47 protein-coding genes, 1 tRNA gene and 1 pseudogene (1 of these 49 running past the window's edge) are annotated in these 56,314 nt (G+C 68.9%); 27 read left to right on the top strand and 22 right to left on the bottom strand.

The features are described from left to right. Both RAH40_RS16330 and RAH40_RS16325 read right to left on the bottom strand, forming a co-directional pair. Positions 1–322, bottom strand: the beginning of a protein-coding gene (locus tag RAH40_RS16330; protein WP_306598638.1) for an aldo/keto reductase. Its footprint begins 668 nt before the window's first position; only the first 322 of its 990 coding nucleotides appear in the window; it begins with the start codon at positions 320–322; its stop codon lies off the left edge, out of view. 2 nt (positions 323–324) lie between these two features. Next, positions 325–1,377 carry an NAD(P)-dependent alcohol dehydrogenase gene (locus RAH40_RS16325; RefSeq protein WP_306598637.1) on the bottom strand — a complete coding sequence of 351 codons (1,053 nt, stop codon included), beginning with the start codon at positions 1,375–1,377 and terminating at the stop codon, positions 325–327. Positions 1,378–1,638: 261 nt separating this feature from the next. Between RAH40_RS16325 and RAH40_RS16320 the strand changes: the two genes are divergently transcribed. Then, positions 1,639–2,205, top strand: coding sequence for a TlpA disulfide reductase family protein (locus RAH40_RS16320; RefSeq protein WP_306598636.1), 567 nt, complete (start codon positions 1,639–1,641; stop codon positions 2,203–2,205). A 212-nt stretch (positions 2,206–2,417) separates the two neighbouring features. Here RAH40_RS16320 and RAH40_RS16315 read toward each other — a convergent pair whose 3' ends face one another. Next, positions 2,418–3,761 carry an outer membrane beta-barrel protein gene (locus RAH40_RS16315; RefSeq protein ID WP_306598635.1) on the bottom strand — a complete coding sequence of 448 codons (1,344 nt, stop codon included), beginning with the start codon at positions 3,759–3,761 and terminating at the stop codon, positions 2,418–2,420. Positions 3,762–3,999: 238 nt separating this feature from the next. On the opposite strand from RAH40_RS16315, the gene RAH40_RS16310 reads away from it, so the two are divergent. The 8 genes from RAH40_RS16310 to RAH40_RS16275 all read left to right on the top strand — a co-directional run bounded on the left by RAH40_RS16310 (position 4,000) and on the right by RAH40_RS16275 (position 12,607). Next, positions 4,000–4,332, top strand: a complete 333-nt coding sequence (locus tag RAH40_RS16310; RefSeq protein ID WP_306598634.1) for an STAS domain-containing protein — start codon at positions 4,000–4,002, stop codon at positions 4,330–4,332. Positions 4,333–4,406: 74 nt separating this feature from the next. Continuing rightward, the gene (locus tag RAH40_RS16305; protein WP_306598633.1) at positions 4,407–5,084 is read left to right on the top strand and encodes a pyridoxamine 5'-phosphate oxidase family protein; all 678 of its coding nucleotides are present in this window, start codon (positions 4,407–4,409) and stop codon (positions 5,082–5,084) included. A gap of 65 nt (positions 5,085–5,149) precedes the next feature. Beyond that, entirely contained in the window at positions 5,150–7,729 is a 2,580-nt protein-coding gene (locus tag RAH40_RS16300) for a hypothetical protein (protein ID WP_306598632.1), read from the top strand. 120 nt (positions 7,730–7,849) lie between these two features. Next, positions 7,850–8,740 carry a hypothetical protein gene (locus RAH40_RS16295; RefSeq protein WP_306598631.1) on the top strand — a complete coding sequence of 297 codons (891 nt, stop codon included), beginning with the start codon at positions 7,850–7,852 and terminating at the stop codon, positions 8,738–8,740. A 154-nt stretch (positions 8,741–8,894) separates the two neighbouring features. Next, complete coding sequence (locus RAH40_RS16290) at positions 8,895–9,719, top strand: maleylpyruvate isomerase family mycothiol-dependent enzyme (RefSeq protein ID WP_306598630.1); 825 nt, start codon at positions 8,895–8,897, stop codon at positions 9,717–9,719. 4 nt (positions 9,720–9,723) lie between these two features. Beyond that, complete coding sequence (locus RAH40_RS16285) at positions 9,724–10,434, top strand: trans-aconitate 2-methyltransferase (RefSeq protein WP_306598629.1); 711 nt, start codon at positions 9,724–9,726, stop codon at positions 10,432–10,434. A 236-nt stretch (positions 10,435–10,670) separates the two neighbouring features. Then, positions 10,671–11,057, top strand: coding sequence for a BlaI/MecI/CopY family transcriptional regulator (locus tag RAH40_RS16280; RefSeq protein ID WP_306598628.1), 387 nt, complete (start codon positions 10,671–10,673; stop codon positions 11,055–11,057). Then, complete coding sequence (locus tag RAH40_RS16275) at positions 11,054–12,607, top strand: M56 family metallopeptidase (RefSeq protein WP_306598627.1); 1,554 nt, start codon at positions 11,054–11,056, stop codon at positions 12,605–12,607. The genes RAH40_RS16280 and RAH40_RS16275 overlap by 4 nt, the downstream gene beginning before the upstream one ends. A gap of 51 nt (positions 12,608–12,658) precedes the next feature. Here the strand turns inward: RAH40_RS16275 and RAH40_RS16270 are convergent, their stop codons facing one another. Further along, complete coding sequence (locus tag RAH40_RS16270) at positions 12,659–12,859, bottom strand: hypothetical protein (RefSeq protein WP_306598626.1); 201 nt, start codon at positions 12,857–12,859, stop codon at positions 12,659–12,661. A gap of 261 nt (positions 12,860–13,120) precedes the next feature. Beyond that, on the bottom strand, positions 13,121–14,548 hold the full coding sequence (locus RAH40_RS16265) for a hypothetical protein (RefSeq protein WP_306598625.1): 1,428 nt from the start codon (positions 14,546–14,548) through the stop codon (positions 13,121–13,123). A 133-nt stretch (positions 14,549–14,681) separates the two neighbouring features. Here RAH40_RS16265 and RAH40_RS16260 point away from each other — a divergent pair, with 133 nt between their 5' ends. From RAH40_RS16260 to RAH40_RS16240, 5 genes are all read left to right on the top strand, one after another. Next, complete coding sequence (locus tag RAH40_RS16260) at positions 14,682–15,896, top strand: S1C family serine protease (protein WP_306598624.1); 1,215 nt, start codon at positions 14,682–14,684, stop codon at positions 15,894–15,896. A gap of 159 nt (positions 15,897–16,055) precedes the next feature. Continuing rightward, on the top strand, positions 16,056–16,568 hold the full coding sequence (locus RAH40_RS16255; RefSeq protein ID WP_306598623.1) for a hemerythrin domain-containing protein: 513 nt from the start codon (positions 16,056–16,058) through the stop codon (positions 16,566–16,568). 10 nt (positions 16,569–16,578) lie between these two features. After that, a complete protein-coding gene (locus RAH40_RS16250; protein ID WP_306598621.1) occupies positions 16,579–17,265 on the top strand; it encodes a CoA transferase subunit A in 687 nt (228 codons plus the stop codon). Then, positions 17,266–17,922 (top strand): 3-oxoacid CoA-transferase subunit B, encoded by a 657-nt coding sequence (locus RAH40_RS16245; protein WP_306598620.1) that lies wholly within the window; start codon positions 17,266–17,268, stop codon positions 17,920–17,922. A 166-nt stretch (positions 17,923–18,088) separates the two neighbouring features. Continuing rightward, positions 18,089–18,901 (top strand): class I SAM-dependent methyltransferase, encoded by an 813-nt coding sequence (locus tag RAH40_RS16240; protein ID WP_306598619.1) that lies wholly within the window; start codon positions 18,089–18,091, stop codon positions 18,899–18,901. 6 nt (positions 18,902–18,907) lie between these two features. Here RAH40_RS16240 and RAH40_RS16235 read toward each other — a convergent pair whose 3' ends face one another. Next, complete coding sequence (locus RAH40_RS16235) at positions 18,908–20,176, bottom strand: hypothetical protein (RefSeq protein WP_306598618.1); 1,269 nt, start codon at positions 20,174–20,176, stop codon at positions 18,908–18,910. A 163-nt stretch (positions 20,177–20,339) separates the two neighbouring features. After that, entirely contained in the window at positions 20,340–20,771 is a 432-nt protein-coding gene (locus tag RAH40_RS16230; protein WP_306598617.1) for a hypothetical protein, read from the bottom strand. A 70-nt stretch (positions 20,772–20,841) separates the two neighbouring features. On the opposite strand from RAH40_RS16230, the gene RAH40_RS16225 reads away from it, so the two are divergent. Next, entirely contained in the window at positions 20,842–21,213 is a 372-nt protein-coding gene (locus RAH40_RS16225) for a metallopeptidase family protein (protein WP_306598616.1), read from the top strand. Positions 21,214–21,363: 150 nt separating this feature from the next. Then, positions 21,364–23,211: an MFS transporter gene (locus RAH40_RS16220; protein WP_306598615.1), complete on the top strand. Its 1,848-nt coding sequence runs from the start codon at positions 21,364–21,366 to the stop codon at positions 23,209–23,211. A gap of 54 nt (positions 23,212–23,265) precedes the next feature. On the opposite strand, the pseudogene RAH40_RS16215 reads toward RAH40_RS16220, so the two are convergent. Further along, positions 23,266–23,523, bottom strand: a pseudogene (locus RAH40_RS16215) (transposase); the annotation flags it as partial. A gap of 146 nt (positions 23,524–23,669) precedes the next feature. Between RAH40_RS16215 and RAH40_RS16210 the strand changes: the two are divergent. Beyond that, positions 23,670–24,512 carry a tyrosine-type recombinase/integrase gene (locus tag RAH40_RS16210; protein ID WP_306598614.1) on the top strand — a complete coding sequence of 281 codons (843 nt, stop codon included), beginning with the start codon at positions 23,670–23,672 and terminating at the stop codon, positions 24,510–24,512. A 3-nt stretch (positions 24,513–24,515) separates the two neighbouring features. Beyond that, entirely contained in the window at positions 24,516–25,640 is a 1,125-nt protein-coding gene (locus RAH40_RS16205) for an IS91 family transposase (RefSeq protein WP_306598613.1), read from the top strand. 296 nt (positions 25,641–25,936) lie between these two features. Here the strand turns inward: RAH40_RS16205 and RAH40_RS16200 are convergent, their stop codons facing one another. Beyond that, a complete protein-coding gene (locus RAH40_RS16200) occupies positions 25,937–26,857 on the bottom strand; it encodes an ISL3 family transposase (protein ID WP_306598612.1) in 921 nt (306 codons plus the stop codon). A 390-nt stretch (positions 26,858–27,247) separates the two neighbouring features. Then, positions 27,248–28,177, bottom strand: coding sequence for a cysteine synthase A (gene cysK, locus RAH40_RS16195; protein ID WP_306598611.1), 930 nt, complete (start codon positions 28,175–28,177; stop codon positions 27,248–27,250). Positions 28,178–28,308: 131 nt separating this feature from the next. Between cysK and RAH40_RS16190 the strand changes: the two genes are divergently transcribed. Together RAH40_RS16190 and RAH40_RS16185 are read left to right on the top strand one after the other, a co-directional pair. Continuing rightward, the gene (locus RAH40_RS16190; protein WP_306598609.1) at positions 28,309–28,743 is read left to right on the top strand and encodes an Rrf2 family transcriptional regulator; all 435 of its coding nucleotides are present in this window, start codon (positions 28,309–28,311) and stop codon (positions 28,741–28,743) included. Between the two features lie 56 nt (positions 28,744–28,799). Then, positions 28,800–29,540 (top strand): DapH/DapD/GlmU-related protein, encoded by a 741-nt coding sequence (locus RAH40_RS16185; protein WP_306598608.1) that lies wholly within the window; start codon positions 28,800–28,802, stop codon positions 29,538–29,540. Between the two features lie 187 nt (positions 29,541–29,727). Here the strand turns inward: RAH40_RS16185 and RAH40_RS16180 are convergent, their stop codons facing one another. The 3 genes from RAH40_RS16180 to RAH40_RS16170 form a co-directional block, all read right to left on the bottom strand. Then, positions 29,728–32,064 carry an ABC transporter permease gene (locus tag RAH40_RS16180; protein WP_306598607.1) on the bottom strand — a complete coding sequence of 779 codons (2,337 nt, stop codon included), beginning with the start codon at positions 32,062–32,064 and terminating at the stop codon, positions 29,728–29,730. Between the two features lies 1 nt (position 32,065). Then, the gene (locus tag RAH40_RS16175) at positions 32,066–34,444 is read right to left on the bottom strand and encodes an ADOP family duplicated permease (RefSeq protein WP_306598606.1); all 2,379 of its coding nucleotides are present in this window, start codon (positions 34,442–34,444) and stop codon (positions 32,066–32,068) included. A gap of 283 nt (positions 34,445–34,727) precedes the next feature. Next, positions 34,728–34,804 (bottom strand) — tRNA-His (locus RAH40_RS16170). A gap of 210 nt (positions 34,805–35,014) precedes the next feature. On the opposite strand from RAH40_RS16170, the gene RAH40_RS16165 reads away from it, so the two are divergent. The 6 genes from RAH40_RS16165 (at position 35,015) to RAH40_RS16140 (ending at position 41,888) form a co-directional block, all read left to right on the top strand. After that, positions 35,015–36,532, top strand: coding sequence for a Do family serine endopeptidase (locus RAH40_RS16165; RefSeq protein WP_306598605.1), 1,518 nt, complete (start codon positions 35,015–35,017; stop codon positions 36,530–36,532). Positions 36,533–36,618: 86 nt separating this feature from the next. After that, positions 36,619–38,256, top strand: a complete 1,638-nt coding sequence (locus RAH40_RS16160; protein ID WP_306598604.1) for a hypothetical protein — start codon at positions 36,619–36,621, stop codon at positions 38,254–38,256. A 2-nt stretch (positions 38,257–38,258) separates the two neighbouring features. Then, positions 38,259–39,548: a hemolysin family protein gene (locus RAH40_RS16155; protein WP_306598602.1), complete on the top strand. Its 1,290-nt coding sequence runs from the start codon at positions 38,259–38,261 to the stop codon at positions 39,546–39,548. After that, positions 39,538–40,368 (top strand): NTP transferase domain-containing protein, encoded by an 831-nt coding sequence (locus RAH40_RS16150; protein ID WP_306598601.1) that lies wholly within the window; start codon positions 39,538–39,540, stop codon positions 40,366–40,368. Before RAH40_RS16155 ends, RAH40_RS16150 begins: the two co-directional genes overlap by 11 nt. 9 nt (positions 40,369–40,377) lie before the next feature. Continuing rightward, entirely contained in the window at positions 40,378–41,376 is a 999-nt protein-coding gene (locus RAH40_RS16145; RefSeq protein WP_306598599.1) for a phosphotransferase, read from the top strand. Between the two features lie 2 nt (positions 41,377–41,378). After that, positions 41,379–41,888, top strand: coding sequence for a GNAT family N-acetyltransferase (locus tag RAH40_RS16140; protein WP_306598598.1), 510 nt, complete (start codon positions 41,379–41,381; stop codon positions 41,886–41,888). A 25-nt stretch (positions 41,889–41,913) separates the two neighbouring features. Here the strand turns inward: RAH40_RS16140 and RAH40_RS16135 are convergent, their stop codons facing one another. The 6 genes from RAH40_RS16135 to RAH40_RS16110 form a co-directional block, all read right to left on the bottom strand. Further along, positions 41,914–42,957 (bottom strand): YhcG family protein, encoded by a 1,044-nt coding sequence (locus RAH40_RS16135; protein ID WP_306598597.1) that lies wholly within the window; start codon positions 42,955–42,957, stop codon positions 41,914–41,916. A gap of 90 nt (positions 42,958–43,047) precedes the next feature. Further along, positions 43,048–44,529 carry a pitrilysin family protein gene (locus RAH40_RS16130; RefSeq protein WP_306598596.1) on the bottom strand — a complete coding sequence of 494 codons (1,482 nt, stop codon included), beginning with the start codon at positions 44,527–44,529 and terminating at the stop codon, positions 43,048–43,050. Further along, positions 44,526–46,055 (bottom strand): pitrilysin family protein, encoded by a 1,530-nt coding sequence (locus RAH40_RS16125; RefSeq protein WP_306598595.1) that lies wholly within the window; start codon positions 46,053–46,055, stop codon positions 44,526–44,528. The genes RAH40_RS16130 and RAH40_RS16125 overlap by 4 nt, the downstream gene beginning before the upstream one ends. Before the next feature lie 8 nt (positions 46,056–46,063). Next, the gene (locus tag RAH40_RS16120) at positions 46,064–47,125 is read right to left on the bottom strand and encodes a TlpA disulfide reductase family protein (RefSeq protein WP_306598594.1); all 1,062 of its coding nucleotides are present in this window, start codon (positions 47,123–47,125) and stop codon (positions 46,064–46,066) included. Between the two features lie 171 nt (positions 47,126–47,296). Continuing rightward, entirely contained in the window at positions 47,297–48,847 is a 1,551-nt protein-coding gene (locus RAH40_RS16115; RefSeq protein ID WP_306598593.1) for a sensor histidine kinase KdpD, read from the bottom strand. A 26-nt stretch (positions 48,848–48,873) separates the two neighbouring features. Beyond that, positions 48,874–51,801: a TonB-dependent receptor gene (locus RAH40_RS16110; RefSeq protein WP_306598592.1), complete on the bottom strand. Its 2,928-nt coding sequence runs from the start codon at positions 51,799–51,801 to the stop codon at positions 48,874–48,876. Positions 51,802–52,075: 274 nt separating this feature from the next. Between RAH40_RS16110 and RAH40_RS16105 the strand changes: the two genes are divergently transcribed. Beyond that, positions 52,076–52,795 (top strand): response regulator transcription factor, encoded by a 720-nt coding sequence (locus RAH40_RS16105; RefSeq protein ID WP_306598591.1) that lies wholly within the window; start codon positions 52,076–52,078, stop codon positions 52,793–52,795. On the opposite strand, the gene RAH40_RS16100 is transcribed toward RAH40_RS16105, so the two are convergent. The 3 genes from RAH40_RS16100 to RAH40_RS16090 form a co-directional block, all read right to left on the bottom strand. Then, the gene (locus RAH40_RS16100; RefSeq protein WP_306598590.1) at positions 52,756–55,098 is read right to left on the bottom strand and encodes an SPFH domain-containing protein; all 2,343 of its coding nucleotides are present in this window, start codon (positions 55,096–55,098) and stop codon (positions 52,756–52,758) included. The genes RAH40_RS16105 and RAH40_RS16100 overlap by 40 nt on opposite strands. A gap of 474 nt (positions 55,099–55,572) precedes the next feature. Beyond that, on the bottom strand, positions 55,573–55,755 hold the full coding sequence (locus RAH40_RS16095) for a hypothetical protein (RefSeq protein WP_306598589.1): 183 nt from the start codon (positions 55,753–55,755) through the stop codon (positions 55,573–55,575). 92 nt (positions 55,756–55,847) lie between these two features. Then, the gene (locus RAH40_RS16090; protein WP_306598588.1) at positions 55,848–56,309 is read right to left on the bottom strand and encodes a hypothetical protein; all 462 of its coding nucleotides are present in this window, start codon (positions 56,307–56,309) and stop codon (positions 55,848–55,850) included. Between the last annotated feature and the right edge of the window lie 5 nt (positions 56,310–56,314).

The raw sequence follows: 56,314 nt of genomic DNA, 5'->3' as shown, positions 1-56,314 counted from the left end.
CGGCCACCTTGCGGATGTTCTCGGGCCTGCTGTCCAGGGCCGGCCCGTCCGCGGTCGGGGGAACCCCGATGGCGAAGCCGAACTTGGTGGCGAGGACCACCTTGGAGCGCAGGTGCTGGAGGGCTTCGCCCAGGAGCTCCTCGTTGACCAGCGGCCCGTACACTTCCGCGGTGTCGAAGAAGGTGACGCCCCGGTCCACGGCGGACCGCAGCAGGCCGATCATCTCCGTCCGGTCCGGGACGTTGCCGTAGGCATGGCTCATGCCCATGCAGCCCAGGCCCAGGGCCGAGACCTCAAGGGTACCGATCGTGCGCTTGTGCATCTTCAGCTCCTCAGGGACGCGATGTCGATGACGAAGCGGTACTTCACGTCGCTCTTGAGCATGCGCTCGTACGCTTCGTTGATGTCCTGCATGCGGATCACCTCCACGTCGGACACGATGCCGTGCTCGCCGCAGAAGTCCAGCATCTCCTGGGTCTCCCGGATCCCGCCGATGAGGGAGCCCGCCACGGACTTGCGCCCGAGGATCATGGGCACCGAGTTCAGGGCCGGTTCCAGGCCGCCCAGGTAGCCGACCAGCACGAGGGTGCCGCTGGGGGCCAGGGTGGGCATGTAGGGGTTCAGGTCGTGGACGTAGGGAACGGTGTCGATGATGAGGTCGAAGCGGCCGGCCACCTCCGCCATCCGGGCCGGGTCCGTGGAGAGCACGATGCGGTCGGCCCCCAGCCGGCGCGCGTCCTCCTCCTTGCCCTTGGAGCGGGTGAACAGCGTGACCTCGGAGCCCAGCGCCTTGGCCAGCTTCAGGGCCATGTGCCCCAGGCCGCCCAGGCCCACCACCGCCACGCGGCTGCCCTTGCCCGCCTTCCAGTGGCGCAGCGGCGACCAGGTGGTGATGCCCGCGCACAGCAGGGGCGCGGCCGCCTTCAGGTCCAGCCCGTCCGGAATGCGCAGGACGAAGGCGTCCGAGACGACGATCTTCTCGGAGTAGCCGCCCTGGGTCTTCGTCTGGTCGTGGCGGTCGACCCCGCCGTAGGTGCCGGTGAAGTCCCCGCAGTACTGCTCGTCCCCGTCTTCGCAGGGCTTGCAGTGCCGGCAGGAATCGACCAGGCAGCCAACGCCCACGGCGTCTCCCGCCTTGAATTTCGTCACCTCCGCCCCCACCTCCGTCACCCGGCCGATGATCTCGTGACCCGGGACGATGGGGTAGGTGGACCACCCCCAGTCGTTACGGGCGGTGTGCAGGTCCGAGTGGCAGACGCCGCAATAGAGGATCTCGATGACCACGTCGTCGGGACGGGGGTCGCGGCGGTCGAAGCGGTAGGGCGTCAGGCTGGACGTGGGAGACGTGGCGGCATAGGCGCGGACTGGGGTGGGCATGGGTTCCTCCGGAAGGTGCTGCACCTCTGAGTTTAGGAACCGGCGGCCGCAATTGATTGCCCAAAGATCCGGAGTTTTAGCCTGATTCTCCGGATTCCGGCCCGGGTGCGGACGGCCCGCCCCTCGCAGGAGAAGGTCCGGACCACGTCTGCCTGCCCGGCCCGGGTGCCCCGGATCGGCCCGCCTGCGCAGAAGGCCTCCCCGGCGCGGAAGGACCCCGGCCGGCCCGATCCGGGTCAGAATGGTCCAGGGGAGGCACCCATGGCTTCATTTGGCGAATGGCTCGAGGAGAAGCGCACCGAGGGGCTGGGCACCGGACTCTCGCTCCTCCTGATCGCCGTGGGCGTACTCGGCCTGGGCTGGATGGCCGTGCGCGCCTTCTCGGGCGGCGGGGACTCCGGTTCCGCGTTCGTCGGCCGCAACGTGTCGGCCCTCGTCCTCAGGGACGCCGAAGGCCGCACCCGCACCCTGGGCGAGTTCCGGGGCCAGGTGGTCGTGGTGGATTTCTGGGCCACCTGGTGCCCCCCCTGCCGCATGAGCCTCCCCGAACTCGCCGCACTCCAGGCCGCCCAGGGGCCGGCCTACGCGGTGGTTCCGGTCTCCCTGGACCGCACGGGCTTCGGAGCGGTGACCCCCTTCTTCGCGGCCAACCCGTCCATGGCGCTGGCCGCCATGGTCCCGGCGGACCCGGCGCGGCTGGCCAAGGAGGTGGGGGAGATCCGGGCCATCCCCACGACGCTGATCGTGGGCCGGGACGGCAAGGTGAAGCGGGCCTGGATGGGCTTCAGCCCGGGGCGGCTGGACCGGGAACTGAAGGCCGAGCTCTAGAAAAGGTGTGCCGTCCTTGGCCAGGTAGCAGTCAGGGCAGTTCTTCAGCCGGATCGCCGCCTCCCGGTCGAACACGTAGTAGGCCCGGCCACGCACCGTCACGTGGTGGTAGAGCAGATGGTTCGTGACCTGGCGGCCCGTGACGGGGCAGGTGGCGTTGGGAGCGGCAGCGAGGGCGATGGCGAGGAGGAGGCTGAACATGGGGGTCATTCCTAGAACTTGACCATCAAGGCCAGGGTGATCCTGCTTTCCGTCTTCCTGAGGTCGGGGGACCACCCCTCGACCGCAGACCCCAGGGGGCCCTGGTTCCCTCCGGGAGGCGTCAGTCCGCCCGGGCCGGTGAAGTAGGGCACACTGGCGCCCCGGCGGTTGAACTCGGCGCGCAGGGTGATGAACGGGCTGGGCATGTAGTCGTAGGTGACGGAACCGTCCCAGGCATGGAAGGGATCGCCTGGGTTCTGGGTGAAGTAGGGGGTGCCCGAGGCGGCCGTTGCGCCGTTGATGGGGGGCATCAGCACCAGGTAGCGGCCCGGGTTGGTGATGGCGCCGCCGCCCAGGGTGACGGCGTGGCGGTCGTGGCCGAACCAGAAGCGGTTGTAGAGCATCCAGCCGGCGAAGTACTGCTTGGGGTCGGAGGCCGTGCCGCTCCGGCTGACGCCGCCGCCCTGCTCATCCCCCAGATCGAAGGTGAACGACAGGGCCATGCGGTTCAGGCCCGCGCCGGGGCGGTCGTAGTATTTGTACTCGACGCTGTTGTCCGTGTGCCTCCGCGTGCGCTTCGGGTTGCCCGGGGTGTCGGCGCCCAGGATGTAGTTGTTGGAGATGAACGCCAGGTCGCCGGTGGGCCGCCACCAGATGGAGGCTCCCACGCCCGGTGTGTTGTTGAACATGTTGTAGGACTGCCAACCGTTCGTGAGCCAGAACTCGACCTTGAGCTTGTCGGTGGGAAACACCTGGAGGCGGATGCCGTTGAAGAACCAGGGCGTGTTCGAGGAGACGTACGACGGCTGGTAGGCCCAGTTGTCGAAGTTGTAGAAGCTGAAGAGCCCGATATAGGACATGAAGATGCCCGCGTCGAGGTTGACGCCGTTCAGGGCATCCCAGTGGTAGCCGCCGTAGGCTTCCGAGACGTAGCGGTACGCGTTGTCCGTGGCCCACTGGCCCTTGGCCGTGCTGGCGTCGTTGCGCGGGGTCATCGTGGCGTACATCCCGAACTGGGTGAGGATCCGGCCCCGGACGTGATCCCAGTGGAAGTCGCCGCCGATGCCCAGCTGCTGGACCTGGACCTCTCCGGTCCGCCCCAGCTCGCTGGAGCCGCCGAGGGTGTGGTCCTTGGGGTGGTTGAAGTCGTAGACCGCGTTCACGTCCGCCCGGAATTCGCCGGTGAAGTACTTCGAGTCCAGGATCGCGTCGTTCGTCCGGGGGTTGCCGTTCAGCCATGTGAAATCGGCGAAGGCGAAGGGCTCGGCGACCCTGGGCGCCGGGGGCTTGGGAGCCTGGGCAAGGCCGGGCACGACGGCCCCGGCCGCCAGGAAGGCGGTGAGAAGGATGCGCATTTGGGCTCCAGAAGTTGCCGGATCGCCTGATCCAGGCCGCCAATGAATATGGCCTGAAGTTCATTAAGAAAAGGTTGGGAATCCAGGGTCGTCCGTCAAAGTTCCATAAAGGGCGAACCGCCCGCGGAACGGCTGCCGCAACGGAATCTTTACGGGCCGCCCGGCCGCGGGTTTGAATGTTACCGGGTTGTTACAACGTTCTGGTCCAATGAGTCGTTCCAGCGCCGAGGGAGGCCGCATGCACCTTACCCAGCACATGGACCGGGATGTCCTCGTCCTGGTCCCCGGCCAGAAGCTGACGGCCTCGGAGGGCAAGGAGGACCTGTCCAGGGCCGTCCATGAGGCCCTCGACGCCGGCGTGCTGAAGATCCTGCTCGATTGCTCCTCGGTGGAATTCATCGACAGCCTGGGCGTGGGCCAGATCGTTGCGAGTTTCGTGTCCACGCGGAACAGGGGAGGGCGGCTGATCCTGTGCGGCCTCAGGCCGCGCGTCGTGCTCGTGCTGCGCATGGCCAGCCTGCACCTGGTGCTGGACATGAGGGAGGCGGGCCCGGAAGATGTGGCCTGGTAGCTGAACGGGCTCCGCCGGTCCCGGCCGGGTCAAGGGCCGCCTGGAGACACTGCAGCCCTTCCCGTGGAGGACCCATGACCAAGGCATTTTTCCACAGGACCCTCACCCCCGCCGTGAAGGCCGCGCAGGAGCGCTACTACGGCCGCAGCCTCCCCCGGCCCGGATCGGCCGCCGGGGACACCCTCGGCGCGGATGAGATCGCCTTCATCGAGGACCGGGACAGTTTCTACCTGGCCACGGTGAACCCGGAGGGATGGCCCTACATCCAGCACCGGGGGGGTCCCCGCGGCTTCCTGAAGGTGCTGGGCCCGGCCGAGCTCGGGTTCGCGGATTTCAGGGGGAACCGGCAGCTCCTGACCACGGGCAACCTCCAGGGAGGCGCGCGCGTCTGCCTCTTCCTGATGAGCTATCCGCACCAGACGAGGCTGAAGCTCCTGGGCCGGGCGGAGGTGCTGGGCGTCGAGGAGGATCCCGCCCTGGCCGAACGCCTGATCCCGCCGGGAAGCGAGACGGTCACCGAGCGCCTGTTCCGAATCCGGGTCGAGGCCTTCGACTGGAACTGTCCGAAGTTCATAACCCCACGCTTCACGGAGGAGGAGGTCGCCCAGGCGGTCCGGCCTCTTCGGGACCGGATCGCCCGGCTGGAGGCGGAACTCACTCGCCTGAAGGCACCTGCGGCAGGGGGAACCAAGCCCGCACCCGATCCACCGAGTTCTTCCGGGGAAGGACCCGCGGGACGCGATCCTCGCTGAAGCGTGCAAGCAACCGAAGGGACCGGACGCCTCAACCCTTTGCCGCCCGCTGGGGTCTCATGGAGATGCGCACGCATTCGAATCCCGTTCACGCCTTGTTCAGGAAGGCGTTCTGCGTCTGTGCCCTGACGGGCTGCCTTGCCCCCCTGGCCGGAGCGCCCCCCGAAGCGCCCAAGGCCAAGGAGAAGCAGGCGGATGCCCCGACCCTGGTCGAGGCCTTCCAGAAGGGCCCGATAGCCATCACCGCGACCGTGGTCCATGCCCAGGGAACGCCCGAGGAGTCCTCCCTCCCCGTGTTCCAGGTGCCGGTCCTGAAATTCCAGGACAGGCTGGAGCTTTCCTTTTCCGGGGAAGCCTTCGACCAGCGGGTCACCCGTGCCGACTGGTCCCTGGTCGTCGTCTTCCTGCCGAAGACCGTCGCCCCCACCGACCAGGGTGTCGTCAGCTTCCGCCTGAAGCGCAAGGGCGACGAGATGATGGTGCCTTCCATCCCGGTGCCCTACGATTCCATTCCCATGATCTTCCTGGTCCCCGACAAGAACGGGCGCAAGAAGGTGCTCAAGGACCTCAACACCCACCTGGAAGCCTTCCGGAACCTCTGCACCAGGATCTTCGAACTTTCCGAGGAGCGCGCCTCGGTGGACAGGTTCCTGGCGGACCTGGACGCCATCGACAAGAACCTCTCCCCCGCGCAGTACGACAACGCCGTGCTGGGCTTCCTCCATTCCTACGGCAACGCCGTTTCCGGGGATCTCCAGGCCTTCGTGGGGAGTTCCAGGTCCAACCTGGCCAAATTCCAGTTCATCACCCAGGAGTTCAGGAAGACCAATGTCCTCGTCCCGGAATCGGGCTCGGCGCCGGTGGAAGCCCAGGTCACGGCCGGGGCGGGCGGGAACCGCCCCATTTCGGCCTATGTCTCGATATTCTTTGACCTTGCCTCCATCATCAAGAACCTCTGGCCGGGCCACCAGTTCCAGTACCTGCCGGCCCTGGCGCGGAACTTCCACGGGGCCAGCGCCGAACTCTACTACAGCGACTGGATCCATACGACCGGCGACACGCTCGGGGCCCTCATGTGCTGTCCAGGCCAATGGGAGGACCAGACGCCCCCGTCCTTCGAGCTGGAACTGCCCGGCGGGGAATCCATCCTCAAGAACCAGGCCCTCCTGAAGGTCCGCCCCCGGGAGAAGAACCGGAACCCGTTCTCGCTGTTCGGGCACGACTGGAAGCTCCTGGTCACCGGACCCAAGGGCGAGGCCCTGCCCCCCCTGGGGCTCACCGCGAGCCCGGGCAAGGCGTCGTTCGTGGCCTCTCCGGCCCCGCTCCAGGAACCCCTGAGGAAGCTGGGCGCCGCCAAGGTGCAAGTCCGCGTGGTCGGGCGCTGGGGCTTCACCAGCATCGCCACCGACCCCCTGGAACTTCCGGTGGGCGTCGACCCGGCCTGGGCCCCGACCCCGGAGGAGCGGGCGGCGTTCCAGATCGGGAAGGGCTGCGCGATCGGGTTGCCCAGGACCTGGGCCCCCGTGGTGGAAAAGGTCGCCTTCCGGCCGGCCAAGGCCGGTTCGGCGCCCCTGATCGCGAACCTGACGGAAGGGAAGGACGGCGGCAGATCGGCCGTCTTCCAGCCCAGGCCGGACCAGGCCGGGGCCGGGGTCCTGGAGATCCTGGCGTTTGGCCAGGAAAAGCCCATGCTCGCCCTGCCCATGACCCTGCTCGAGGCGCCCCCGGAGCCCGCGGGACTGGAGGCCCGCCTGGGCGAGGACCGGATCGCGCTCAAGGGATGCCACCTGGAGGGCATCCAGGCGATGGAACTGGGGAATCGCCGGTTCATCCCCAGTGGCTCGGATGCGCCCGGCCTCCGCACCTTCCGGGCCGAGGACGGCAAGCCCCTGGACGGGACCCCCGGCACGAAGCTGGCCGCTTCCATGGTCCTGGCGGCGGACCGGAAGGTCCCCCTCGAGAACGCGGCCCTGCTGGCGGCGCGACCCCGCCTCGCCGAGGCGCAGGTCGTTCCCGTGGAGGCCAGGGCCACCCGCGTCCTCCTGACCTCCAGCCTTCCGATCGCCGCCACCGGTTCCCCGAGCCAGGTGGGCCTCATCGCGGCCAGGGGCTACCGGTTCCCGTCCGACCGAGGCTTCCACGCCGCCATCCGGAACGCCGACGAGCCCAAGGAGATCCGCGCCATCCCCCAGGCCAGGATCAAGGTCATGGGCAACAACCTGAAGGCGACCTTCACGTTCACACCGGCCGAACTCCTGGGAGGCCGGGCTTCGGGCCGGCTGGAGGTCCAGGTCCTGGACGACCACTGCGGCGCCGGCGACTGGCTCCCCCTCCCCGCCACCTTCCTGGACCTGCCCACCATCGCCGCGGTCCAGAGGACCCCCGCCGGAACGAGGCTCGTCGGGCCGTCGCTGGATGCCATCGAAGCCCTGGCGCCCTCGCCCTCCGGGCCCTGGGAGAAAGCCAGCGTGGCCATCGGGGAGGGCCACGAATCCATCGACCTGGCCTCGCCCCTCCCGGCCGGTCAAGGCTACCTGCGGGTTTTTGGCTGGCCCGACCTGGTGCTCACGCTGAAATTCCCCGCCCTTCCCCCCTCGCCTGCCGACCCGGCGCCGGCCACCGGGCCCCAGGGCCTTCGGCCCTAGCGCCGTTCCCGTCCCGCCCTGGCAGGACCGGGTGGCGGAACCTGTGGGGAAAAGCCCCTCCCTGGAAACAGGAATTGTAGAATTCGCCGCACGACCTGATTCGATACGTGGAGATGCCCGATGAAATCCCTGCGCCTTCCGGTCCTCGCCGTCCTGGCCTCGATCCTGCCCGCCGCCCAGGCCCAGCAGCCGGCCGCCGCACCGGCTGCGGTGATCCAGATGAAGCCGTGGCGCACGCGCTGGGCGATGGAAGCCGAAGTCGGCGGCAGGAAGGGCCTCTACCTGTTCGACACGGGGGCGGGGATCACGCTCGTATCGCCCGAGAGCGCCAGGCGCGCAGGCTGCGAGCCCTGGGGCCGGATCACCGGCTACGACATGATGGGAACGCGCCACGACGGGCCGCATTGCGGCGATTCCATCCCGGTCACCGTGGCCGGCATCGCCCTTGCGCCGCCGGTGCTCGGCCTGATCCGGATGGCCGAGCACAATCCCCGCGATGCGGAACTGGACGGCATCATCGGGCTGAACCTGTTCGAGGGCCGAACCGTGACGCTGGATTTCGCCGCAGGGACGCTGACGCTCGAGTCGGAGGCAAGCCGGACGGCGCGAATCGCGACCCTGCGTCCCCTGCGCATCCGGCTGAAACGCGAGGTGAACGGCTGCGCACTGGCGGTGATGGCCGCCGTTCCGTCGAAGAAAGGCACGCTGTGGTTCGAGCTCGATTCCGGCAACGGCGGCACGGTGCTCGCCTCCAAGGCGATCGCCCATCTGGTCGGCATGGACCCGAAGCAGGATGGCAAACAGCTCGCCGATTTCGAAATCCTGGGCGATATCCGCGCGACAACGCCGGATGCCTTCGCGCCGGACATGATCATGGATGGAAACCTGGGCATGCCCTTCCTGCGCAACTGGGTGGTGACGCTCGATCTGGCCAAGGGACTCGCATGGATCGGCAGGCCTCCGGCGCCGCCCAGGCCCGCCACACCGCTTGATCAGGCGATCCAGCACTAGGTAAGATGCTGGCCCAGGGCCTCCGGTCGTTGCCAATCGGACCCATCCGGCAGGCCCGGCCGCATGGATGCAGTGCCTGGCGATGCCCCTTGATCCCCGTTCCGTCCCATGTCCCACCTCTTTGTCCCACCTTCCCAATGGCGCTGGAGGGCGCATGACGGCTTCACCGATTTTCGATCCCAGACCCATCATCGCACGTGTCCATGCCAGCCTGCTCGACCTTCTGGCCACCTTGACGCCGGAGGACTGGCGGCGGCCAACGGTGGCGCGACGCTGGTGCGTCAAGGACGTCGCCGCCCACCTCCTGGACGGGCAGTTGCGCCGTCTCGCGGTTCAACGCGATGGCTGGTTTTCGGGTCGTCCGGAGCCCGGTGAGCCGCTCGTGGCGTTCCTCAACCGCCTGAACGCCACCTGGGTGGAGGCCTCGGCGCGGCTGAGTCCGGAGGTGCTGCGTGGCCTGCTGGCCTGGACCGGCGGTGAACTGGCGGCCGCCATGTCGGGCCTCGACCTGGCCGCTCCGGCCACCTTCCCGGTGGCCTGGGCAGGCGAGACCGCATCCACCACCCGCTTCGACCTTGCGCGCGACCTCACCGAACACTGGATCCACCAGCAGCAGATTCGCCTCGCCGTCGGCGCGCCGCCCCTGGTCGAAGCCGACCTGCTGCATCCGGTGATGGACACCCTGTTGCGGGCCCTGCCCCACGCGTATCGCGGCGTTGCCTGCGAGCCGGGCGCCACGCTTCGCGTGGAGCTGACCGGGGACGCCCCCCGCGTCTGGTGCCTGAGGCGGGACGTGGACCTCTGGACGCTTCACCTCGGCGAAGGCCCTGCCCGGTCCACGGTCGCGCTGGATCCGGAAACCGCCTGGCTTCTGCTCTCCAAGGCGCTGGGCCGGGAGGAGGCCCTGGGCCGTGTTCGCTTGACGGGCGATCAGGCGCTGGCCATGCCCCTGCTGGAGACCGTTGCCGTCATGGCCTGAACCGATGTCCAATCCCCTTGCCGCCTCCGTCATCGACCTCTACCGCCGCCACGGCGAGCACTGGGCCGCCTTGCGCCACGCGCAGCCGTTTCCGGAAACCGGCTGGCTTGGACGCTTCGCATCAGGTCTCGCGGATGGCGGGGACGTTCTGGACCTGGGCTGCGGCAGCGGCCGGCCCATCGGGGCGTGGCTGGCGGCGCGCGGATTCGCGCTCACCGGCGTCGATACCGCCGGCTCCCTGCTCGCCCAGGCCCGCGCGGCGTTGCCCGGCCAGGCGTGGATCGAAGCCGACATGCGCTCCTTGGCCCTGGGCCGGAGATTCTCCGGAGTCCTCGCCTGGGACAGCTTCTTCCATCTCGACCACGACAGCCAGCGCGGGATGTTCCAGGTCTTTGCCGCCCATTCGGCCCCCGGGGCCCCCCTCATGTTCACGAGCGGTCCCAGGCACGGCGAGGCGATCGGGTGTCTCAATGGCGACCCGCTTTTCCACGCCAGCCTGTCTCCGGAGGAATACCGCGGCCTGCTCGAGGCCTACGGTTTCGAGGTTGTCGCCTTCACGCCGGAGGATCCGGCCTGCGGCTCCCGCACCGTCTGGTTGGCGCGTCGCCGGGACGGTCCCGCCCTTCCGGACCCGGACCTTGAACCGGTCGCCTCGCCCCATCGGACGCCGTCTCCATCCGGCCGGCAGGCGGCGAAGGATGGGCAACGGCCTTGAAGAAGGAACCCCGGCGTCTTCAGGCAGGTTCCGTGCACCCTTCCGTCAGGGAACGGGCTCGGGGTCCACGGCTGCAATGAAAACCTCGATGCCTTGACCTGACACCCCCTCCTGACCGGCGGATCGCAGAATTAGAATTCGTTTTCTTTAAGCACCATGACAGGGTCCTGAAGTTTTCCCTTGCCCTCTACGAAAAAGAACGTACACATATCTTCGTAGACCAAGGAGTCCCCTCCATGAACCATCCCCTGCCCCGGCCCACCGACGGTGAACTGGCCATTCTCCGGGTGCTCTGGGATCGCGGACCGTCGACGGTCCGGCAGATCCACGAGGTGCTGGCGGGGGAGAAGGATCTGGGCTACACGTCGGTGCTGAAGCTTCTCCAGGTCATGACGGAGAAGAACCTGGTCACCCGGGACGAGCGCGAGCGGTCCCATGTGTACCAGGCGGCCCAGAGCGCGGAGCGCACCCGGGAACACCTGGTGGGCGATCTGCTGGACCGGGCCTTCGGCGGATCCGCCGCGAAGCTCGTCATCCAGGCCCTTTCCTCCCGGAAGACGTCCCGGGCGGAGCTGGATGAGATCCGGGCGCTCCTGGATGCGGCCGAAGGGAGGCAGTCATGACGCATCTCTGGGCATCTCCCCTCTTCCAGGCCCTGGGATGGACCCTCGTCCATTCCCTGTGGCAGGGCGCGGGCCTGGGCCTGCTGGCCTGGGCCGGGACCCGGCTGTTGCGGAGCCGGACGCCGGGGTCCCGGTATGTCCTGGCCTGCGCGGCCCTGGCGGCCATGCCCCTGGCGGCCCTGGCGACCTTCGCGCTGTGCTGGCCGGCGCCGCTCCCCCCGGGGGTGGTGCTGGTGGCCGATGCGCTGCGGCCCCCGGGCTGGCGGGAACTGCTGGGGCCCTACCTGCCCCAGGCCTGCGCCTTCTGGATGCTGGGGGTCTCGGTCATGGGCCTGCGGCTCCTGGGCGGGTGGTACTGGATCCAGCGCCTGCGCCGGGTCGGCGCCGAGCCCGCGCCCGGCGAGTGGATCGAACGGGCCGGTGCCCTGGCGGAGCGCATGGGGATCACCTTCCCCGTGGGCCTGCTGCGGTCCTGGACCGTGGACGCGCCCATGGTCATCGGCTGGATAAGGCCGGTGATCCTGGTGCCGGCGGCGGCCCTGGCGGGCATGGATCCCGCGGCCCTCGAGGCCGTCCTCGCCCACGAGCTGGCCCACGTGCGGCGCCACGACTACCTGGTCAACCTCATGCAGTCCATGGTGGAAGCCCTCTTCTTCTACCACCCCGCGGCCTGGTGGGTCTCCCGCCAGATCCGCACCGAACGCGAGAACTGCTGCGACGACGCGGCGGTGGAAGTCTGCGGCGATCCGATCCTCTATGCCCGCGCCCTTGAGCGCCTGGAGGATCTGCGCCAGTCCCTCGAACCCAACCCTGGCCTCGCCCTGGCGGCCAACGGAGGAATTCTCATGAACCGCATCAAACGTCTCATCCTGCCCAATCTGCCGCCCTCCCCCCTGGGGCGCGCGGGCCTGCTGGCCGTTCTGGCCGTCACCGCCCTGGGCGCCGCCTCGGGCCTGGGGCTCCACCAGGAGGCCGCCCCCAAGGCCCCCGAGGGCGCCCCGAAGGTGGAGAAGAAGATCGTCCGCATCGAGAAGCGGGGCGACCTGGACGCCAAGACCAAGGCCTTCGAGGCCAAGGCCGAAGCCTTTGCGAAGAAGTTCGAGAGCTCCCGCAAGTCCGCCAAGGCCGATCCCGAGCTGGACCGCCTCCAGAAGGAGATGCAGGAGAAGGCCAAGGAACTGGCCGCCGAGGCCCGGAAGGTCGCGCTCATCGGCCTCCGCCTGCCCCACCTCCGCGTCCTCAACGACAAGGAGATCGACCTCGCCGAGCTGGAAACCCTCCATGAACTGGAAGGCGGCCCCGGCGAGCGGCACATCGTCATCCGCAAGCGCGTCGATGGGCCCGAAGGCGAAGGCAAGCCCGGCGAGAACCGGGTGATCACCATGCGCGTGGGTCCCCGCAGCGCCGAGGTGGACGAACTCAAGGCCGAGATCGCCCGCCTCAAGGCCCGCCTCGACCGCCTGGACCAGGGCGGCCCTGCGGCGCCTCCCGCGCCTCCCGCACCCCCGGCGCCCGCCGCGCCGCCAGCGCCTCCCGCGCCGGCGAACTGAGGAACGCGCCCGTCCAGCGGCCCACGGGCGTTCCGCCCGCGGGCCGCCGCTCTAGATGAACATCGCCTCGATCAGGTCGTCCTCGGCCGTCCGGGTGTGGCCCCGGAACAGGTCGCCGATGGCCCGGAATTTCCGGCGGACCTCCCGGCCCGTGCGGGGCGTGGTGAAGGCCACCGCGAGGGCGCCGAGGGCGGCGCCGCCGAGGAGCGTCAGCAGCAGCTTGTCATAGGGGAGCGGGGTTCGTGAAGTCATGGGCAGGTCCTTTCCGGGAAAAGGGAATTCAGCTTACGCCTGGGCGTCGCGGCCTTGAAGGGTTCGCTGAGGGCCTATTTTTTTATATGAACGGGTTTTCCGGCGGACCGTCTGTAAATACTCGGGTCCCAAGAAGATGATGATCAACAAGCTGAGAATCAGCACTACGCCTAACAGAGCATTCATATCCATACCTCCGGGCAGGCCGCGGGATCGGTGCAGTCAAGGTGCCGCGCGCCCGCCTCAGGTTCCTTTCGGAGTTCAAAACTCGAACCGGCTCCTGGGGTAGGTCGCCTCCATGAGGGCCAGGCGCTCGGACAGGTGCTGCTCCAGGGCCGCCCACCGGAGGGTGCCGCGGGCGCCGGCCAGGAAGGGGCTCTGCTCGTACCACCGCAGGCACCCGAAACCCTGGGCGAAGGCGCGGTTCGCCACGTCCTGGGCCTCGGCGGGGCTGCCCAGGAAGCCGAAGGCCTCGGCGAGCTTGAAGGTGAACTCGCCGTCGGGGATGCGGATGGGGATGCGTTCCGCCCAGAGCCTGCGCAGCTCCTCCAGGGCCGCTTCATGCCTGCCCGCCAGGCCCAGTTCGTAGACCCCGGCCAGGTCCATGAAGGCGCGGTTGCCCCCCGGGGTGGCGGCGGCGCGGTGGAAGTGCCTCGCGGCTCCGGCGCGGTCCCCGCGCAGCAGGCGCGCGTAGCCCCGGTAGAAGTCCCGGAGGGCGTCGGGCTCCGTGGCCGACCCCGGCCCCAGGACCGTCTCGAAGCGGTCCAGCTCGCCCCGGTAGAGGTAGGTGTTCTCCGTGATGTCGGCCTCGCCGCGGCTCGGGCCCGAAAGCGCGTCCCGCCGCGCCAGGGCCCGGGAGGCCCCCTCCAGGAGGCCCGCGCTGCGGGCGGCGTAGGCCACGGCCTCGTAGAGCCTCGGGGCCCTGGGGCTCCGGCGGATGGCGTCGAGCAGCAGATCCAGGGCGGCGCGCTGGTTCCCGATCTCCGTGCGGAAGCGCCCGAAGAGGGTGGCGGCCCGGGGGCAGTCGGGGGCCAGGGCCAGGGCCGTGAGGAAGTCCTGTTCGCAGCGGTCCTGCAGGTGGGCCGGGGCCCGGTTGTCGTCCAGGATGTGGTTGTTGAGCAGCCGTGCCCGGGCGAGCCAGGCGCCTGCGCAGCCGGGCTCCTGCGCGAGGATCCGGCCGCAGACGTCCAGGTCGCCCTCGATGGAGCCTGCGGGCCGTGAAGCGGTCATGCGCGCCAGGTCCCAGAAGAAGGCCGGATCGCGGGGCAGGAGCAGGCCCCTGGCGCGGTCCTCCAGCCCCAGCCACGCCAGGGCCGCGCCCACGGCCGCGTCGGGGGAGTCGGCATTCAGGTCCCCGGTCCTCACGGGCCTGCCGGCCCGCTGCAGGACGAGGTGCATGCGGACCTTCCCCTCCGGCCGCTCCAGGGAGACCGTGAGGGCCTCCTGGGGCCCGCCGGGGAGGACGGCCTCGCTCTCCACCACCGCCAGCCCCGTGCGGTACTCCAGGCAGTCCTTGAAGAGGACTCCGAACCCGCGCCGCTCAAGGGGCGTCAGGCCCTGGAACGCCGTGGCGGGGGCCAGGCGGAGTTCGAGGGGGGCCCTGGAGGAGGGCCGGAGGTTGCGCCGGTATTCCAGCACGCCCGTGACGGCGGCCGCGAGGAGGGCGAAAAGCAGAACGAAGCGTCGCATGGGGTGGTGCCATTCTCCGGGATGCCCGATTATCCGCCCCGCGGACGTTCCCGCGAGACTTATTCCGGGGCGGGTTGTGATGGGCTTGCTCCCCGGTTTGTCGCATCATGGCAAAGGACCTGGGAGGATGGACATGGACCTGAGGCACGTTGCGATGCGGGCGGCCCTGCTGCTGAGCCTGCCCCTGGCCGCCCAGGAGCCCTACGAACGCCCGCACACCAAGCTCACGCCCGCCGAGCAGGAGACCGTCGACTTCAACCGCAAGCTCGCGAAGCCCCGGGCCGCCACGCCGCGCCCCGCCCTTACCCCCGCCGAGCGCGCCAAGGCCGACGCCTTCAAGCGGGCCCGCAATTCGGTGGTGTTCATCCGCTCCATCACCAGCGGCCACTTCGAGAACAACCAGGGCGACCAGATCGCCATCCCCCCGGCTTCCGGCACGGGCTTCGTGTGGGACAACCTGGGCCACGTGGTCACCAACCACCATGTGATCACCTTCGAGGACGTGGCCGTGGGCGCCCCCCGCAGCGAGGCGGACGATCTGCAGGTGACCCTGGCCGACGGGCGCATCTTCAAGGCCGTGGTCATCGGGCGGAGCCTCGCCCAGGACATCGCGGTGCTCCACGTCTTCGCGCCCCTGGACGCCCTCAAGCCCCTGCCCATCGGCACCGCCAAGGACCTCATCGTGGGGCAGGACGTCCTGGCCATCGGCAATCCCTTCGGCCTGGACCACACCCTCACCGCCGGGATCGTCTCGGCCCTGGGCCGGCCCATCGTCACCAGCTTCGGGACGCACATCTCCGGCGCGGTGCAGACCGACGCGGCCATCAACCCGGGCAATTCCGGCGGCCCGCTCCTGGACCGGACCGGGCGGCTCGTGGGCATGAACACCGCCATCACCTCCACGTCCGGGGCCAGCTCCGGGGTGGGCTTCGCCATCCCCGTGGAGACCCTCAACCGCGTGGTGCCCCTGCTCATCGCCAAGGGCCAGACCTACCGCCCCGTCCTGGGCTTCGACACCCTGCCCTCCCACTGGGCGCCCGAGTGGGGCATCACGCGGGGCATCGCGGTGCGGGGCGTGGACGCCGGCGGCATCGCCGACAAGGCCGGCCTGCGCGGCATCACCCTCAAGCCGGGCCTGGAGAAGGCCACCAAGGTGGAGGACTGCGTCCTGGGCGACCTGATCATCGGCATCAACGGCGTGAAGATGGAAACCGACATCGAGCTCATGGACTTCCTGGAGATGATCCCCCCCGACCAGACCCTGGAGTTCGAGGTCCTGCGCGAAGGCAAGCCGATGAAGATCCTCATGAAGCCCGGCGACGCACCCGCGGTGGAGCAGAAGACCTAGGAAAATGCCGTCCGCCATCCTATGATTTAAATATAATATTTTCTCTTTTTACGGAATTTTTATATTAGATATGTGATCTAGGTACCAAGGGGTCCCCTTTATGATGGGTGATCCCCGGGACCGCCTGCGGCCGGGAGGATCGACCCCCCTGGAGGCCGTGTGCATCTCGACGAGAAACAGGAACGTGAGGCGTGGAAGGTGATGCCGGTGGCGGACCTGGTCCGGCACCTGGTCGGGACCTGCCACCTGGAATGCCGGACGGACATGGCGGACCTGGAGACCCTGGCCGAGCTCATCGCCCTGGAGGACGGGCGCCGCAATCCCACCCTGGTCGAGATCCGGGACATGATCAGCCGCTTCTGCACCACCATGCGCGCCCACCTCGCCCTGGAGGAACGCAACCTCTTCCCCTACATCCTGGCCATGGACGCCGGGACGGTCCCCGAGGGCCGCAAGGAGCACCTGGACTCGGTGAGGGCCCTCCTGGAGGGCGAGCACGAGGCCGAGGCGGGCCTGCTCCGCAGCATCCGGGGCCTGGCGTCGGCCCTGGCCGCCACCTCCTCCCCCGGAGGCCCCGAGATCCGGCTCCACGAGTGCATCAAGCACCTCTCGGGCCGGCTCCAGAAACATCTCTACCTGGAAAACCAGGTGCTTTTCCCCCGGACGCGCTAGTCTCTTACGCGTGTTCGACAAGCCCATCCTCTCCCCAGCCGAGGCAGCTTCGAAGATCCGGGACGGCCAGGTGCTCATGTCCGGGGGCTTCATGGGGTGCGGGGCGCCGCAGACGCTCATCCACGCGCTGCGGGCGAGGAACCTGAAGGACCTGACCCTCATCAGCACCGACACGGCCATGCACGACCTGAAGTCGGGCCGGGTCACCGGCATCGGCCACCTCGTCCAGGACCGCGCCTTCCGGCGCATCATCGCCAGCCACATCGGCCTGAACCAGGAGACCCAGCGCCAGATGAACGCCGGGGAGACGGTGGTGGACCTGGTGCCCCAGGGCACCCTGGCCGAGCGCATCCGGGCCGGGGGCGCGGGGCTCGGGGGCTTCCTCACCCCCACGGGCATCGGCACCGAAGTGGCCGACGGCAAGCAGGTGATCACCGTCGGGGAAAGGGCCTTCCTGCTGGAGCTCCCCCTGCGGGCGGACGTGGCCATCATCAAGGCCAAGGTGGGGGACCGCGCCGGCAACCTCGCCTACGCGGGCACCGCGCGCAACTTCAATCCCATGATGGCCACCGCGGCGGACCTGGTCATCGCCGAGGTGGAGGAGCTGGTGGACATCGGCGCCCTCGACCCCAACCACGTGCACACGCCCTCGATCTTCGTGGACTTCCTCGTCATGGCCGAACGCCTGGAGATGTGAATGGACTACGTTCCCGACAAGGACGTCATCGCCAGGCGCATCGCCCGGATCTTCCGCTCGGGCGACGTGGTCAACCTGGGCATCGGCCTGCCCACGCTGGTGGTGAACCACCTGCCCGCGGGGGTCTCCATCATCCTCCAGTCCGAGAACGGGCTCATGGGCCTGGGCCCGGCGCCCCCGCCCGGACAGGAGGACCGGGACATGGTGAACGCCGGCGGAGCGCCCATCACCGTGCAGCCCGGGGGGTGCTTCTTCGACTCCGCGGCGAGCTTCGGCATCATCCGGGGCGGCCACGTGGACTACACCGTGCTGGGCGTGCTGGAGGTCGACCAGGAGGGAAACCTGGCCAACTACAAGGTGCCCGGGAAGATGGTGCCCGGCATGGGGGGGGCCATGGACCTCACCACCGGCGCCCGCAAGGTCATCGCCGCCACCCTGCACTTCGAGCCCACCGGCGCCAGCCGCCTGCGCCGGCGCTGCTCCCTGCCGCTGACCGCCGCCCGGGAGGTGGACCTGGTGGTCACGGACCTGGGCCTGTTCGAGGTGCGGGACGGACGGTTCCTGCTGCGGGAGTGCCTGGGGCCCTATCCCCCGGACTGGATCCGGGAGCGCACGGACGCCGACATCGACGTGGCGGACGGGGCCTGGCCGGCATGAATCGTCCCCTGGACGGGATCCTCCCGGGGTGCCATCCTGAGGCATCCCGGGAAGGGCCCGGACTTTTTAACTAAGTATTAATTTTAAAGAGACTTATATGGACTTTGCATCGTCGCAGGGCCTGCCTTCGGCTTTGGCCGGTGGCCACCTGTCTCCCGATTCCCCCGTGCCCTACGCCTTCGAGCGGGTGCAGCGGGACAGCGACGGCGGGGAGGTGGCCCGCCTGGAAGCCCAGAACCTGCTGTTCGAGAAGGCCCGCCCCCTGGACCAGCTGCCACCCACGGCCCCGGACGGGGCCATCCTCGACCTGGGCTCCGGCACGGGGTTCTGGTCGCTGCGGCTCGCGGCGCGGGTCCCGGAGGGGAGCATCACCTGCCTGGACCGCTCCGGGGAACTCCTGGCCCTGGCCCGCAAGCGCCTGGACCTGCCCGGGGTCCCCCGCGCGTCGTTCCTGCTCCAGGACCTGCGGGCGCTGGACCTGCCGGAGCGGGCCTTCGACCTGGTGTTCACGTCCGTCACCCTCGCCCACGTGCGGGAGCTGGGGGAGGTGCTCCCCCGCCTCGCCCGCACCCTGAAACCGGGCGGCTGGATCGCCTGCTTCGAGCCCGTTCAGCAGGCCCGGCGGTTCAGCGACATCCACCCCCCGTGCCCGAACCTCGACTTCCTCATGGACCGGTTGCTGGACGTGGTGGAGGCGCGGGGTTCCGACCTCTCGGTGGGCCTGAAGATCGCCCACCACCTGGAGCGCCTGGGGCTGGCGGAGACCGAGCTGCGCAACTACGGTTCGGCGCTGCACGGGGAGGACGCCCTGCTGTGCATCCAGGAGGTCTTCCTGCCCCTGGCCTGGGCCTACCTGCGCCACCGGTGGGAACCGGGGCTGCTGGAGCGGCGCCTGGAAGCCGCCGCCCGGGAGGCGCCCACGCCTCACCTGTGGCTGGATTTCAGGCGGGCCGTGGTGCTGGCGCGACGCCCGGGGTGACCGGGCTCACTGCGGCAGGAGCTGGCCCCCGCCGGTGAGGGCGTAGGTGCCCGAGGCCAGGTAGCTGTTGGCGGCCAGGGCGGCGTCGTAGTAGACGTCGTGGCCGTTGCCGACGATGTTGGTGAAGGTGGAGCCGCCAAGGCCGGCGGCGTCGGAGAGGGTGGTGAGGTACGAGGTCCCGGTGACGGTCCAGGTGCTGGACGCGTCCAGGGTCAAGGCCGCCCGGTTGATGGTGCCGGTGAGGGTGGAACCGTTGTGGAGGGTCGCGCGGATGGAACTGTAGGCATCGTCGGTGACGAGGTTGCCCGTCAGGGCCTGGGCGCTGGCGGTGAGGTTCGCCACGCCCCCGTTGCTGCCCGAGGTGCCCCAGGCGGAGGTGCCGCCCGCCTCCACCAGGACGCCGGAGGCGGCCGTGGCGCTGACCCCCGTGAGGTTGATGGCCCCGGTGACGTTGGTGACCAGGAAGAGCGGGCCCGCGGTGGCGGTGAGCGAGCCGCCCGACTGGGTGAAGGTGCCCGAGGCGGTGCCGGTGCCGCTCTGGAACATGAGCACGCCCCGCTTGCCCGTGGCTGTGGTGGTGAAGCCGGCCCCGGTGGCGGTCAGGGTGCCGCCCCCCTCCACGACGGCGGCCTCCGCCCCGCTCGCCGTGTAGGTGCCGCCGGTGACCGTGGTGGTCCCCGCGCTGTGGAGGGCGGGGGAATCCACCCCCGTGGCCGACACCGTGCAGCTGGTGGCCAGCAGGGTGCCCGAGCCGCAGGCCACCGCCGCGGCGTCCGCACCGCCGGTGGCGACGGTGACGCCCGAGAGGGTCAGGGCCGCCCCCGAGGCCGCGGCCGCGCCGTGGGCCCACTGGTCCGAGCACTGGATGCTGCCTCCGGACATGCCGGCGGTGGTGCCGGACCCGGTGGCGAACACGCCGGTGGCTCCGGCGCCGGTGGTGGTCACGGAACAGTTCACCAGGCTCACCACACTGGCGGACTTCACCAGCACCGCCGCGTCCAGTCCGCTGGCGAGGCTGGCCGAGGAGGACGAGGTGTCCCCGGACGTGGTCACGGTGGAATTGGAGAGGGTGAAGGTGCCCGCGTTGGCCACGCACACCGCGGACTGGTCGGCGCCCGTGGCCGAGATGGCCTGCCAGGCGTAGGAGGCCGAGCCTCCGCTCTGGTAGTAGGTGGCCGTGGTGCCCGCGGTGGACTCGGTGCTGGTCAGGCCCGCCGCGCACCCCAGGGACAACGCCAGGGCCGCAAGGGCGGGCAGGTGGGGATTCTTGGGCATGGCGCCTCCAGGTACACCCCAGGGTGCGGTCCGGGGGGCCCGGGTTCTGCGCCGCCGCCCAGCGGCGCGGGGGCGCCGCCGGAACGGGGCCGCCCGCCGCCTGGTGCAGCATTAGGCACCTGCCTGCAATTAAAACCAGGACGGAACGCTCCGGGACGCGGCGCTAGCCGGCCTGCAGCCGCTCCAGGGCCGGCGTCTCCGGCAGGACGAGCACCGGCAGACCGGCCTTTTCAGCGGCAGCCTTCTCCCTGGCCATGCCCGCGGTGAGTTCTCCGCCGCAGAGAACCAGGGCGTCGCATCGCAGGAGCAGCGCCTCGCAGGCGTCCAGCACCCGGGCGCGCACGCCCAGGCCCCCCGGTCCCGATTCGTCCACGAAGGCGAAGTTGGCGTGGGGGACCACCAGGACGGCCGAAGGCAGGAGGTCCTGCACCAGCCGGGCCCGGGCCAGCATGCGCACCTGGTTGCGGCGGATGGCCTCGGGGGAGCCGTCGCCCCGCAGGGGGCCGGCCAGGTAGAGCACCCAGGGGCCCTGGCCGAACCGCGCCTGGAGTTCGCGCCAGGGATCGCGACGGGGGTATGCGGGGGACGGGAACATGGGGACACCTCGCCTCCAGGATGGGGGCTCCCGCGCGACAGTCCGTGTCCATCGGGCGTACACTGGAATCATGCAGATGACCCGCCGGCGGTTCGAGCATGTGGTGGCCAGGGCCCTCGAGCTCATCCCCGAGGAGTTCAAGCCCTATCTCGAAGGCCTCCCGGTGGTGGTGGAGGATGAACCTTCCCTGGAACTCCGGGAGGCCATGGGCATTCCGGAGGAGGAGACCCTCCTCGGACTTTTCACCGGGCCTGCCCTGGATGAAGAGATGCCGGGGTCCGGTGAGCTCCCCGCCAGGATTACCGTCTACCGCCTCCCCCATCTCGAGGAAGCCGATAACATCCTTGACTTAGAACTAGAGGTGGCCCGGACGGTGCTCCACGAGGTGGCCCACCGGTTCGGGATCGGGGAGGACCGGCTCGGCGATCTGGGCTTGGATTAGAAGTTCCCAAAATATTTTCTTTCCTTTGGTTGAAACCAGACTTATTCTCAGCGGCGCCATCAAGTTCTTATTGTGTTTCCGACCACCGCTCCCTCCAAACCCAATCCCGGGCTGGAGGGATTTAACGTTCACTTCCCTGAGGAGTCGCGCATGAGTGAACAGGCCGCCGCCAGTTTGGACGCCCCAGAGGTCTTCACGGACAAGGCCACCCTGCGAAGGGTGATCACGGCATCGTCCCTCGGAACCCTCTTCGAGTGGTACGACTTCTACCTCTACGGAAGCCTCGCCGTCTTCTTCGGGGGCAAGTTCTTCCCCGCCCAGAACGAGACGGCCCAGCTCCTGGCCAGTCTGGCGACCTTCGGCGCGGGCTTCGGCGTGCGGCCCCTGGGCGCCCTGGTGTTCGGCCACATCGGCGACCTCATCGGGCGGAAGTACACCTTCCTGGTGACCATGGCCACCATGGGCCTCTCCACGGCCCTGGTGGGGCTCCTGCCCACCTATGAGCACATCGGCATCTGGGCCACCATCATCCTCGTCCTGCTGCGCCTCCTCCAGGGCCTGGCCCTGGGCGGGGAGTACGGCGGCGCGGCCACCTACGTGGCCGAGCACGTCCCCGACGCGCGGCGCGGCTACTACACCAGCTACATCCAGACCACCGCCACCCTGGGCTTCTTCGCCAGCATGGCCATCATCGGCGCGACCCGCTGGATCATGGGGGAGGAGGGCTTCAAGAACGGCACCGGCCACCTCATCTCCGGCTGGCGCATCCCCTTCCTCCTCTCCTTCATCCTGCTGGCCGTCAGCCTCTACATCCGGGTGAAGATGCAGGAGAGCCCCCTGTTCGCCAAGCTCAAGAAGGCCGGTTCCGTCTCCAAGAACCCCCTGAAGGAGAGCTTCACCAACCCCGTGAACCTGCGCTACGTGCTTCTCGCCCTCTTCGGCGCCACCGCGGGCCAGGGCGTGGTGTGGTACACCGGCCAGTTCTACGCCCTCACGTTCCTCCAGGCCGTCCTCAAGGTGCACTGGCTCCCCGCCTACCTCATCATCTCGGTGGCCCTGCTCTTCGGCGCGCCGCTGTTCCTGTTCTTCGGGCACTTGTCCGACAAGGTGGGCCGCAAGAAGGTGATGCTCTGGGGCTGCCTGCTGGCCGCCCTCACCTACGTGCCCATCTACATGGCCATGCGGTACTTCGTGCCGGCCCTTCAGCCGGGCCAGAAGGTGGTCGAGCTCGCCGCCATTCCCGCCTTCAACCTGGTCATGCTCATGGGCCTGGTGTTCATCCAGATCATCTACGTGACCATGGTCTACGGCCCCATCGCCGCCTTCCTGGTGGAGCTGTTCCCCACCAACGTCCGCTACACGTCCATGTCCCTGCCCTACCACCTGGGCAACGGCTGGTTCGGCGGCTTCCTGCCCCTGATCGCCACGGCGCTGACCGCCTCGGCCATGGCCAAGGAGGCCTTCGGCAGCGGCGCCATCTACGCGGGGCTCATCTATCCCATCGGCATCGCCCTGCTGACCCTCGTGGTGGGCGCCCTCTTCATCAAGGAGACCCGGGGCCACAAGATCGACACGGCCATCCGGGTGGACGCCACCGTCCAGGAGCTCTTCGACTGGGTGGCGGTGCTCGCGGCCATGGGCATCGGCTTCATCCTGCTCCTGCAGTGGAACAGCGACTTCCTGGTGGACATCGCGGCCCGCAAGGGCATCTTCTACGCCGTGTGGAACAACCTGTGGTATCCCCTCATCGGGGCCATGGCGCTGTGGGCCCTGCCGGTGCTCTTCTTCCGGCTGGAATTCGACCGGCTGCCGGCCCTGGGCATGGTCCTGGCCTGCCAGGCCCTCACGGCCCTCTTCTCCTACCGCCTCTACCTGGCCTTCACCACCATGGGCGGCATGTGGAAGTTCTTCGCGTTCACCTTCGTGCTGGGCATCTACACCATCGTCCTGGCCGGGGGCTACGCCTTCGGCAAGGGACGGCCGAGGATGGCTTCCTGATCGATGGGACGGTACGGAAAAAGGGGCCGCTTTCGCGGCCCTTTTTTCGGTTCTTCACGGATTTCCGGGGAAGGCCGCACGGATCTTGAGGAAGAAGTAGGCCTCATCCCGGTACCCATAGGCGATCCGCTTCAGGACCTTGATCTTGTTGTTGATCCCCTCCAGGATGCTGGTGTTCAGGTGCCACCGGCAGTGCGAGAGGATGTCCTCGATCCGCTTGGCCAGGTTTTTCGCAAAACGTACCAAAGGCGGCAGGCCGCTTGAGGTGGCCATGGCCAGCCAGTTCTCCCAGGCCTTCCGGGCCCAGCCCTCTCGCTTGAACGAAGCCGCTTCGCGGCAGGGTGAAAAACGCCCGTCCAGTCCGGTCGCTCACCGGGGGACTTGCGGAAGTATATAAAAGCAGGCTCCTTGGTTATGGCGGTGTGTCAGCACCGTCCCCATAACCAAGGAGGAACTGCATGCGTGCAGATAGTGTATCTCTGTCCAGATTTTCCGGCGATCTCCGAATGGCGGGCCGGGCGGAAAGAACCATCGAGTTGTATGTCGCTTCGGCCCGGCGTTTCGAGGAGTTCCTCGGCCAGGACCTGCCGGATGCGAGCCAGGAGGCGATTCGGCGCTGGGTTGACCATCTCCGCGGCCAGGCGGTCGGGGCGTCCCGGCTTGGGCAGCATTACTCGGCCCTGAAATTTCTCTATTCAAGGACACTGGGCCAGCCGGAGAAGGTGGCCTGGATCACCATCCCCAAGGCCAAGGCGCACCTGCCCTCGATCCTCGGCCGGCCTGAGATCCAGCGGCTCCTGGACGGGTTCACGACCGCCAAGTACCGCATGTTCTTCACCCTGATCTATGCCACCGGCTTGCGTATCAATGAGGCCAGCCTGCTGGAAACCCGTGATATTGATGCCATGCAGAAGGTCATCCATGTCCGCCATGGCAAGGGTGGCAAGGAGCGGATGGTGCCCATGGACGGCAAGCTCTACGGGTTGCTGCGGACCTACTACAAGCACGAGCAGCCGCCGAAGCCCTGGTTGTTCGCCTCCAAGTTGGGCAACCCCATCTGCCCTGAGACGGCGCGCCGGGCCCTGTTGTGCGCGGCAGCCGCCTCCGGCATCGGCAAGATCGTGGGTCCGCACATGCTCCGCCACGCCTTCGCCACCCATCTGCTGGAGAACGGGGAGGACCTGCGCCGGATCCAGGTTGTCCTGGGCCACGGCAGCATCCGGTCCACTCAGATCTACACCCAGGTCGCACCAAGCCAGGTTGCTGCCATCCGCAGCCCGTTGGAAGACCTGCCGGATTGAGGCGTGGGGCCCCGGCCCCGGTTCGACATCGGCGAGATCGTCCGCAGGCACCGCCCCGCCCTGGAGGCCAGGCATCGCCTTGCCCCGGGACAGAAGAAGGTGCTGACCGCGATCAGTCGTTGCCGCACCGCCGCCCTCGGCGGCCACAAGCTGGTCTGCGAGCACGGCGACTATGAGCGGATCGCCTACAACTCCTGCCGGGACCGGCACTGCCCGAAGTGCCAGGCCCTGGCCCAGGAGAAGTGGATCGCCGCGCGCAGTCGACGGATCCTGGCCATTGGCCACTTCCACGTGGTGTTCACCCTGCCGGCTGAACTGCGGGCTCTGGCCCGGCTCCACCCGGCCGAGGTCTACCAAGCCATGCTGCGCGCCGTGGCCGATACGCTTCTGGAGCTGGGCAGGACCCGCAAGGGCCTGACCTTTGGCCTGACTCTGATCCTGCATACCTGGACCCGGGAACTGGCCTTCCACCCCCATGTCCACGCGCTGGTCAGCACCGGCGGCCTGAGCCTGGATGGCGGCCGTTTCATCCGGCTCAAGCACCGCTACCTGTTTCCCCTGAAGATGCTGGGCGACGTGTTCCGCGGCAAGGTCCTGGCCGCCCTGGGGGCCGCCCGGGATGGGGGCAAGTTCCCGGAACGTACCGTGGCCGCCTACGCCCAGTTGATCGCACAGGTGAAAGAGAAGCGCTGGATCGCCTACGTCAAGAAGCCGTTCCGCAAGTCCGGCCACGTGCTCCATTACCTCGGGCGCTATACCCACCGGGTGGGCATCGCCAATTCCCGGTTGGTGGATGTCACGGACGACCAGGTGACCTTTCGCACCAAGCACGGCCTCACCGCGACCCTGGAGCCGCCGGAATTCCTCCACCGCCTGGTCCAGCACGTCCTCCCCCCGGGCTTCCGAAAAATCCGCCACGCCGGCCTCTACGCCGCCGCCCAGCCCGGAGGTCTGTTGGACCAGGCCCGGCAGGCCCTGGGCGAGACCAAGGTCAAGGCAACTCCATCCCCGGTGACATGGCTGGAGCAAGAGATGCGCGCCTGCCCTGTCTGCGGCGGCATGCTCCACCGGGTCCGCCTGGATCCCACCGCCCCCCGGGCACCTCCCGAAGTTGACGCCCCATGCTGACCGTCCCCACAACGACCAGGCTTTCTCGCGCCGCAACCTGCCACCACGGTGGGCTGGAGAGGGTCTGCTCATGGACAGGAGCGGAACCATCGCGGCCAGAACAGAGCGTGAAATCGAAGGTCAGGGAGACGATGGCCAAGGCGTTTCCACCATCCTCAGGCGGCCTGCCAAGCTCGATTTGCCCATAGCAGCCCAGTCGCGCCGGCCCCTGCCGCTCCGGGCTTGTTCAAGACCGTAAATCGGGTTGCGCGTCATCGCACCGACCCAGCCGAAGGCCTGGGTTCCGCGAACCCGATTTACTGACTATTAAAGCCCCACAGGGCCTTAAGGGCGTCCTTCATGACGTAGGCCGTCATGAGGGCTTGGTTCGCCTCCAGGAGCGCGTTGAGCCTGGTCTTGCTCTCCCGGTTGGGCAGGTTCTCCCAGTTGCCCAGCAGGAGCCACTTGGCCCCCTTGATGAGTTCCCGGGCGGCCTTGTCGTCCCGGCACCGATTGGCCTCGTTGACCCGGATTCGGTCGAGCACCTGCTTTCCGAAATTGGCCAGGACATGGAACTGGTCCAGGACGATCTCGGCATTGGGGCAGTGTTGGCGGACTTCCGCTTCGAAAGTGGGGGACATGTCCATGGCCACCGCCGCGACCTTGCGGCACCGCCGCTTGCCGAGCCATTCGAAGAAGGGCCTGATATCCGCCTTGCCCCGGCCTTTGCCCACCCAAAGCACTTGGCGGGTTTCGGTATCGGCGAACACCGTGGCGTAGCTCTGCCCCTTATGGAGGGCGAACTCGTCCATCATGAGCAGCCGGACCTTGCCTGGTCTGGCTGGCTCCAGCGTGCGCTCCAGATAGGCCTTGTCGATGTCCTTCACTGTGCCCCAGTGGAGGCCATAATGCTCGGCAACCCGCTTGATGGGCATGACCTTGCACATGCGGGCCACACTCTCGGCCATGCGGTTGGTGACCCGTGCATAGGGTTCCAGCCAGTCCAGGGCCTCCAGCTTGGGTCCGCAGGCAGGGCAGGCCACCCGGACACGCCAGACCACCAACACGGTATCCGCGTCGAACACGGGCAGGTCCCGGATCTCTCGCTGGGACCAGTCGTGCACCGCTGAAACCTTGCGCTGGCAGCCGCTGCAGGTCCGAGGGTGGACACCGAAGCCGAGCAACTCGATCCAGACCTGGGCGCGGGTACCCTTCTCCCCCGGTTCGAACCTTTCCACGGTTCCGACGCGATGCCCTTTCCATCCGCCCAAACGGGCAATAAGCTCCTTGGTAGGCAGCAGCGGCCTCCTCTCATCCTGGTTTCTCGACAACTCCAAGATGCCTGAAGTCCACTGCTGCCGACCTGTTACCCGATGAATCCGGCAATCTCGATCGAAGGGCCTATCGCCGAGGCGCCGAGGAGCCGAGGATCGCCGAGGAATAAAAAGAAGATCTTTTCTCGGCGAACCTCGGCCCCTCGGCGCCTCGGCGATAAGCTTTTCGTTTCAACTTACCTGGATGACGGGCTCAGAACGGCCCCTATCGACCGGACCCGGCCTCCTCGTCAGCACCAAGCTAAAGTGAGTGTGGGTCGGCGCCACCCCTCAAATCCGTGAAGAACCCTTTTTCTACGCCTCGGAGAAGAGCGGGTGGGTGAGGTAGCGCTCGCCGGTGTCGCAAACGACGGCGACCACGGTCTTGCCCGCGCCCAGTTCCCTGGCCACCTTCAGGGCCGTGAAGACGATGGCCCCGGTGCTGATGCCCGTGAAGATCCCCTCCTCGCGGGTGAGGCGGCGGGCGATGGCGATGGCGTCGTCGTAGCCCACGTCCTCCACGCGCTGGAAGGCCTCGCGGTTGAGGATCTTCGGGACGAAGTTGGCGCCCAGGCCCTGGAGCTTGTGGGGGCCGGCCTTGCCCTGGGTGAGGAGCGGGGAGTCCACGGGCTCCACGGCCACCACGAGGGTGCCGGGCTTGCGCTTCGCCAGGATCTCGCCCACGCCGGTGATGGTGCCCCCGGTGCCGATGCCGGCCACGAAGGCGTCCAGCTCGGGCACCTGCTCGAGGATTTCCTCGGCGGTGGTGCGGCGGTGGACCTCGGGGTTGGCGGGGTTGTCGAACTGGCGCACCACCCAGTACTTGGGGTCGGCTGCCGCCAGCTCCTCGGCCTTGTCCACGGCGCCCTTCATGCCCAGGGGGCCGGGGGTCAGGATGAGGTTGGCCCCGTAGGCCTTGAGGATGGCCCGGCGCTCCAGGGTCATGGTCTCGGGCATGATCAGGGTGATGGGGTAGCCCTTGGCGGCGGCCACGAAGGCCAGACCCACGCCGGTGTTGCCGCTGGTGGCCTCGAGGATCTCCTGGCCGGGCTTGAGGGCCCCGGAACGCTCGGCGTCCTCGATCATGCTGAGCGCGATGCGGTCCTTGACGCTGCCGCCGGGGTTGGCGCTCTCGAGCTTGAGGTAGATGGTGGCGCTGCCCTTTTCCGCGATGCGGTTCAGGCGGACCACGGGGGTGTTGCCGATGAGCTGGTAGGCGTAATCCACGCGATTGGGACGGGGCATGGGACTCTCCTTTCGGGGTTGGGGGACCTTCGGAACCCAAGAATGGGGGATCCGGAATTAATTGTCAAGTTTATCCATGGACAATAGGAAGAATTACGTTCTCCCCCTATACTGGGACCTGGAGGCGGGCGATGAAGGTTTCCACCAGGGGGCGGTACGGGCTGCGGATCATGGTCGAGCTGGCCGTGCACCACGGGTCCGGCCCGGTCCTGGTGACCACCATCGCCCAGAACCAGCAGCTCCCGGGCAAGTACATCCACGTGCTGGTGGGGGGCCTGAAGGCCGCGGGCCTGGTGACGGCCGTGCGCGGCCCCAACGGCGGCCTGGAGCTGGCGCGGGAGCCCCGGAGCATCACGCCCCTGGACGTGGTGGAGGCCCTGGAGGGCCGCATCAGCGCAGCCGACTGCACCCTGGACCCCGAGCTGTGCGGGCGCGCCGCGGACTGCGTGACCCGGGACGTGTGGTGCGAACTGGCCGCGGCCATGGAGGCCTCCCTGCGCCGGCACACGCTGGCCGACCTGGCCGAGCGGGTCAAGGCCGGGGGCGGCGCCGCCTACGTGATCTGAGCGGCTGACAGGGCGGCCCCGGGGATGGCACGATACATCCAACCCCCGGAGTCCCCATGGCAGAGCAGGTCTGGAAGCGCAGGATCCTGACTCCGCTGCAGTTCCTTCTCTCCCTGGCGCTGTTCGCCGAGGCGGCCATCGTGCTGGGCCTGGCGGCCTTCCCCGCCATCAAGCTGGTGGTGTGGGCCCAGGGCCTACCGCTCGCCGGCAACCTCCACGTGCTGGCCCTGGGCATCGCCCTGGGGGCGGCCTACTTCGTCTTCGGCATCACCCTCATGGTCCTGCTGCCCATCGCGCGCTGGGTCACCTTCGCCCAGGGCACCCCCGTGGGCACCTTCACGTACGTGTCCTGGGAGGGGTGGCGCTGGGCGAGCTACAACGCCCTGACCCTCTTCCTGCGCTTCTCCTTCGTGAACTGGGTTCGGCTCACGCCCTTCCTCCCCGCGTACCACAGCCTCATGGGCATGAGGATCGGGGCCCGGGTGCAGATCAACACCGCCGTGGTGGCCGACCAGAACCTCATCACCATCGGCGACGACACCGTCATCGGCGGGGACGTCACCCTGGTGGCCCACGTGGCCGAACGGGGCCGCCTCTACGCCGCGCCGGTGGTCATCGGACGGAACGTCACGGTGGGCCTCATGGCCGTCATCTTCCCGGGCTGCGTCATCGGCGACGGAGCGGTCCTCGCGGCGGGGTCGGTGCTGTCCAAGGGGACCCGGGTGGGCGCCGGGGAGATCTGGAGCGGGGTGCCGGCGCGCAAGGTGGGTAGGAGGCACGGGGCCAGGCCCTCCTAGGCTGCGGTGGCCGGCCCTCCCCACGGGTTCGCAACGCTACGCCATGCCGGTGACGAAGGGGAAGACGTTGGCAGGCACCTTCAGGAACCGCGTGGGATGGTTCCCAGGGCGGGAGGGGCCGAAACCCTCTCTGGCCGGGTCGCGAGGAGGCCATTCATGGCGCAACGATCCCAATCCGGACCCGAGGCTACTCGCTCCGCAGCACCGCCCAGGGATCCACCCGCAGCGCCCTAAGCGCCGGCAGCAGGCACGCCGCGAGCCCCACCGCGACCAGCAGGAGGGCCGCGGCGCCTAGCGTGGCCGGGTCCCCGGCCCGCACCCCGTGGATCTGCGACTGGATGAACCGTCCCAGCGCCACGGCCCCCGCGAGGCCGCAGGCGATGCCGGCCCCGATCCAACGCAGGCCCTGGCCCAGCACCAGGCCCAGGATGTCGCGGGCCGTGGCGCCCAGGGCCATGCGGATGCCCAGCTCCCGCCTGCGCATGCCGGTGATGAAGCTCAGGACCGCGTAGATCCCCACCGCTGCCAGCAGCAGGGCCAGGGCCGCGAAGGCGCCCAGCAGCACGCTGCCGGCGCGGGTGGCCTGGCGGTCCTGGTCCACAAGCGAGGCCATGGCGCGCACGGTGCCAAGGGGCAGGTCCGGGTCCACTTCCCGCAGCGCCCCGCGCAGGGCCGGGGCCAGGGCCGCGGGGCCCCGAGCCACCAGGGCGAACGAACCCAGGCTCTGGGACGTGGGGCCGCCCAGGGTGAGAGGGAGGTAGATTTCGGGCTCGGGGTCCCGGGCCAGACCGTTGTGGCGCACGTCGCCGGCCACCCCCACCACGCGCAGCCACTGGCCCCGCTCCAGGGCCACGCGGCGGCCCAGGGGGTCCCCTTCGCCGAAGTGCCTGCGGGCGAAGCGCCGGCTCACCACGGCGCCGTCCCGTTCCCCCTGCTCCAGTTCCCGGCCCCGCAGCAGGGGGATGCCCATGGTGCGGAAGTAGGCGGGGGAGACGTGGTGGGCGATGGCGATGCGGCCCTCCTGGGCGGGCTGGCCCTCCACGTCGTACGAGGTGGTCCAGGTGGAGCCGGCAAAGGGCAGCGTATCGCTGGCGGCGGCGGAGGCCACGCCGGGGATGGCCTCCACCCGGTCCCGCAGGCGCCGGATGAAGGCGGCGCGGTCCTCGAGGGCGGGGTATGCGCGGGCCGGCACGGTGAGCGTGGCCATGACGAGCTGGTCGGGCTGGAAACCGGGGTCCAGGGTGCGCAGGTGGGAGAGGCTGCGCACCATGAGGCCCGCGCCTACCAGGAGCAGGGTGGTGAGGGCCACCTCGGCCGTCACCAGGACGCCCCGGAGGCGGTTGTGCGCCGTGGCGCCGGGCCCGGGGGCCAGGCCCAGCACGAGGGCGGTGGCCACGGACAGCAGCAGGATGAACCCGGCCATGCGGAAGTCCCAGCCGGGGCGGTCCAGGTGGGCCGGCAGGGCCAGGAGCCGCACCAGGCCGGACATGGCGGCCTGGGCCGGCAGCCACCCCGCGAGGCCCCCCAGGAGCCCCAGCAGGGCGCTCTCGGTGAGGGCCTGGCTGCCCAGGTCCCAGGGCGAGGCCCCCAGGGCCGTGCGGATGGCCTGGTCCCGCTGGCGGCGGGCCTTGCGGGCCAGCATGAGGTTCAGGAGGTTGGCGCAGGCCGCCAGCAGCACGAAGGCCACGGCGCCCAGGAGGAAGAGGAGCGTGCCCCGGGCGTCGCGCACCAGCTCGTCCCGCAGGGGGACCACCTGCGCGGAACGCCGGGTGTTGGAGGCGGGATGGGCGACGGCGAGGGCCGCGGCGACGCGTGTCATCTCCGACCGGGCCCCGGCCAGCTTCATGCCCGGCGCCAGGCGCCCCACCACGCCCAGGAAGTGCCACCCGCGCCGTTCCGTCTCCTCGGCGCTGAAGGCCGCGGGCAGGATCAGGTCCAGCCGGTCCCCCATGAAATCGAACCGGAAGCCCCGGGGCATCACCCCCACCACCAGCGCGTCCGATCCGTCCAGGGAGACGCTGCGGCCCACCACGGCCGGATCCCCGCCGAACTGCCGCATCCAGAAGCCGTGGGAGAGGATCACCACCCGGGAGGCCCCCGTGGCGTCCTCCTCGGGCAGGAAGCCCCGCCCCAGGGCCGGAGCCACCCCCACCACCCGGAAGAATGTCCAGGAGGCCCGCAGACCGAAGGCCCGCGCCGGCTCGATGCCCCCGGCGACGTTCACGGAGGTGTTGCACACCGCGGCCAGGGCGTCGAAGCCCCGGGCCTCGCGCCGCCAATCCAGGAAATCCGCGGGGGAGACGGAGGTGATGGAACCGTCGTTGGTGTGGGTCTCCCACACCGCCACGAGGCGCTCCGCGCCCGGATAGTCCAGGGGCCGCAGCAGGGCCCGGTCCACCAGGCCGAAGATGGCGGCGTTGGCGCCGATGCCCAGGGCCAGGATGAGCACGGCCATGGCGGTAAAGCCGGGGGTGCCCGCCAGGGAGCGGAGGGCCCATCTCAGGTTGGTGGCGAGCCGGTTCATGTCACTCCTGACGCAGGGCTTCCGACGGGTTCACCCGGGCGGCGCGCAGCGCCGGCAGGACGCAGGCCAGGAGCGCCGTCGGAACGAGGATGGCCAGGACGCCCAGGTGGATGGCCGGACCCGCCCCGCCCAGGCCGAAGAGCAGCGGCCCCAGGATCCTCCCGGCCTGCCACCCGAACAGGATCCCGAGGCCAAGGCCCAGCCCCACCATCGCGGCGGCGCCCGCCAGGATGCCCCCCACCACCTGGGCGCGGGTCGCGCCCAGGGAAAGGCGGATGCCGATCTCCCGCCGCCGCTGGAGGGTGATCTGCGCCAGGACCCCGTAGAGGCCCACGCCCGAGAGCAGCAGGGCCAGGAGCCCGAACGCGGTGAACAGGATGCCCGCCATGGTGCGCACGGCCATGCTCTCCTTGAGCGCTTCGCGCAGGGGCCGGGGCTCGGGCAGCGCGAGGCCGGGATCCAGGGACCGGAGGACGGCCTTCACCTGGGCGCCGTACCGGGCGGGGTCGCCCTGCACCTTCACCGCCACCACCGGGCCGCCGAAGAGCTCATGGAACTCCGCCGGCAGGTAGACCTGCGGGTCCTCCGGCCGGTCGAGGCGGTTCTCGGCCGTATCCGCCACCACGCCGGCCACCCGCTGGGGGGCGATGCCGTCGGAATACAGAGGGCGGCCCACGGCGTCCTGGCCCGGCCAGAGCTTTTCCGCCAGGCGCCTGCTGATCATGCAGGTGCCGGGGTCCGCCGGGGGGAAGGTTCCTCCCGCGAGGAGGGGGATGCCCATGGCCTTGAAATAGCCCGAGGTGACGACGTGGACCCGCACATAGATCTCCGAGCCCTGGGCCCGTCCGGGATCCGCGGTGACGCTGCCTCCGTTGGTGGCCTTGACGAAGGGGAGGGTGTCGTTGACGCCGGCGCCCCCGACGCCCGGCAGGGCCGACAGGGCGGGTTCCAGGCGCGCCAGGAACGCGCGCTGCGCCGGCAGGTCGTACCGGGAGGGCGGCAGGGGGACGTTCACCGTCAGCACCGGTCCCGCCTCGAAGCCGGGATGCACGCGCTGGAGGTTCACGAGGCTGTGGATCAGGAGTCCGGCTCCGGTGAGCAGCATCACCGACAGGGCGACCTCCGCCACCACCAGGCCCTTGAGCACGCGCCAGTGGCCGCGGGAGTGGCTGGCGCCGTACCCGGCCCGGAGCACCTCCACCAGGCGCGGGCCGCAGGCCATGAACCAGGACAGGAAGGCCAGGGCCAGGCCCGTGGCCAGGACCAGTCCCAGGGCCGCCGCCAGCAGCGCGGGGTAGACCGAGGCGGCCGGCATGGGGAGGAGGTCCTCCAGCAGCCAGCGGAGCCCGCCCTGGATGAAATAGCTCAGCGCGATCCCCGCCGCGCCGCCCGCGGCGGCGAGCATCAGGCTCTCGATCAGGAAGAGGCGCCCCATGCGCCCCCGCCCCGCGCCCAGGGCCTGGCGGATGGCCAGGTCCCGCCCCCGGCCCAGGTCCCGCACCAGTTGGAGCCCGGCGACGTCGAAGCAGGTGATGAGCAGCACCAGCGCCACCGCCCCCTGCAGGAGGAGCAGCACGCGACGGTAGTTGCTCACCGTCTCCTCCAGCAGGCTGGAGGCGCGCAGGTCGAACCGGGGATTCTGCCTGCGGGCCTCCATGCCGGCGGCGGCGGCCCGGACCTGGGCCTGGGCCTGGACGAGGGGAACCCCCGGGTTCAGCCTGCCGATCGCCAGGAAGGTGCCCATGCCGGGACTCCGCGTTCCGAAGGGGGCCGCCTCCGGCACGAACACCTGGGAGTCCGAGATCCGGCGGTGGAACCGGAAGTCCTTCGGCAGCACCCCCACCACCTGCACGGCCTTGCCGTCCAGGTCCAGGGTGCGGCCCAGCACGGCGGGATCGCCGCCGAACCGCGCCATCCAGAAATCGTGCCGGAGCACGCCCACGGTGGCGGGCAGCACCTCCTCGTCGGGGCGGAAGACGACCCGGCCCAGGGCGGCCCGGACGCCCAGGACGTCGAAAAAGCCCGCCGTGACCATCCCCACGTCCACGCGAATCGGCTCGGCCAGCCCCGTCAGGGTGCGGGTCCGCGCGGTGCAGGCCGCCATGGCCTTGAAGCCTCGGCCCGCGGCCTGGAGCGCCAGGAAGTCGGGCATGGTCATGGGTCCGGTCTCACCGGTCTGGAGGTCCGCGGGATCCACCTCCACCAGCCGGCCGCTGTCCGGGAAGGGCAGCGGCCTGAGGAGAAGACGGTCCACGTGGGAGATCACCGCCAGGTTCGCGCCGATGCCCAGGGCCAGGCAGCCGGTCGCGGCGGCCAGGAAGCCCGGAGCGCGGAGAAGGCTCCGGACCGCCTGGCGGATGTCGATGAGAAGACCTGTCATGACGCTGCTCCGGGGAATCCGGTCCAGGTCAGCCAAATGGGTGCCAAAAACAAACCCCTTTATTCCTACCTTTTGGATTCAACACCCGGGGACGCGGCGTCCCGGAATCGGGATCCGGCGTCCCACCCCCGCACATCCGTTCCCCTCCGGGGCGGGACGGATGGCGCGGGTGCCCACCAGCTCCACCGGAATCTCGAGGGGGAGGCTCCGGTCAGGCATGGAGGGGAGGTCCGGCGCGACGGGGAAAAGCCCCGGGGAGGGAGACTCCACGGGGCTTTCGATCTGGGGCGGATGACCGGACTTGAACCGGCGACACCTGGAATCACAATCCAGTACTCTAACCAACTGAGCTACATCCGCCGTTGGATCTATCAGAATATCCGCAACGTGCCCCCCTGGGAAGCGCCATCTCGGGTCCCGGCGGCGAGGAGCTAAACCCGCGCCTTTTTTCCTCGTCTATACTAGATGGCGTATGAGGTTCACGACGCGGAACTTATTGATCTTTTACATCATATAGCAACCAGACCCATCACCTGGCCCGGGTCGGGCAACTCTCACGAGGGAATACCTATGAAACGTCAGATCAAGCAACTCTTCATGCTTTCCGCCTTCGCGGGCGTCTGCATGGCCGTGGGCATGGGGCTCAGCTACCGCTGGGTCGCCAGGGCCCAGGAGGAGCAGCCCGTCACCGTCGACGCCAAGGGCCTCGACCGCCTCCCGCCCATCGCGGACGTGGCGGAGAAGCTCAATCCCACGGTGGTGGCCATCACCAACACCAGCTTCGTCAAGAACCGGGGCCGCTTCGAGGGCGAGTCCCCCTTCGGCGACGACTTCTTCAACTGGTTCTTCGGGCCCCAGCGGCCCGGCACCCGCAAGCCCCAGGAGGAGGAGCAGCGGGTCCAGGCCGGCGGCAGCGGCGTGGTCATCTCCCCCGACGGCAAGATCCTCACCAACAACCACGTCATCGACGGCGTGCGGGGCGGGGACAGCACCATCGAGGTGAAGATGGCCGACGGCCGCACCTTCAAGGCCACGATCCTGGGCAAGGACAAGGAGCTGGACATCGCGCTGATCAAGATCGACGCCAAGCACCTGCCCTACGCCAAGCTGGGCGACAGCGACGCCATGCGCATCGGCGAGTGGGTGGTGGCCATCGGCAACCCCCTGGGCCTCGAGCACACCGTCACCCAGGGCATCGTCTCGGCCAAGGGCCGCCAGCTCACGGGCCCCGGCCTCGAGTCCTTCATCCAGACCGACGCCGCCATCAACCGCGGCAACTCCGGCGGACCCTTGCTCAACCTCCGGGGCGAGGTCGTCGGCATCAACACCGCCATCCGCCCCGACGGCCAGAACATCGGCTTCGCGGTACCCGTGAACATGATCAAGCGGGTCATCGCGGACCTGGAGAGCGGCAAGCCCGTGAGCCGCGGCTACCTGGGCGTGGGCACCCGCAACCTGGACAACGAGTTCCAGTCCTCCCTGGGCATCAAGGAAGGCGCCGTGGTCTCCAACGTCGACCGGGGCACGCCCGCGGACAAGGCCGGCATCCAGCGCCTGGACGTCATCACCGCCGTGGATGGCCAGAAGGTCCGCAGCGGCGATCAGCTGGTGGCCGCCATCGCGGGCCGAAGGGCCGGCGAGTCCGTCACCGTCACGGTGTGGCGCGACGGGGCGTTCAAGGACATCAAGGTGACCCTGGGCGACCGCAAGGAGTTGCAGAAGGGCGAGGCCCAGGACGGAGAGGAGGACGACTCCGCGCCCAGGACCGACCCCGACAACCCCAAGCAGATGAACCTCGAGAAGACCTACGGCTTCACCGTCGAGGCCCTGTCCCCCGCCAACCGTCACCAGTTCGGCGTCCCCAACGACGTCAAGGGCGTGGTCATCACCTTCGTGGCGGCCCGGTCGGGAGCCGCGGAAAAGGGCCTCCAGGCCGGCCTGGTCATCACCGCCGTGGGTCCCAAGGACATCGACGGGCTCCCGGCCTTCCAGGCCGAAGTCAAGAAGGCGGGGGGCAAGAAGCCCCTGCTCCTGCTCGTGCGGCCCCCCAGGGGCGCCTCGCTTACGATCGCCATCCCCCCGCGCTAGACGGCGGAAGCACAAAGGCTGCCGGGATTCTTTCCCGGCAGCTTTTTTTCTGGGTTATCGTATAAGTCCATTTGCAAGGATCGAATATGGGCAAGCGTCTCCTCGTCGTGGACAGCGATCGGAGATTCATCCAGGATCACAAATCCCCGTTGGAATCCGCCTTCGAAGTCGACTTCCTCTACACCACGGAGGGGGCGCTCACGCGCCTGGAGTCGGGGCAGTACGGCGGGATCCTCCTGTGCGTGGAGACGTCCGAGAACAAGGGCTACGCCCTGTGTTCGGCCATCCGCAGGGCCCCCATGCACGCGGACCTGAAGATCGCCCTCATCAGCGCCAAGGCGTCCGAGGAGGAGTATTCCCGGCACCGCGGCACCAAGGGCAAGGCCGATCTGTACCTGCACAAGCCCATCAACACCACCGCCCTCATCCCCGCGCTGGCCGAGCTGGTGCCCATGAAGGAGGACGATCCGGACAACCCCCTGGGCGACCTCGCCGGGGCCGACCTGGGCGACGAGTGGCTGGAGAGCCTGCGCACGGAGCTTGAGACCGAGCCGGCCCCGGCGCCCCGGACCATCGCCCCCATCCCGGGCTGGGCCGCGGAGCCGCCGCCCGCCCCCGAGAAGCCCATCCGCAACCAGGGGGAGATCGAGCTCCTGGAGTGGCGCGTCAAGGACCTGGAACTCAAGCTCTCCGCCCAGCACGACGAGCTGGAGCGCAAGACCCGGGAGATCGAGGAGCTCATCCAGCGCAACGCCGCCGTCACCCGCAACCTGGACGACATCCAGCACAGCCAGGGCGAGGCCGAGGCGCTTCGCCATTCGCTCCAGGAGCGCACGGCGGCCGAGGACGGCCTCAGGGGCGACCTCCAGGACGCCCTGGACGAGCAGAAGCGCCTGGTGGAACAGCTCGACGAGGTCAATGCCCTCCTGTCCGAGAAGAACCAGCAGAACGCCGAGCTCATGGAATCCCACCAGCTGCTCCAGGCCCAGCTCGAGGAGGCCTGGGAGGCCGCCGCCAAGGTCAAGGACCTGGAAGCCTCCCTTTCGGAAACCCAGGAGACCCTGCGCACCGCCGGGGCCCAGGCGGCCCTCGCCGAGCAGCACAGCTCGGACCTCCTCCATGAACTCGAAGGCGTGCGCGCCGACGCGGCCGTGAAGCAGGCCCGCATCCAGGAGCTGGAAGGCGCCCAGGGCCGGGTGGCGGAGCTGGAGGCCGAACTGGCCTCCGCCAGGGAGCAGGTCGCCTTCCAGGAGCAGACCCAGCGCGACCTCGCCGAGGCGCGGGCGAAGCTCGAGGCGGAGTGCGCCGCCAAGGACGACGAGCTGACGGAGCAGGCCGGGGAGATCTTCGTCCTCCAGGAGAAGCTCAGCCTCCAGGAGGCCACGTCCCGCGACCTGCGGGAGGAGCGCGACACCCTGGGCGGGCTGCGGGAGCAGCTGGAACGCGCCGCCAACGACCTCCAGGCCCGCCTGGACACCGCCGAGGCCGCCGGGGAGAGCCAGCGCAGGGAGTTCCTCGCCGGCATCGAGGAGCGGGAGGCCAACCTGGGCCGCCTGCACGCCGATCTGGATGCCGGGCAGGATCGCATCAACCAGCTGAACCGTGAAAAGGCCGACCTCGCCGCCGAGCTCCAGGGCCGCCAGGACCGCCTGGACACGATCGGGACCGTGCTCGCGGAACTCGGGGACAAGGCCCGCCAGGCCCTGGACCTCGCCAAGGGCTGAGCATGCACACCAGCGCCCTGATCGCCACCCCGGCGCTCATTCTCGCCACGGGGTTCTTCGTCTGCGCCGAGTTCGCCGCGGTGCGGGTGCGCAGCACGCAGCTGGAGGCCCGGCTGGACGCCGATCCCCGGGCGGCCCAGGCCCTGGAGGTCCACCGCAACCTGGACCGCCACCTCTCCAGCATCCAGGTGGCCATCACGCTCCTCACCATCAGCCTGGGCGCCGTCGGGGAGGACGTCTTCGTCAAGGGGTTCCAGGCGCTCTTCGGGGGCACGCCCTGGCCCCGGGTGGGGCTCGTCCTGGGCTCGTTCATGGGGATCCTGGTCATCACGCTGCTCCAGGTGGTGCTGGCCGAGCTGCTGCCCCGGGGCGTGGCCCTGCGCTCGGCCGAGGTCTGGGCCCTGCGCACCGCGGGCCCCCTCCTGTTCTGGTCCCAGGCCATCGCTCCCGTGACCCGGACCCTGACCGGCCTCACCCACGGACTGGAGCGGCTCCTGGGGGTCCCCCCCGCCGTGGACCACGCCCCCACCGAGGACGAGTTCCGCCGCATGCTCATGAAGAGCAAGCTGGAGATCTCCCGCAAGGACCTCATCGAGAACCTCTTCGACTTCTCCAAGCGCACCGTCAAGGAGGTCGCGGTGCCCCGGGCCCAGGTGGTCTACTTCGACCTCCAGCGCACCTTCGAGGAGAACCTGGCCCTGGCCCGGAGCTGCGTCAACACGCGCCTGCCGCTCTGCGACGGGGACCTGGACCACGTGGTGGGCGTCATCCACCTGCGCGACCTGCTGTGGGCCCTCAACGACCAGGGCCCGGAGCTGGACTTCCGCAGGCTGGCCCGGGCCGCGTTCATGGTGCCCGAGATGCGGCTCATTCAGGACCTGCTGCTGGACTTCCAGAAGCAGAAGCAGCACCTGGCCCTGGTGGTGAACGAGCACGGCGGCGTGGACGGCCTGGTGACCCTGGAGGACGTGCTGGAGGAGCTGGTGGGCGAGATCCAGGACGAGTTCGACCGGGAGGTGATCAACCTCCGGCGCACCCGGGGCGGGGCCTGGCTGGCCCAGGGCAACGTCACCCTGGAGGAGCTGGAGGACCACCTGGACCTCCACCTGGAGGTGGAGAAGGGCTCCGTGAGCCTGGGCGGGCTGTTCCAGGAGCGGCTGGGGCGCATCCTCCGGGCCGGGGACGAGCTGCGCATCCAGGGCTGGCGGATCCGGGTGCTGGAGATGCGGGGCATGGCCCCCCGGAAGTTCCTCCTCAAGCCCGTGGCCACCGGGGAGCCCAGTGACGATTGACGGGTTCATCCTGGCGGCGGGACTGGGAACGCGCATGGGACCCCTGTCCCGGGCGCTGCCCAAGCCGGCCTGGCCCTTCAACGGCCGCCCGCTCATCGCCCTGGCCGCCGATGGCCTGCGCCGGGCGGGGATCATGAACCTGGCCTGCAACGCCCACGTCCTGCCCGACCGCATCCGGGAGGCCGCCCGGGGCACCGGCATCGAGGTGTGCCCGGAACCCGTCCTGCTGGGCACGGCCGGGGGCCTGCGCCACGTGCGGGACCGGGCATCCGGCGAACTGGCGGTGTGGAACGGCGACATCCTGGCCGATCCTCCCTGGGAGGCGTTCCGGGAGCGCCACCGGGCCCTGGGCTCGGACCTGAGCTGGCTCCTCATCCCCCACCCCGGCGGCCCCTGGAACCCGGTGTGGCTGGACCGGACCGGCCGCATTCTCCCCCCCGGCCAGACCGGCGAAGGGCCCTACCATTTCGTGGGCCCCGCCTTCTGGAGTCCCCGGGCCCTGGCCCTCCTCCCCGAGGAAGGGCCCGCCGACGTGAAGGTCCACGTCCTGGCCAACCTGGACCGGGCCTTCGGGGTGGTGGTGGACCCCTTCCCCTTCTACGAGATCGGGTCGCCGGACCAGCTCATCGAGGCCGCGGCCCGGGTGGCCCCGGAGGCCGAGGGCCGGATCCCCGGCTGCTACGTCCATCCGGAGGCCCGGCCGGCCGGGGACCTGCGGCACTGCGTGCTGGGTCCCGGCGCCCGGCTCCACCCCGCCTTCCGGGACCAGGACGGTTTCTGGTTCGAGGAAGGGGGACACCTTGTGCGCCTCGCGCTATAGACTGGAACGATGAGCGCTCAACTCCAGTCCGTCCTCGATCGCTGGGGCTGCAGGAACCCGGTCCTCCTGAACGGGGACGCCGGCCTGCGGCAGTACTTCCGGGTGGACCACCCCCACCTGGGCAGCGCCCTGGTGGTCCTCTACCCCAACGCGGATCCCGCAGGCACCGACGATTCCTACTTCGAGTACCGGGCCCTCCAGGCCTACCTGGACCCGGTGGTGCGGGTGGCCACCATCATCCAGTACGACGACGAGCTGCGCGCCATGCTGGTGGAGGATCTGGGCTCCACCACGCTGGAGATGCGCCTGATCGCGCATCCCGAGGAGGAGCTCGCCTGGGCCCGGGACGTGGGGGGCCTCCTGGCCACCTGGCTGGGCCTGCTCACCGAGGGTGCCCCGCCCCGGGCCTTCTTCATGCTGCGCCGCTTCGACCACGCCAAGTTCCAGTTCGAGTGGGAGTTCTGCAAGCAGCACTTCTTCGCCGACTTCCTGGGCAAGGAGGCCCCCCTCTGGCTGGACCGCATGATGGAGGACGTGCACAACGGCCTGGAGTCGCGCACCCACTCCCTTTCCCACCGCGACTTCCACGTGCGCAACCTCATGGTGCACGGCGACCGCCTCGTGACCCTCGACTTCCAGGACGCCCGCAAGGGCGCCGCCACCTACGACCTGGCCTCCATCCTCTTCGACGGGTACTGGGACTGGTCCGAGGAGGCCCGCGCCATCATGATCCGCAGCGTGGAGGAGGAGACCGGCTGGAGCGAGACCCTCCTGTGGGAGGAGCTGAACCTCAGCGGCATCCAGCGCAACCTCAAGACCCTGGGCACCTTCGGCAACCAGGTGGTGAACCGCGGCAAGGCCCACTTCGCCCCCGCCATCCCCCGCACCATCCGCCATCTCCTGGGCCACTTCCAGCGCATCCACCACGGCGAGGGCGTCCTGGCCGCGGAACACTGGCTGCGCCTGGCGGAGAAGCGCCTGCTCAAGACGGCCGGGGATATCGACTAGGCATGCTCGTCCGCCTTGGCCACCCGGAGGATGTGGAACCCGTGATGGCGCTGGTCCGCCGCGCCGTGCCCCTCATGCGCCAGGCCGGCAACCTCCAGTGGGACGACACCTACCCCAACGCGGAGGTGTTCGCCGGGGACGCCGCGAAAGGCCAGCTGTGGATCGCCGAGGAGGACGGGCAGGTGGCCGGCATGGCCGCCATCACCGAGGACCAGGAGCCCGAGTACGCCGACGCCGGCCTGGATCCGGACGAACCGGCCATCGTGGTGCACCGCCTGGCCGTGGACCCCGCCTTCCGGGGCCGGGGCGTGGCGGAGGCGCTGATGCTGCAGGCGGAGGAGGTGGCCCGCGAGCGCGGCATCACCGCGCTGCGGCTGGACACCAACACGGAGAACGAAGCGACCCGGCGGCTGTTCCCCAAGCTCGGGTACGTCCTTGCGGGTGAGATCGGATTGGCCTTCAGGCCCGGCCGGCGATTCCTCTGCTATGAGAAGCGCCTGCCGGGAGTCTGATTCCCCGGCCGTGCGCCAAAAGACGTCACCCGGCTTCCTCGGAGGCACGAAGTTCCAGTTCCCCGCTCAGAGCCTCCTCGAGGTCCTCGATGGTCGGCAGGTTCCTGTCGAGGGGATCGGGCAGCGCCCGGAGCAGCTGGTATTCGGAAATGCCCAGAGGCTTCTCCATGCCCGAAAGGGCATACTCCGCGACCATGCGGTTCTTCTTCCGGCAGAGCAGGAGGCCCATGGTGGGACGGTCGTCGGAGGCCTTCACCTGGGCATCCATGGCGGTCAGGTAGAAATTGAGCTTGCCCGCGTGTTCGGGCTTGAAGTCCTTCGCCTTCAACTCGACTACGACGTAGCACTTCAGACGCGTGTGATAGAAGAGCAGGTCAAGGAGGAACCGGTCCCCGCCAACCGTCAGCGGGACTTGTTTTCCGACAAACGCGAATCCGGCTCCCAGTTCCAGGAGAAACCGTGTGATGTGCCGGGTCAGGGCATCTTCGATATCCCGTTCCTGCGCCTGCTCGCCAATACCGAGGAAGTCGAAAAGGTAAGGATCCTTTAACGCCTCCTTGGCCATCGCTGCTTCCACGGCAGGCATCCGGGCTTCGAAATTGTTTACGGTCTGCCCCTGGCGATCGAAGAGCCTGTTCGAGATGTTGGCTTCCAGGGCGGCACGCGACCAGCCTTCCTGGACGGCCCGGCAGCACAGCCATTCCCGTTCGGGATCCCGGTCGACCTTGGTCAACAAGGTCACCAGGTGGAACCACGGCAATTGGTCAGCAGCCTGCTGACCAATTCGCAGGTCGGGGCAGCATTCTGCGAAATAGCGCATGTACTTGAGGTTTGCCCTGGAAAGCCCCTTCATCCCCGGGAAGGCGGCCTGGAGATCGGCGGCCAGTCTGTCGACGACCTTCCCCCCCCAGCCCTCCTTTTCCCGGCGCACGAGGAGCGTCCGGCCGATGTCCCAGTACAGCCGGATGAGCTCAGCATTCACCGCGAGGGCCGCCCGGGATCTGGCTGTCTGGATGCGTTGCTTGATGTCTGAAAAGAGGGAAATATAGGAATTCTGGATAGGCGGCACGCGAAAGACCTCAGGATGCTTCCCTGATCTGATGCGCGAATCCGGCAGACGTTCCTTCGCAGGACGGCGCCCCTGGAGGTTCCGGAAGCGTCAGGGACCCGGCTCCATCGTCATGGCGTTCCGCAGGGGCAGCCGCGTCAGGGGCAGCGGGAGCACGTCCTTGAGGCGGCCCGGATGGTCCCGCGGCTCACCGGCCTCGGCTTCGGCGGCCTTGCCCACGACGAGCACCACCAGCTGGTCGAGGTTCAGGTAGGTGCGGGCCGCCCGCTGCACGTCCTCGGCGGTGACGGCCTCGATGCGGGCGCGGAAGTCCCTGAAATAGTCCAGGGGCCAGCCCTTCAACGTCTCCTCGGCGAAGAAGCGCACCACGGCCTGGGGATCCGACCACTGGGAGGGGAAGGACTGGATGAGGCCGTCCTTGATCGTGCGGAGCTCCGCGGCGGGGACGGGTTCCCTGCGCATGCGCTCCAGTTCGGCCAGGGTCAGGCGCAGGGCGTAGGGCACCGCGGCGTTCCGGGTCTGGAAGGAGCAGGTCCAGTCGCCCTTCCAGTGGGCCCCTTCGTCGAAGCCGGCGTAGATGCCGTAGGTGAGGCCCTCGTCGCTGCGGATCTTCTTGGTGAGGCGCGCGGTGAAGCCGCCGCCGCCGAGCACCTGGTTCATGACCAGGGCCGCGGGCCAGTCCGGATCCAGCCGGCGCAGGCCCGGCAGCTCCAGCTGGACCAGGCTCTGGGGCAGGTCCTTGTCGACGACGTAGAGGCCCGGTTTTCGCACCGGTGCGGGGGCCGGGACGGGGGGGCTCGGCAGGGCGGCGGGGCCCGGGCACAGGGAACCGAGGGTGCGGTCCAGGAGGGCCAGCATGGAGGCCCGCTCGAAGCGGCCGGTGACCGTCACCACCAGGTTGCCGGGGTGCAGGAGCCGCCCGTGGAAGGCCTCCAGGTCGGCCCGGGTGATGGCGTCCAGGCTGCGCTTCGTGGAGAAGGCCGTGGTGAAGTGGCCCGGGCCGTTCAAAAGGAAGGCGGATTGGTAGGCGGCGATGGAATCCGCGTCGTCGTTGCGCCGCTCCATGGCGCGCCGGGCGCCCTTGAGGGCCAGGTCCAGCCGGTCCTGGCGGAAGGCGGGGTGGGTGAGCACGTCCAGGAACATGGCCAGGCCTTCGGGGAGATCCTTCTCCAGCACCTCCAGGGCCAGCTCGCCCGAGGTCGGCCCGCTGTGGCTCCAGAGGGTCGCGCCCAGGAAATCCAGGCGCCGGTCCAGGTCCTCCGCCGCCATTCCCCGGGTGCCCCCGCTGCGCAGCACCTGGCCGAACAGGGCGGCCAGGCCCTCCTTGCCCCTGGGGTCCAGGTAGGCGCCGCCCCGGAACTGCACCGCGATGCGCACGAGGGGAACGCCCGCGGGATCCGGGTGGAGGAACGCGGCCATGCCGTTGGCGAGCCGGGCCTGGTGGGCCGCGGCGAGGGGAGGCGTGAAGGCCAGGGGGGCGAAGGTGAGCTGCTCGGGGCGGGCGGGGATGGCCTGGGCGGCCAGGAACGGGGCCGCCAGGGCGAGCATGAGACCCATGCGTCCGATCTTCATTTGACCTCCACGGGCTGCGGGCCCCCGGGAGCCTTCTTCCGGCTCAGCAGGAGGACCGTGCGGTTTTCGGGCGACAGGTAGGTCCTGGCGACCCGCATGACATCGTCCCGGGTGACTTCTCGCAGGCGCCGGGGCGCGTCCAGGAGGTCGGCGGCCGTGCCCATGCCCTCGGCCTCGGCCAGCGCGTAGCGCAGGCCGCCGTTGTTCTCCAGCATGCGGAACAGGGCCACCTGGGCCTGGTTCTTCACCCGGGTGAGTTCCTCCTCCGTGACCCCTCCGGTGCGGATCCGCTCCAGCTCCCGGTAGAGGACGGGTTCCAGGTCCGCGGGGCCCCGGCCGGGGGCCGGCTCCGCCATGACGTTGAAGGTGCCGCCGTAGCGCATGCCGAAGGCGCCGGCGCGCACGGAGAGGGCCGCCTGGTCATGCAGGACCAGGGCCCGGTGCAGGCGCCCGGAGGCGCCGTTGAGGACGCCCGCCAGCACCTGCAGGGCCGGGGCGCCCCGGTGGACGCCGGAGACGGTCTTGTAGCTCACCCGCAGCATGGGGCTGGCGTCGGCCTCGGCCACCATGCGCTGCTCGGCCACCTGGAGGGGCTCGGTGGTGAGGACCGGAGGCACCCCCGCGGGATTGGCGGCGAGGCGCCCGAAGTACCGCTCCACCAGGGCGAAGGCCTCCTCCGTGCGGAAGTCCCCCACCAGGATCAGCGAGAGGTTGTTGGGGGCGTAGTAGGTGGCGTAGAACGCGTCGGCCTGCTCCCGGGTGATCTGGGTGACGTCGCTGGGCCAGCCGATGACCGGCCACCGGTAGGGCAGCGCCTCCCAGGAGAGGGCGGCGAAGGCCTCCATGATCCTCCCGGCGGGGGACCCGTCGGTGCGCTGGCGGCGCTCTTCCAGGACCACGTCCCGCTCGCTGTAGAACTCCCGGAACACGGCGTTCTTGAGGCGGTCGGACTCCAGCCAGGCCCAGAGCTCCAGCTTGTTGGCGGGGACCGTGATGTGGAAGAAGGTGCGGTCCGGGGTCGTGTTGGCGTTCAGGTCCGTGGCCCCCATCTCGTCGTAGAGCTTGGGCAGCTCGTCCTTGACCACGAGGCTGCGCTGCTCGGCCACGAGGCGGTTGAATTCGTCCAGGAGCTCCTGGTGGCGCGGGCTCCGGGCGGAGGGATCCTCCAGGCTCCCGAGCCCGCCCCGGCGCTGGCGCTCCCGGAGGCGGTCCACCTCCTGCCGGATCCCGGCCCTGACCCGGTCCTGCAGGGCGTTGAGCTCCCGGTCCCGGGCGGCGTTCCGGGTGCCGATGGTGTCGGTGCCCTTGAACATCATGTGCTCGAACAGGTGGGCCATGCCGGTGGCCCCTGCGGTCTCGTTGGCGCTGCCCGCCCGGGCCACCCACCCGCAGGCGATGCTGGGCTGGTTGTGGCGCTCCACCAGGAGCACCCGCAGCCCGTTGGGCAGGGTCCGCTCCACGAGGGGCACGGTCTGCGCCGGCAGGGGCGCGGCGGCGAGGAGGAGGGCGAACAGCGCGTTCCGCATGGCGGCTCCTACTTCCCTTCCCGGTGCCGGGCGAGGTTCTTCCGGATCAGGGCGAGGTTCCCGGCCGTGGCGTGGGGGTCCTTCTCGGCCGCGGCCAGGGCCTCCTCGGCGAGGCGGATGGCCTCCTGCCGGTCACCGGAGTTGGCGTAGAGCTCGGCCTTCATGGCCGTGAGCATGTAGTTGCCCAGCCCGCGGGCCTCCAGGTCCCTGGCCAGTTCCTTGCCGAACGCGTAGGCGGCGGGGGACAGGTCGGTCTCCACCGCGAAGACGGCCTGCATCATGTAGTAGGCGCCCTGCTCGTGGTTGGACTCCGCGAGGATGTCCCGGGACACCTTGATGCCGCGATCCAGGTCCGCGTGGTAGAGCGCCACGAGGTGCTGGTAGGCGAGGCCGTACTTCAGGTTCGGGCGCTTCTCCATGGCCGCGTCGATGGCCTTGACGGCCGCGGGGTAGTTCTTGGCCGCCATCGCCTCCCCGATGGGGCGGGTGATCTCCAGCTCCGTCTCGCGCCTGGTGCGCGCCCCGGCGAGGTCGTAGGTGCCCGCGAGCACCTCCTTGAGGACGCCGTCCAGGGCCGAGGGATGACCGATCCAGGCCACGCGGCCTTCCCGGTCCACCAGGAACGCGCAGGGGATGCCGTTCTCGCCGGCCGCCTTCATCCAGGCGTCGGCGATGCGGCCGTCGGCGCCGTCCGCGGCGACCCGGTAGCCCATCTTCGGGCCCTGCGCCTTCACGAACGCCTTGACCTTGGGAAGGGTGTCGCCGCCCCCGGCCTTCTGCGCCTCCCAGATGTCCAGGCCGATCACGGTGACCTTGTCCTTGTAGGTCCTCGCCAGTTCCGTGAGGTGGGGAATGCCCTCCTTGCAGGGGCCGCACCAGGTGGCCCAGAATTCCACAGCGTAGAGCTTGCCCTTCTCGAAGGCCTTCACCGGCTTGCCCTTGATCCAGGCGGCCGAGGCGATGCCGGGGGCGGGGTCCCCGATCTTCAGGTAGGACGGCTGGGCCGCGCCCAGGCTTCCGGCCAGGGCGGCGAAGCCGCAGAGGAGAACGATTCGAAGGGTACGTCGCATGCCTTGCTCCATCGGTTGGGTGTTCGGAATTCCCGGACTGCCACGGCAAGGATCACCCCGGCCGGAGGTGCGGCCCAGTCAAGACTGGAAAGGGAACCGCCTTGTTTTAACGTGCCGCCCAGGTCCACGCGGACCCATCGGCGGCGCCACTTTCCGGATCCGGCGCCAGCGTCAGGCCGGAATCTCCAGGACGGCCGCGAAGCCCCCCGTGCCCACGGAATCGAAGCGGAGCCCCCACCCTTCGTGCACGGCCATCTGGCGCAGGAGGAAGATCCCCACGCCCTGCCCGGCCTGGGCGCCGCCCTGCCCCGGCGTCGCCAGGGCGGAGAGCTTGTGCGGGGGGATGCCGGGGCCTTCGTCGCACACCAGGATCTCCACGAGGTTCCGGCGCCGCGCAACCCGGACCCGGGTGGCGCCCGCCCCGTGGATCAGGGCGTTCTCCAGCAGGGTGTTGAGCGCGGGCTGCAGGGCCTGGCCGGAGGCGCGGAAGGCGAGGTCCTCCACCTCCAGCTCCAGGGCCCTGCCCTCCCCCGCGAAGATCGGCTCCATCTGCTCCTTGAGCCGCAGGAAGAACGCGGCGTCGATGACCTCGAGAACGGGCGGCCGGGCCTCGGGCCGCACCCCTTCCAGGCCGGCCTCGATGATCTTCACGAGCTTGTCCACCTCGTCGCCGATGCGGGCCAGCAGGGACTCCTGGACCTCCTTGGCGAGGTTCGCGTTGCGCACGGTGTCGCAGCGCAGCTTCAGGACCGTCAGGGGCGTCTTGAGGCTGTGGGCCAGGAAGGCCAGCTGGTCGGCCCGGAGCTTGTCCCGCCGGCTGATGTAGATGTGCAGCAGGCAGGCCAGGCCGAGGAGCGTCACGAAGGCGGCGTGGGCGCTCCAGGCCATGCGGGTCCAGGTGCGGACCCGGTGCTCCATGAAGTCCGCCTGGGCCTTGGTGCCCCACAGGCCCGCCACCCAGGGGTCGCCGAAGGCCAGGCTCAGGTCAGGGAACATGTAGGCGAGCGGGGCCTTCACCCGGGGGAAGAACCGGCTCTTCGGGGGCAGGGCGCCGGATTCGGTGTTCTGGCGCCCGGCCTGGGGATTCCGGTCGTACCGGGTGATCGCGAACCGGAAGGGGGCTGCGCTGTCCATGAAGCGGCCCAGGAAAAGGTCGGTCTCCGGGGAGGAGGGGCGCCAGACCTTGAACTGCCACCGGCGCCCCGCGGACAGCGCCAGCACGCTCTCGTCAACGGCCCGCGGATTCTCCCTGGAAGGCGGGATCCAGGTGGCCTGGGCGGAGCCCTGGGCCTGGCGCGCCCACCCGAGGAGCCGGACGCTTTCCTCGTTCCCGGCCCCGCCCGCCTTGAGGAGCCGACGGCCGTCCCGGAGCCACACGTCGCCCCGGGCCGGATCCACGAGCGCATGGAGGAGCGGATCCCCCTCCAGCCACCGCCCCACCTCCGCCTCGTCGCCCCGGGTGAAGGCGACGGGGGGAAGCGGCTGGGTCCAGGCCTTGACCACGGCCTTGCCCATTTCGTGGGCCTGGTCCTCCCAGATCTGGGCGGCCACCGCCACGCGGTGGCCGATGAAGACGCCGGGCAGGAAGGCGCTCAGCCCCGCCGCCAGGACCCACAGACCCAGCAGCGCCGGCGGGGAAAGGAGCTTCCCGTAGCCGCGCAGGAGCCGGAACCGCCAGCGGAAGCGGCGGGGCCTGGGTCTGCAGACCTGGAGGGAGGGCATGGACATCATTCTAGCCCGGTAGGCGTTCAGAACTTGAAGCCCAGCACGGCCTGGACCATGCGGGGGAAGGTGTTGCCCTGCCCCAGCCCGTAGGTCTCGTTGGGATTGAACGTGTTGCTGGCCACGGAGCCGTCGGGTGCCCCCGGCGCGTGGGGGAAGGTCATCCCCTGGCTGACCACGGTGCCGCTGGTGTCCCGGGTCATGTACCGGACCCGGTTGAAGACGTTGATGATATTGATCTTGGCGTAGGCCGCGACCTTGCCGTAGAGCTTCTGCTCGTAGCCCGTCTGGAGGTCCATGGTCCACACTTCCGGCTGGCGCACGATCCCGAGTTCGGGGAAGTAGCGGCTGTAGGAGGAGGCGTAGCCCTGGTCCTGGAGGGCATTGGTGACATTGGCCTGGGCTGAGCGGAAGGCCACGGCGGAACCGGACTTGTAGGTGCCCACGAGGCCCAGGTTCAGGGTTCCGGAACCCAGGGTGATGCGGTAGTTGGCATCGGCGTTCACCATGATGGGAACGTCCAGGCCGGGGGCCGGGCCCATGGGGTTCAGCTGGCCGGTGGGGATGTTGCCGGTGCCGAAGTCGTTGGCCTGGGAGGCGGCGCCGCCCAGGTTGGTGCCGGCGTTCTCGAAGGTGCGGCTCCAGGTGGCGTTGCCGCCCACGAGCAGGTTCTCGCCCAGCTTGCGGCGGTAGGCCATTTCCAGGCCGTAGTAGTGCTGCCTGGCGTCGGGATCGTTCTTGATGATCACCTTGGCCTTGCCCGGGCCCATGCCGTTGCCGTAGTGGAAGTCGTCCAGGAACTGGTCGTTCCACCGCCGCACGAAGGTGACGGTGAGGTTCTGGCGCTCGTCGGTGTACGCGTAGCCCACGGTGGCCTCGAAGGTCCTGGGGGCCTTGATGTTGGGATCCACGAAGATGTTGCGCTCGGTGAGGGGATCGGAGACGTGGTTGGGGTTGGCGCTTCCGGTCTGGCCGTAGTGGTTGCCCCAGGCCGCCCAGTTGATGGCGCCGCTGGGCAGGACCGCGTCCAGGCCGTTGCCCTGGTTGGGGCCGCCGGTGCCGATGTAGACGTACTCGCGGGTGATGGGCGAGGAGGTGACGGTGGCGGCGGCGAGGTTGCCCTGGTTGATCATCCCGGAGTACTGGGCCGCGCCCACATGGAACACGTGGCGCTTGTCGCCCTTGAGGTCGTAGCTCGCGCCCAGCCTGGGCGCGAAGGTCTGGAACGAGTAGGTGATGTTCTCGGGATTGTTCGCGCTCTTGTACTGGTCGAAGCGCAGGCCCAGGTTGAACGACCAGTGCGAATCCACCTTCCATGTGTCGTTCACGTAGAGGCTGTTCACCTTGGTGTCGGCTTCGCCCTGGGTGGGGAAGTACTGGTAGAGCACCGTGTCCGTGGCGTTCAGGGGCGTGAGGACGCGGTTGACCAGGCTGGGCGTCGTCGCGCCGTCGGCGTAGTTCCGGAAGAGGATCTCGTAGTTCGAGGGCGTGGGCGAAGCGGCTCCGGTGCGGTTGTAGTGGTAGAACTGGAACCCGCCTTCCACGTCGTGGGTGCCCATGGCTTCCGTCACCCAGGTCAGGTTGATCCCGCCCGTCTTGGTGTGGCTGTCGGCCTGGCTGTCAGAGCCGTAGCCGTTGTCCAGGACGTCGCTGGATTCCATTTCCTTCCAGGTGGGCAGGATCTTGCCGCCGGTGGGACCGGTGCCGGGACCGCCGCTCCTGGAATAGGCGTCGTTGAGCTTGATGTCCAGGGCCAGGGACGAGGAGATCTGGGCCAGGTAGCCCAGGGAATGGTAGCCCTTCTTGGACTTGGTCAGGCCGCTGAGCGTCTCCAGGGTCGAGACGGTGCCGTTGGAGATGCCGTTGAGGTCCTTGGAATTGGATTCGTTCAGCTCCACGGACAGCCGCTGTCCGAGGGTCATCTGCCAGTCCACCTTGGCGTCCAGCAGGTAGGAGTCCCGGACGATGGTATAGGGCACTTCCGCGCCCATGGAGGGCTGGGTCTTGGAGACGAGGCGGGTCTCGGGGCTGTTGGTCTGGTAGGCCACCGCGAAGAAGAGCTTGTCCTTGATGATCGGGCCCGTGAGGGTGTAGCTCTGCACCGTCTGGTGGTGGTCGGGAACGGGGGACCAGGTGAGGGGGAAGTGGTAGAGGTTGGAGTAGTAGTACGCCACGCCGGGCATGCGGTACTTGGAATTCCACTTCTCGTTGGTGATCTCGAAACGGCTGGTGCCCGTGAACTCGTTGGTGCCGCTCTTGGTGGTGACGTTGAGGACGCCGCCGGTGAAGCGGCCGTACTTCGCGGAGATGCCGCTGGTCAGCACCTGCACCTGGTCGATGAAATCGTTGTTCAGGGAGACGTTCTGGCCGCCGTAGTTGGCGTCCGAGGCCGCCACGCCGTCCACCACGTAGGTGTTGTGCTGGCTGTCGGTGCCGTGGATGGTGTCCATCACCGAGCCCGGCGCGCGGAAGGTGGTGGCGGTGAGGCGGTTGGTGCCCATGTAGTAGATGGGCAGCTCGCTGATCTCGCTCATGGTCATCACGATGCCGGTGGTGGCCTGGGCGGTGTCGATGGCTTCCAGGCCCTGGCTGTCCACCACTTCCACGGTGATGCCCTGGGCGCCCAGCTTGATGTCCATGCGGTTGGTCTGGTTGGCCACCACGGTGAGGGCCCCCTCGAAGGCCGCGGCCCCCTTGCTGGAAACCTTGATCCGGACGGTGCCCGGAACCATCTGCCGGAAGGTGAATTCGCCCTGGGCGCCGGTCTTCGCTTCCTGCACGCCCCGGGACGTGTGGGCCTGGACCAGGGCGCCGCTGGCGGCCTTGCCGTCGGGTCCCTTGACGGTCCCGGTGATGTTGCCGACCGCGCTGCTCTGGCTGAAGAGCAGCCCCGACGAGGCCACGATCAGGGCGGCGATGCGCATCGTGCCCCAGGTTGTATGACGTATGGTCATGTGAAGGCTCCCGGATGAATTGTGGATTGGTTAATTGGCTTGTCTGATCCTTGCTTTCCGGGAGGACCACGTCCAGTAAAGGCGGACAAAGGAATTCTTCAATTTTAACGAAGCGGCGCGACGTATGCATTTATTATATATAGATGGGTTATGGAACGATCATGCCTGCAGTCGAACCGAACAGTTGGAGGCCCGGGGCCGGCCTTCCGGCGGCGAACTTTTCCGGGCGGAAGAAGCGCGCGACCCAGCCGCAATGCGTCTACCATCAGGGATCATGGCCGCCAAACCCCCACCCCCGGACCGCATCCTGGTGATCGAGGACGAACCCGAGATCGCCGAGATGCTCACCCTCAACCTGGAGGCCGCCGGCTTCCAGGTGGAGGCCGCGGGCGACGGCGCCGCCGGCCTGGCGATCCAGGAGCGCCAGCCCGCCGATCTGATCGTGCTCGACCTCATGCTGCCCAAGGTCGGCGGCTTCGAGGTGCTCCACGTCCTCCGGCGGCGCCGCGACCCGGTGCCCATCCTCATCCTCACGGCGCGCACCGGGGACGCCGACCGCATCCAGGGCCTGTCCCAGGGCGCCGACGACTACCTGGGCAAGCCGTTCTCCATCCTCGAGCTCATCGCCCGGATCCGGGCCATCCTGCGCAGGACGCGCAACCAGGAGAGCCTGCCCCGGGTGCTCCGCAGCGGCCCCTTCCGCATCAACTTCCTCCAGCTGGACGTGCACCGCGGGCGCACCAACCTGAACCTGACGCTGCGGGAATTCCGGCTGCTGGAAGTGCTCGTGTCCAACCCCGGCCGGGTGAACAGCCGCCAGGAACTGCTCAACATGGCCTGGGACCCGGACGGCAAGCCCATGCCCAAGACCGTGGACGTGCACATCGGCACCCTGCGCAAGAAGCTCGGGGACACGGACCGGTCCCCGTTCATCCAGACCCTCGACCGGGAAGGCTACCGCTGGATGCTGCCGGTCTCCCCAGGGGAAGGCTGAGCCTCGCGCACCACGAAGCTCCTGCCGGTGAGCTTCTCCAGGAGCGCGATGCCGAACAGGCCATTGACCATGCCGTTGCCTTCGCCGCCGCCACCGCCCATGACCAGGTTCTCGGGAATGAGCTTGAGGCTGCTGGAGGCGATCTTGTCGATGACCCGGATCTGCCCGAAGACGTCGCGGCCCATGGCGGCCACTTCCAGCTTGTAGGCTTCGGCGGTGGAGGTGCCCTTGGCCAGGATGATCTCGGCCTCGGCGCTGCCCACCTTCTGGGTGGCTTCCGCGTTGGCGGCGGCGTTCAGCTTGGTGGCTTCCGCCTGGCCGCCGGCTTCCAGGCGCATGGCCGTGGCCTGGCCTTCCGCCATGAGGATGGCCGCCTGCTTTGAGCCTTCGGCCTCCTTGATGTGGCTCTCGGCCAGGTTCTTCTGGATCTCCACGTTGCGCTCGGATTCCACCACCTTGGGCTGCATGTTCGCCTGGGCCTTGGCGTTCTCCAGGTTGCGGCGCTCGTCCTGGGCTTCCTTCTGGGTGGCGAAGGTCTTCTTCTCCTGCTCGGCGATCTGGCGGTCCGTCACGGTCTTGGTGAGCTCCGGGGGCAGCACCACGTCCGCGATGAGGGTGTCCTTGGAATCGATGTGGTGGACCTTCAGGACCGCGTCGATGTGCTCCTTGGCCTTCTCCTGGAGTTCCTTGCGCCGCGTGTACAGATCCAGGGCCTGGATGTACTGGGCGGCGTTGCGGAAGTGGCTGCTGATGGCCGGCTCCAGCACCTGGCTGATCATGTTGTTGATGGAGCCCAGGTTGGCGATGACCTTGGGGGCGTTCTTCACGGGGATGTGGATGATGACGCTCACATCCATGTTCACGTTGAAGGCGTCCGCGGTGCGCAGGGTGATGGTCTTCAGGTTGGAGTCCAGTTCGTGGGCGCTGGAGCGGTTGTCGGCCCAGTTCAACAGGATCTGGGTGGTGGGCACGATGTCCACCTTGCAGATCTTGGTGTTGAGGGGGTGCTTGCCGGGCTGGAGGGGATCGGCCCAGATGCCCTTGCAGCCGTTGGTCACGATCTTGGCGTTGACCGCGTCGTCCGTGAGGTCGTCCCCGTCCGCGCCCACGTAGCTCGTGACCACGCCGCAGTTGCCGATGTGCACCTGGATCATGTCCACCTTCTCGATGGTGGCGAACCAGGGATTGATGGCGTAGTTGCCGGCCCGCAGCACGGGAATCTGCAGGCCCTTCTGCCCGCCGGCCTTGAGGAAGGCGTCGGCGTCCTGGAAGTTGTCGTGGGTGCCCATGGGGAGCTCCTCCGCGGCGATCTTGGAGGAATCGATGATGGGCTTGCCTTCGTTGATGGTGACGATGCCCACCTGGTCGGCCTCGATGTGGGTCCAGTCCACGATGTCGATGACCTTGAAGAGCTTGGGATTCAGGCGGTACACGCCCGGCATGAGCACGTCCAGCTGCCGGCCCTTCTCTCCCCCGTTCCTGAGGAAGGCCTCTCCGTCGAAGAAGTTGCCGTGCCCCTGGACCCGGGCCGCCAGAAGGCGGCCTTCGGGGATCTTGGCGCCGTCGGTGGCTTCCACGAGGCCCACCTGGCCGCCTGGGATCTTGGTGATGGGCATCTTCTGGACCTGGAACATGATCGTGTTGATGCGGTAGTAGCCGGGGGGCAGGAAGGCGATCTGGGGACCCTTCTGGCCGCCGTTCTTGATGAAGGCCTCGGCGTCCTGGAAGCTGTCGCACGCCACGGGCGAGCCGAAGTTGCCCCCGTCCCGGGTCACGGGCTGGCCCGCGATGGACTCCACGTAGCCCACCTCGTTGTCGTGGATCATGGTCGCGTCCACCATGGCCACTTCGAAGAGGAGGGGATTGATCTTGTACTGGCCCTCGGGCAGGATCGCCAGCTGGGGGCCCTTCTGGCCGCCATTGGAAAGGAAGGCCTCCCCGTCCTGGAAGAGGCTGCACTCCACCGACTTGGCCATGAACTGGCCCGAAGGGATGGCGGCGCCCGCCACGGCCCGCACGACGCCCACCTTGTTCGTCTGGATCACGCAGAAATCGCGCTTGCTGGTCTTGTACAGGAAGGGGATGAGGAGGTGGAAGCCCGGCCCCAGCACCCGAGCCTGGACGCCCACCTCGTGGCGCAGGGCCACGGAGCGCCCGTCCGGCATTTGCCGCCCGAACCAGCGGCGCTCCAGCACGACGATCTGATCGCCCCGGGCGATGGTGAAGGACTTCAGGAGGATCAGGAGCAGGACCAGGCCGCCGGCAGCCAGCCACAGGTAGGTGAGCGGAAAGGGGATGACCAAGGGAGCTCCTTGCATTCACGGGCGATGGGTTATCGGGATCCTTCCACTATGCTCCTTTTCGGGGGCCGCACTCAACTCCCGGATGCGCTGCAGGCCTCGCGCCTTTCCGGCGGACGGGCGGTCCTGTTCCCGGCCTCGTGCCCATGAGCATTTCAGACGGCGTATGCCTGGGGGCAGATCCTGGACATGCTGGACCCGCGACGGACGCCAGCTACGTGCGGCAGATTCCGGTTTTCCTGCAAGGCCCGCCTGAGGGCGTCCACATCGTTCCCTTGCTTCAGCATGGCCCTGTCGAGGCGGGGGAGGTCCAGGTCAGGATTGGGCAGGTCGGTGCACCGGAGGACGGTGTCATTCCAGTTGCGCTGCCGCACCTTGATGAGGCGCCCACTCTGTCCATGGCCGCCATGGCCACGCGGAGGTCCGGGGCCGGGGTGTCTCCATCGATGAAGGTCCTTGCGTCCGCCATGAGTTCTGTCAGTCGGCTACGTCATCCTGGGGTATGGCCCCGAAGGGCTTCAGGAGGAGGTTCTCCTGTCCGTGGACGCGCATGTGGAGCGTGTCGGTGCGGTGCAACAGGCCGTCCTTGTCATTCGCCCGGACGGGCGGAGCGCAATGCGGCGCCATGGACAGCGCGAGCAGCCAGAACGGATGATGCATGGTCCTTCCCCCGGGTCGCGATCCTTGGCATTTGGTTATTAACTTCCAATATATGCGGGCCGGCCACCCGATCAGGGCGGAAGTCCGGAGCCTCAGGCCTCCGTCCCGATCCCGTGGGTGATGCTCTGGTGGTTGAACGCGGCCCAGGCCAGGTCCCGGAAGCGCTCCGTGTGGCCCCAGTCCACGCCGTCCTTCCAGAGCTTGTAGTGGATGAGCTCGTGTTCCAGGATGCGGCGCACCACATCCTCGGGGTTCCGGCAGTTGCAGCCGCAGACCTGGACGGGCCAGGGCCAGTCCCGGCGGCGCAGCAGGGGCGTGGACAGGCGGATCTCCGGACGCCAGACGCCCCGCCGGTCCTTCTCGATGACGAAAAGGCCGGCGCAGCGGCTCATGCGCGGGGACCACACGATGGGACAGGGCGCCAGGTCCCAGCCGGCCTGCCGGAGGATGAGCTCCGCCTGCTGGCGGAGGGTGGAGACCCGCGGCGGTTCCGGCCGTTGGACCGGTTCCGCGAAGCCTTCCGCGTCCATGGGGGTGCCCAGACCGCCTTTCATCGGGG

Origin of the sequence: Geothrix sp. 21YS21S-2 (genome assembly GCF_030846775.1) — a bacterium.
Taxonomy (GTDB): domain Bacteria; phylum Acidobacteriota; class Holophagae; order Holophagales; family Holophagaceae; genus Mesoterricola.
This window is presented reverse-complemented; position numbering and strand designations above follow the sequence as displayed.

Excerpts from the sequence above, each read along its gene's own strand:
- RAH40_RS16325 (WP_306598637.1), bottom strand. The coding sequence starts at position 1,377 with ATGCCCACCCCAGTCCGCGCCTATGCCGCCACGTCTCCCACGTCCAGC.
- RAH40_RS16320 (WP_306598636.1), top strand. The coding sequence starts at position 1,639 with ATGGCTTCATTTGGCGAATGGCTCGAGGAGAAGCGCACCGAGGGGCTG.
- RAH40_RS16315 (WP_306598635.1), bottom strand. The coding sequence starts at position 3,761 with ATGCGCATCCTTCTCACCGCCTTCCTGGCGGCCGGGGCCGTCGTGCCC.
- RAH40_RS16310 (WP_306598634.1), top strand. The coding sequence starts at position 4,000 with ATGCACCTTACCCAGCACATGGACCGGGATGTCCTCGTCCTGGTCCCC.
- RAH40_RS16305 (WP_306598633.1), top strand. The coding sequence starts at position 4,407 with ATGACCAAGGCATTTTTCCACAGGACCCTCACCCCCGCCGTGAAGGCC.
- RAH40_RS16300 (WP_306598632.1), top strand. The coding sequence starts at position 5,150 with ATGCGCACGCATTCGAATCCCGTTCACGCCTTGTTCAGGAAGGCGTTC.
- RAH40_RS16295 (WP_306598631.1), top strand. The coding sequence starts at position 7,850 with ATGAAATCCCTGCGCCTTCCGGTCCTCGCCGTCCTGGCCTCGATCCTG.
- RAH40_RS16290 (WP_306598630.1), top strand. The coding sequence starts at position 8,895 with ATGACGGCTTCACCGATTTTCGATCCCAGACCCATCATCGCACGTGTC.
- RAH40_RS16285 (WP_306598629.1), top strand. The coding sequence starts at position 9,724 with ATGTCCAATCCCCTTGCCGCCTCCGTCATCGACCTCTACCGCCGCCAC.
- RAH40_RS16280 (WP_306598628.1), top strand. The coding sequence starts at position 10,671 with ATGAACCATCCCCTGCCCCGGCCCACCGACGGTGAACTGGCCATTCTC.
- RAH40_RS16275 (WP_306598627.1), top strand. The coding sequence starts at position 11,054 with ATGACGCATCTCTGGGCATCTCCCCTCTTCCAGGCCCTGGGATGGACC.
- RAH40_RS16270 (WP_306598626.1), bottom strand. The coding sequence starts at position 12,859 with ATGACTTCACGAACCCCGCTCCCCTATGACAAGCTGCTGCTGACGCTC.
- RAH40_RS16265 (WP_306598625.1), bottom strand. The coding sequence starts at position 14,548 with ATGCGACGCTTCGTTCTGCTTTTCGCCCTCCTCGCGGCCGCCGTCACG.
- RAH40_RS16260 (WP_306598624.1), top strand. The coding sequence starts at position 14,682 with ATGGACCTGAGGCACGTTGCGATGCGGGCGGCCCTGCTGCTGAGCCTG.
- RAH40_RS16245 (WP_306598620.1), top strand. The coding sequence starts at position 17,266 with ATGGACTACGTTCCCGACAAGGACGTCATCGCCAGGCGCATCGCCCGG.
- RAH40_RS16235 (WP_306598618.1), bottom strand. The coding sequence starts at position 20,176 with ATGCCCAAGAATCCCCACCTGCCCGCCCTTGCGGCCCTGGCGTTGTCC.
- RAH40_RS16230 (WP_306598617.1), bottom strand. The coding sequence starts at position 20,771 with ATGTTCCCGTCCCCCGCATACCCCCGTCGCGATCCCTGGCGCGAACTC.
- RAH40_RS16225 (WP_306598616.1), top strand. The coding sequence starts at position 20,842 with ATGCAGATGACCCGCCGGCGGTTCGAGCATGTGGTGGCCAGGGCCCTC.
- RAH40_RS16220 (WP_306598615.1), top strand. The coding sequence starts at position 21,364 with ATGAGTGAACAGGCCGCCGCCAGTTTGGACGCCCCAGAGGTCTTCACG.
- RAH40_RS16210 (WP_306598614.1), top strand. The coding sequence starts at position 23,670 with ATGCGTGCAGATAGTGTATCTCTGTCCAGATTTTCCGGCGATCTCCGA.
- cysK (WP_306598611.1), bottom strand. The coding sequence starts at position 28,177 with ATGCCCCGTCCCAATCGCGTGGATTACGCCTACCAGCTCATCGGCAAC.
- RAH40_RS16190 (WP_306598609.1), top strand. The coding sequence starts at position 28,309 with ATGAAGGTTTCCACCAGGGGGCGGTACGGGCTGCGGATCATGGTCGAG.
- RAH40_RS16185 (WP_306598608.1), top strand. The coding sequence starts at position 28,800 with ATGGCAGAGCAGGTCTGGAAGCGCAGGATCCTGACTCCGCTGCAGTTC.
- RAH40_RS16180 (WP_306598607.1), bottom strand. The coding sequence starts at position 32,064 with ATGAACCGGCTCGCCACCAACCTGAGATGGGCCCTCCGCTCCCTGGCG.
- RAH40_RS16175 (WP_306598606.1), bottom strand. The coding sequence starts at position 34,444 with ATGACAGGTCTTCTCATCGACATCCGCCAGGCGGTCCGGAGCCTTCTC.
- RAH40_RS16165 (WP_306598605.1), top strand. The coding sequence starts at position 35,015 with ATGAAACGTCAGATCAAGCAACTCTTCATGCTTTCCGCCTTCGCGGGC.
- RAH40_RS16160 (WP_306598604.1), top strand. The coding sequence starts at position 36,619 with ATGGGCAAGCGTCTCCTCGTCGTGGACAGCGATCGGAGATTCATCCAG.
- RAH40_RS16155 (WP_306598602.1), top strand. The coding sequence starts at position 38,259 with ATGCACACCAGCGCCCTGATCGCCACCCCGGCGCTCATTCTCGCCACG.
- RAH40_RS16145 (WP_306598599.1), top strand. The coding sequence starts at position 40,378 with ATGAGCGCTCAACTCCAGTCCGTCCTCGATCGCTGGGGCTGCAGGAAC.
- RAH40_RS16140 (WP_306598598.1), top strand. The coding sequence starts at position 41,379 with ATGCTCGTCCGCCTTGGCCACCCGGAGGATGTGGAACCCGTGATGGCG.
- RAH40_RS16130 (WP_306598596.1), bottom strand. The coding sequence starts at position 44,529 with ATGAAGATCGGACGCATGGGTCTCATGCTCGCCCTGGCGGCCCCGTTC.
- RAH40_RS16125 (WP_306598595.1), bottom strand. The coding sequence starts at position 46,055 with ATGCGGAACGCGCTGTTCGCCCTCCTCCTCGCCGCCGCGCCCCTGCCG.
- RAH40_RS16120 (WP_306598594.1), bottom strand. The coding sequence starts at position 47,125 with ATGCGACGTACCCTTCGAATCGTTCTCCTCTGCGGCTTCGCCGCCCTG.
- RAH40_RS16115 (WP_306598593.1), bottom strand. The coding sequence starts at position 48,847 with ATGCCCTCCCTCCAGGTCTGCAGACCCAGGCCCCGCCGCTTCCGCTGG.
- RAH40_RS16110 (WP_306598592.1), bottom strand. The coding sequence starts at position 51,801 with ATGACCATACGTCATACAACCTGGGGCACGATGCGCATCGCCGCCCTG.
- RAH40_RS16105 (WP_306598591.1), top strand. The coding sequence starts at position 52,076 with ATGGCCGCCAAACCCCCACCCCCGGACCGCATCCTGGTGATCGAGGAC.
- RAH40_RS16095 (WP_306598589.1), bottom strand. The coding sequence starts at position 55,755 with ATGCATCATCCGTTCTGGCTGCTCGCGCTGTCCATGGCGCCGCATTGC.
- RAH40_RS16090 (WP_306598588.1), bottom strand. The coding sequence starts at position 56,309 with ATGAAAGGCGGTCTGGGCACCCCCATGGACGCGGAAGGCTTCGCGGAA.